Consider the following 46,417-nt stretch of genomic DNA (forward strand, 5'->3'; position numbering starts at 1 on the left):
GCGTTGTCCAAGCCGCCGGAGCTGAAAGCGATCGCGCCGATGGTCACGTGGTCCGATCCGGACGACGGGCTGTGGACGCGCGGCGGTGCGATCGAGCTCGGGATCACCGCGCCCTGGACTCTCATGATGGGTGCCGACGCGCTGATGCGCCGGCACAGCACCGACCCCGCGGCGCTCGTGGGCAGTCTCGGCGGGCTCGTGCAGGATCTCGACGGTCTGGCGGGCGGCGGTTACGGGGAGCTGCCCGCCGGGCGGTTTCCCGCGTTCGCCCGGTACGACCTTCCCGAGCTGGGCTACGAGCGGTCCCGGCGGCAGCCCGGCTGGGCGACGTCCTGCCGGGTCTCAGGCCGGCACGACGAGGTGGACCTGCCCACCTTCCAGGTCGGCGGCTGGTACGACATCTTCACCCAGGGCACGCTGGACAGCTTCACCGCCATGCGCAGCGCCGGCCGGCCCGCCACGCTGATCATGGGTCCGTGGAGTCACGCCAACCAGCAGCACGTCATCGGCGACGTCAACTTCGGGTTTCGGCGCGAACTCCGCCTTCATGGGCATGCGCGGACCCCTGCACGGCCTCCAGCTCGACTGGTTCCAGCGCACGATCGGCGGCGGTGAGGCGCTGGAGCCGGACATGGGCACGGTGCTGCTGTTCGTCATGGGCGTCAACCAGTGGCGCGAGGAGACGGAATGGCCCCTGTCGCGGGCCGTGGACACCCACTTCCACCTGCGCGCCAACGGTGGCCTGACCCTGGAGCCGCCGTCCACCGCCGAGCAGCCCGACGAGTTCACCTACGACCCCATGAACCCGGTGCCGACCACCGGCGGCGCGCTCCTGCTGTCCGACGAGTTCCGTCCCGGGCCGCTGGACCAGGCGGCCGTGGAGGGACGCGAGGACGTCCTGGTCTTCACCACCGAACCGCTCACCGAGGACCTGGAGGTGACCGGCCGGGTCCGGGCGGTGCTCTTCGCCGCCACGGACGGACCCTCGACCGACTGGGTGGCACGCCTGTGCGACGTCGACGAGAACGGTGTCTCCCGCAACGTGGCCGACGGCATCGTGCGGGTACGCGCGGCGACACCGGGCGAGGCGGCCGAGCACGTCGTGGACCTGTGGTCGACCAGCATCGTCTTCCGGACGGGGCACCGCATACGGCTCCAGGTCACCTCCAGCAACTTCCCCCGCTGGGACCGCAACCTCAACACAGGCGAACCCGAGGAGAACGCGACCACGGCCCGAGTGGCCCGCCAGCAGGTCTTCCACGACCCCGCACGCCCCTCCCGCATCGTCCTGCCCGTGGTGCCTCCAGCCTGACCGGGAGCGATGGGAGAGCCCGCCGATCCGTTGCTCCGGTGGGCAAGGGCGCCGAAGTAGCCATGTCGGCTCGGTCGAAGGGCGGCAGGCATCCTGCGGCGGAGGCGATGACCTCCCACGGGCGCCTCCAAGCTGCTGTGCTTCGCGCTGCCCTGGCATCCCCGCGAGGTCGTGGACACGCTGACGTACGCGAAGGAGGCCGGACTGACCGTCGTCAGGGTCGCCGACTCCGCGTTCGCGGCGGTCGCCAAGGTGTCCGACCTGCTGCTGCCGACCGCCGTCGGCACCGGGCTCGCCTTCGACACCGCCTGCGCGCCGATGCTGCTGGGCCGGGTGCTGCTGGAGGCGATCTGCGACGACCTGCCGGACGCGCAGGCCCGGCTGGAGCAGTTCGACGCGGCGCAGGCGGCGCGCGGGCTGTTCGTGGCGTGAGCGGCGGTGACCTCGGCGCGTTCTGGGAGAGCGATGCGCGTTCCGGGGATCAGACGCCTTCGCGCATAGGCACCCGGACGCCCCGCTCGTCGGCGACCGTCTCCGCGATGTCGTAGCCGGCGTCGACGTGGCGGATGACGCCCATGCCGGGGTCGTTGGTCAGCACGCGGCGCAGCTTCTCGCCGGCGAGTGCGGTGCCGTCGGCGACGGAGACCTGGCCGGCGTGGATGGAGCGCCCCATGCCGACGCCGCCGCCGTGGTGGATGGAGACCCAGGACGCGCCGGAGGCCACGTTGACCATGGCGTTGAGCAGCGGCCAGTCGGCGATCGCGTCGGAGCCGTCGAGCATGGCCTCGGTCTCGCGGTAGGGGGAGGCGACGGAGCCGCTGTCGAGGTGGTCGCGGCCGATGGCGAGCGGGGCGGCCAGTTCACCGGAGGCGACCATGTCGTTGAACCGCTCGCCGGCCTTGTCCCGCTCGCCGTAGCCGAGCCAGCAGATACGGGCGGGCAGGCCCTGGAAGTGGACGCGCTCGCCGGCCATCTTGATCCAGCGGTGCAGGGATTCGTTCTCCGGGAAGAGCTCCAGGATCGCCTTGTCGGTCTTGTGGATGTCGGAGGCCTCACCGGACAGGGCGGCCCAGCGGAAGGGCCCCTTGCCCTCGCTGAACAGCGGCCGGATGTAGGCGGGGACGAAGCCGGGGAAGGCGAACGCCCGCTCGTATCCGGCGAGTTGGGCCTCGCCGCGGATCGAGTTGCCGTAGTCGAAGACCTCGGCGCCGGCGTCCATGAAGCCGACCATCGCCTCGACGTGCTTGGCCATGGACTCACGGGCGCGGGTGGTGAAGCCCGCCGGGTCCTTGGCCGCGGCGTCGGCCATGTCGTCGAAGTCGACGCCGATGGGGAGGTAGGCGAGGGGGTCGTGGGCCGAGGTCTGGTCGGTCACGATGTCGATGGGGGCGCCCTCGGCGAGCATCTGCGGGAGCAGTTCGGCCGCGTTGCCGAGCAGGCCGATAGACAGAGGCCGGCGGGCGTCCCGGGCCTCCACCGCCAGTTGCAGGGCGTGCTGCAGCGAGTCCGCGCGCACGTCGAGGTAGCGGTGCTCGATACGGCGCTCGATGGCGCGCGGGTCGACGTCGATACAGATCGCGACGCCGTCGTTCATGGTCACGGCAAGGGGCTGCGCGCCGCCCATGCCGCCGAGGCCGGCCGTCAGCGTGATCGTGCCCGCGAGGGTGCCGCCGAACTTCTTCGCGGCGACGGCGGAGAAGGTCTCGTAGGTGCCCTGGAGGATGCCCTGGGTGCCGATGTAGATCCAGGAGCCGGCGGTCATCTGGCCGTACATGGTCAGGCCGAGGGCCTCCAGGCGGCGGAACTCCTCCCAGTTGGCCCAGTCGCCGACCAGGTTGGAGTTGGCGATCAGGACACGCGGGGCCCACTCGTGGGTCTGCATCACCCCCACCGGACGGCCGGACTGCACCAGCATCGTCTCGTCCTGCTTCAGGGTCCGCAGGGTGCGGACCATCGCGTCGAACGACCGCCAGTCCCGCGCCGCCTTTCCCGTGCCTCCGTAGACGACGAGCTTGTCGGGGTGCTCGGCGACTTCCGGATCCAGGTTGTTCTGCAGCATCCGCAGCGCCGCCTCCTGCTGCCAGCCCTGCGCGCTGAGCGAGCTCCCGCGGGGAGCGCGCACGGTCCTCGGTCCAGAAATTCCAGTCATCGTTCGTTGCTCCGGCGCTTGTCGAGGAAGGCCCGCAGGCCTTGGGTGTGGTCGTCGGTGGAGGAGTTGAGGGCGGCCAGGCGGCGTTCGGTGCGGATGCCGACAGAGAGGGGCGTCTCGAAGGCCGTCAGCACCGCCTCCTTCGCCAGCCGGACCGCGGTCGCGGGGTGGGCGGCGATGGTGCGGGCCGTGTCGTGGGCTGTGCGGTCGAGCTGGTCGGGGGGTACGACGCGGCTGACGAGGCCGGCGGCGAGGGCTTCGGGGGCGGTGATGGTGCGGCCGGTGAGGATCATGTCCATCGCGAGGGCCTTGCCGACCGCGCGGACGAGGCGTTGGGTGCCGCCCGCACCGGGGATCGCACCGAGACGCAGCTCGGGCTGGCCGAAGCGGGCGGTGTCCGAGGCGATGACGAGGTCGCAGATCATGGCGAGTTCGCAGCCGCCGCCCAGGACATGGCCGTTGACCGCCGCGACGAGAGGGATGCGGGTGGCGTACAGGGCCTCCCACAGGTCGCTGAAGTCATCGAGGTACGTGCCGACCGGGCCGGACTCCGAGAGTTCCGCCAGGTCGGCGATGTCGGCGCCGGCCGCGAACAGGCGTTCCGTGCCGCTGATGACGACGCAGCGGACGTCGGGGTCGGCGTCCCAGGCGCGTACGGCGTCCAGCAGAGCCGTCATCATGGCGCGGCTCAACGCGTTGGCCGCTTCGGGGCGGTGGAGGCGGACGTGGCCGACCGCGTCCTCAGTACGGGTCAGAATGGTGCCGGTGCCGTCAGCCATCGTGGGTCAACTGCCTGACGACGGCGTCCCGGTGGGCCTTGACCCGGTCGGCCCGTTCGCCGGGCCACTCGTAGAAGCCGTGTCCCGACTTGGCGCCCAGAGCGCCTTCGGCCACCAGTTTCCTCACGGACTCCGGCACTTCGGCCGAGCGGCTCAGCTCGGGCATCAGGATCGCCGACACCTGCTCGACCACGTCCAGCCCGGCCAGGTCCATCAGCTCCAGTGGGCCGCAGGCCGCCCAGCGTGGGGCGAGCGTCGTACGGACCGCCAGGTCGGCGTCCGCCACGGAGGTCACGCCCGACTCCACCAGGTGCAGCACCTCCCGCAGCACCGCGTACTGGATACGGTTGACGACGAAACCGGGGACATCCGCCCGTACGACGACGGGCAGCTTGCCGAGCCGCCGGGTCAGCGACTCGGCCCGCTCCATCGCCGTCGCGGTGGTGGCCTCGCCGGCGACGAGTTCGACGAGCGGCATGACCGGCGCGGGATTGAACCAGTGCATGCCGAGGAACCGGCCGGGATCGTCAAGTGCCGCGCCCAGCAGGGTGATCGGCACGCTGGAGGTGTTGGTGGTGAGCAGGCAGTCCGGTGTCACCGCGGCCTCGATCGAGGCGAGGACGTCCTGCTTGAGGGCGACCACTTCGGCGACGTTCTCGCTCACCACGTCCGCGCCGTCCAGCGCCTCCGCCAGCGAACGCGTGCGGAGGACCTCGTCCGGGACGAGAGCGCGCGCCGCCTCCAGGGTGGCTTCACTGCGGGACCACAGGGCGACCCGGCAGCCCGCTCGGGCGAAGACCTGGGCGATGCCCGCGCCCATGGTCCCGGCGCCGATCACCGCCACGGTGGGCAGTTTCTTCTCCGGCATCTCTTTCTCCATTCAGGGGCTCAGATCGCGCCACGGGCGCGCAGGCCCGCGATCTCGTCGGGGCTCAGCCCGAGCGCGGCGGCCAGCACCTCGTCCGTGTGCTGCCCGAGGACCGGCGCGGGTGCGGGGGCGGCGGGCTGCGCTCCGGAGAAGCGGACGGGCTGTCGCATCACGGCGACCTCGCCGGCCACCGGGTGCCGTGCGGTGCCCAGCAGCTGTCGCTGCCGCGCGTGGTCGCTGTCCAGGGCCTCCTTGAGGCTCCAGATGGGACCTGCCGGTACGCCCGCCGCCTCCAGCCGGTTCACGGCCTCGTCGACCGTCAGGCCACGCGTCCAGTTCTCGATCAGTACCCGGAGTTCGGCGTGGTGGCGGGCGCGCTGGGCGTCCGTGGCGAAGCGGGGGTCGTCGAGGAGTTCGGGCATGCCGGTCTCCTTGCACAGACGGGCGAAGAGGGCGTCGTTGGCGACCGCGAGGACGACCTGTCCGTCGCGGGCGGGGAAGCTGTCCATGGGGGCGGAGACCGGATGACGGTTGCCGATCCGCTCGGGTTCGGTGCCGTCGGCGGTGAACTGGGACAGCGACACGACCAGCAGGGACAGCACGGAGTCGAGCATGGCGACATCCACGTGCTGCCCGTGCCCGGTGACGTCGCGTTGCCGGAGCGCGGCCAGGGCACCGTACGAGCCGTACATCCCGGCGACGACGTCGCCGATGGACTCGCCGACGCGGGTCGGGCCGGTGCCGGGCCAGCCGGTGAGGCTCATGATGCCGCCCATGGCCTGGATGATGTGGTCGTAGGCGGGGCGGTGGGCGAGTGGTCCGGTCTGGCCGAAGCCGGAGATGCTGACGTACACCAGGCGCGGGTTGACGGCGGCCAGGGTGTCGTAGTCGATGCCGAGGCGGGCGGTGACGCCGGGCCGGTAGTTCTCGATCAGGATGTCCGTGTCGCGCACCAGGCGGTGCAACAGGTCGCGGCCCTCGTCGGACTTCAGGTTGAGGGTGATGCCGCGTTTGCCCCGGTTGAGCATCATGAAGTACGAGCTCTCGCCGTTGATGTGCGGGGCGAAGTGCCGGGAGTCGTCGCCGGCGCCGGGCATCTCGACCTTGGTGACCTCGGCTCCGAGGTCACCGAGCAGCGCCCCGCAGAGCGGACCGGCCAGGACCCGGGAGAGGTCGAGGACCTTGACGCCGGACAGCGGGCCTTTCTGATCTGCGTTGTTCTCGCTCGTCACCGTGCTCTTCATCGGGCCAGTCCTCCCACTACTGCTTCCACGGCCGCCACGAGGCTGCCGTCCGCGACCAGCTCCCGGGCCGCCGCGAGGTCGGGGTACATCTCGCGGTCCTCCTCCAGGGCGGCCACCCGCTCCCGGACCGCTCGGTACGCGGCCCCCGTCCCGGCTCCCGGGCGCAGGGTGCCGTGGTGCTCCAGCCCCTGCGCCGCCGCCAGGATCTCGATGCCGAGGCCCTGCTGTGCGTACTCGACCGCCTGCCGGGCCTGCCAGCCGGCGGGGACGCCCATGCTGACGTGGTCCTCCTGCATCGCCGAGGTCGGGATGTTGTGCACGGAGGCGGGCTGGGCGAGTGCGCGGGCCTCGGCGGCCAGCGAGGCGGCGACGTACTGCGGGATCATGAAGCCGGAGTCCTCGCCGCCGGGGGCCGCGAGGAAGGCCGGCAGTTCGCTGAAGTGGGCGTTGGTGAGGCGGTCGGTGCGGCGCTCGGAGATGTTGAGCAGGTGGGTGACGGCGATGGCGAGGACGTCCAGCGCCATGGCGACCGGGGCGCCGTGGCCGTTGCCGCCGGTGTGGGCGGTGAGCTCGTCGCCGGCGACGGAGAACAGCGGGTTGTCGGTGACCGAGTTGGCCTCGATGGTGACCGTGCGCTCGGCGTAGTCCAGCGCGTCGCGCACGCTGCCGTGGACCTGGGGCGCGCAGCGCAGGCTCAGCGGGTCCTGGAGGCGGTGGTGACGGTGCGCCGCCACGATCGCGCTGCCGTCGAGCAGGGCGCGCAGGTTCGCGGCGGTGGCCGCCTGGCCGGGGTGCGGGCGGGCCTGCTGGACGCGGGGGTCGAAGGCGCGGTCGTTGCCGCGCAGGGCCTCCAGGCTCATCGCCGCCGCTATGTCGGCGGCGGCGGTCAGCAGCCGGGCGTCGTGGACGGCGAGCGCCGCCATCGCGGTCACCTCGTACGTGCCGCTGACCAGGGCGTGACCCTCGCGGGGGCCCAGTTCGAGAACGGGCAGACCGGCGCGGCGCATCGCCTCGGCGCCGGGCAGCAGCTCGCCCTCGAAGTACGCCCGGCCGAGACCGGCCGTGACCAGGCCGATGTGTGCGGTGCCGATCAGATAGCCGACCGAGCCGCGGCCGGGGGACCAGGGGGTGACGCCTCGGTTGAGCATCGCGACGAGGGTCTCGACCAGACCGAGGCCCACTCCGCTGCGGCCCTGGGCCATCGCCCGCACGATCAGGAGGATCATGGCGCGCATGACTTCGGGCGGGTAGGGCTCGCCCACCCCGCAGGCATGGCTCTTGAGCATCTTCAGCTGGGCCGACGACACGTGCTCCGGGGCGACCGGCACGTCGTAGAGGTCGCCGACACCCGTGGTGAGCCCGTAGACGGGCGGTCCGTCCGCGTCGAGGCCAGCGAGCATCCGGACGCGCATGCCCTTGACCGCCAGGGCGGCTTCCTCGGTGAGCAGCACCGGGGCGCCGTGCCGCGCCACCGCCACGATGTCGTCAATGGACAGCGGCGTGGATCCGATGGCCACCGGCTCCCGAGAATCACTCACGGTATTCCTTCCCAGCGGTGCGTGTGTATGGAATCGGACGCTATGGACGCCCGGTTTCACGTCTCACTCGCCGAGGTTTCTGCCCGATGAAACCCGATTGCCACCAGGTGGCAGAGCGGCCTGCTCAGGATGTTCTTTCGGGCTCCGCGCATATCTGTGGCAGTGCAATCCTGCCCTTCGGGGAGCATTTCCCCTGCCGGGTAGTGACTCTTCGTGCGCAAATCGCCACCATGCGTTTCCCGTATTCCGTCTGGTGGCAATCGGGATTCACTCAACAGAAACCGTACTGAATACATCCGAAAAGAACCGTCCCTAGTGTTGCCACCTATTCAGGAGGTGGGGCATGGGCGAAACGTCGACACGGACTGCGGAGCGGGCGATGGCTCTGCTCGGCGTGGTCTGCGAGCACGGGGCCATCACCCTGGCGGAGAGCGCCCGGGAGACCGGGCTGGCGGCCAGCACCGCGCTGCGCCTCTTGCGCGCGCTGGAGAACGGCGGTTTCGTACGACGCGAGGCCGACGGATCGTTCCGCCCCGGCACCCGGATCGTGCAGTTCGGGGCACGGGCCCTGAGTCACGAGTCCCTGGTGCCGTACTGCCGCGAGGCGATGGAACGGATCGTCGCGGTGACCCGGGAGTCGGTGTACCTGAGCATCCCCTCGCACGAGGACACCGCCCTGTACATCGCGATCACCGAGGGCACTCACTCGGTCCGGCACACCAGTTGGGTGGGCCGGACGATCCCCCGGCGCGCCAGCGCGGTCGGGGCGGTGTTCGCGGGGGAGACGCCGGCCCGGGGTTACGTCGTCGTGGAGGACGGCGTCGAGAACGACGTCACCGCGATCGCGGCACCACTGCTCACCGGGTCCAGGGTGATCGCCGCCCTGAGCGTGGTGGTCCCCGACTACCGGCTGCGCGGCGACAAGGTCATACGGATCGGGGCCCGGCTCGCCGGTGAGGCCCACGACCTGTCGCGTTCGCTCGGCGGGCAGCTACCGCCGCCGGCACAGCTGGCACAGCCGACATACGGCACCGTAACGGAGAGAATGTCATGATCCGATTCGACAACGTCACCAAGGCATATCCGGACGGTACGGTCGCCGTCGACCGGCTCAGTCTGGAGGCACCGACCGGGAAGATCACCGTTCTGGTGGGGCCGTCCGGCTGCGGCAAGACCACCTCCATGCGCATGGTCAACCGCCTGATCGAGCCCACCTCCGGCACCATCACGCTGGGCGGACAGCCGGTCTCCGGGACCGACGCCACCGAGCTGCGACGGAAGATCGGTTACGTCATCCAGCACGCCGGCCTCTTCCCGCACAAGAACGTCGCCGACAACGTCATGGCGCTCCCCCGGCTCCTCGGGCTCGGCCGCCGCGAGGCCCGGACCCGGGCCCTGGAACTGCTGGAACGGGTCGGCCTCGGCCCGCAGTTCGCCGACCGCTACCCCTGGCAGTTGTCCGGCGGCCAGCAGCAGCGCGTCGGTGTCGCCCGCGCGCTGGCCGCCGACCCGCCCTACCTGCTGATGGACGAGCCGTTCAGCGCCGTCGACCCGGTCGTACGCGCCCAGTTGCAGGAGGAGTTCCTCCGCCTCCAGCGCGAGATCGGCAAGACGATCGTACTGGTCACCCATGACATCGACGAGGCGCTCAAGCTCGGCGACCAGGTCGCGGTGCTCCGCGAGGGCGGGCGGCTCGCACAGGCCGCGGCCCCGGCCGAGCTGCTGGCCCGGCCCGCCGACGCCTTCGTCGCGGGCTTCGTCGGCCGTGACCGGGGCTACCGGGCGCTGGGCTTCGCCGGTACGGGAGACGGCGTGATTCCCGCCGCCGAGCCTGCCGTCGTGCTCGGCGCGACGCGCGCCGAGGCCGAGGCGGCGGCGCTGGACGGCTGGATCCTGGTCACCGCCCCCGGCGGTGAGCCGGTCGGCTGGGCCGCGCTCGACCGGCTCGACGGCGACCGGGTCACCGAGCAGGACCTCAACCTCAGCGCCACCACGGCCCGTACGGACGGCACCCTCCGCGAACTGCTGGACGCGGCACTGTCCTCTCCCAGCGGTCGCGGTGTCCTGGTCGACGCCGAAGGACACCTGGCCGGGACCGTGTCGCCGACAGCCGTGGCCCGCGCGATCGAAGAGGCCGCGTCGGTGTCCGCCCCTGCGGGGGCCATCGCTGGGTCCGTCGAGCCTGCCGCCGGGTCCGCCGTCGAGGCCCCCGCCGGGAGCCACCTGTGACCGCCGCGGAATGGCTCCGCCACAACGCCGGAGAGATCGCCGACCTCACCGCATGGCACCTCTGGCTGTCCATACTGCCGCTGCTCATCGGCCTGCTGGTCGCGCTGCCGCTGGGCCGGCTGGCCCACCGCAGCCGCCGGCTCTACCCGATGCTGGTGGCGCTGGCCGGGCTGGTCTACACGGTGCCCTCCCTCGCTCTGTTCATCCTGCTGCCGAAGTTGCTCGGCACCCGGATCCTCGACCCGGTCAACGTGGTCATCGCGCTGAGCGTCTACACAACGGCGCTCCTGGTGCGGGTCGTGGCCGACGGGCTGGCGGCCGTACCCGCCGACGTCATCCAGTCCGCCCACGCCATGGGCTACCGGTCGCACCAGCGGCTGATACGGATCGAACTGCCCATCGCCGTACCGGTCATCGCCGCCGGGCTGCGGGTCGCGGCGGTCTCCAACGTCAGCATCGTGTCGATGGCCGCGCTGCTCGGTGTGCCGCAGCTCGGCTCGCTGTTCACGCAGGGCTTCCAGCTGCACTTCTTCGCCCCGATCGTCACCGGCGTCGTACTGAGCCTGGTCATCGCGCTGGTGCTGGACGGGCTGATCCTGCTCGCCGGCCACTCGCTCACCCCTTGGCAGCCCAGGAGGTCCGCCCGATGAGCACGAGCATCACCGGCTGGCTCACCAATCCCGTCAACTGGAGCGGTCCAGACGGCATCCCCGCCCAAACCCTGGTCCACCTCGAACTGTCCGGCATGGCGCTGGCCATCGCCCTCGTCATCGGCGTGCCCGTCGGCCTCCTGATCGGTCACACCGGGCGCGGCGCCTTCCTGATCGGCGGCCTCGCCAACGCGCTGCGTGCCCTGCCGACGCTGGGTGTGCTGATGATCGCGGTGCTGCTGATCACCCCGCACATCGCCTCCGACCTGGCGTTCACCATTCCGAGCCTGATCGTGCTCGTCCTGCTCGCGGTGCCGCCGATCCTGACCAACACCTACGCGGGTGTCTTCGCGGTGGACGCCGCCGCCGTCGACGCCGCGCGCGGCATGGGCTGGCGTAGCCGGGACATCCTGCTGCGCGTTCAACTGCCGTGCGCGCTGCCGCTGATCCTGTCCGGGATCCGGGCCGCGGCGCTGCAGATCATCGCGACCGCGACCGTGGCTGCTTACGTCTCGCTCGGCGGTCTCGGCCGGTTCCTCATCGACGGCCTCGCCCAGAGCGACTACGCGCAGATGGCGGGCGGAGCGATCCTCGTCGCCGCGCTCGCCCTGGCCGTCGAACTCCTCCTGCTCGGGCTGGCCAGACTCCTCGTCTCGCCCGGCCTCACCCGCGGGGTCTCCCGCCGCATTTCCCCTCCCGCAGTACCGGCATCCGCCACCGCCACCGCCACCGCACAGTGAAGAGAGTCCCATGAACAGCGCATCCACAAGAAGCAAGAAGCTCCTCGGCCTCGCGGCCCTGACCGCCACCGGCGCCCTCGTCCTCACCGCGTGCGGCAGCGGCGGTGACCCGATGAGCACCAGCGCCACGGCCGGCGCCTCGTCCGCCGCCGACACCATCACCGTCGGGTCGGCGAACTTCACGGAGAGCCAACTCCTCGCCACCATCTACGCGGAGGCGCTGAAGGCCAAGGGCGTCAAGGTCAAGACCCGGCTGAACATCGGCAGCCGGGAGACGTACATCCCCGCGCTCAAGGACGGCTCGATCGATCTCCTCCCGGAGTACACGGGCGCGCTGCTCCAGTACTTCGACCCGAAGACGAAGGCCAGCAGCCCGGCCGAGGTCTCCGCCGCGCTGACCAAGGCGCTGCCCTCTGGCATCTCCGCGCTCAAGCAGTCCACGGCGGAGGACAAGGACGTGCTGGCCGTCACCCAGAAGACGGCGACCGCCCACGACCTCACCACCATCTCCGACCTCGCCCCGGTGGCCGGCACGATGGCACTGGGCGCGCCGCCGGAGTGGAAGACCCGGGTCAACGGCGTGGTCGGGCTGAAGAACGTCTACGGGTTGTCCTTCAAGAAGTTCGTCTCGCTGGACGCCGGAGGCCCGCTGACCCTCGCCGCCATCACCAACAACCAGGTTCAGGTCGGTGACCTGACCAGCACGGACCCCGCCATCGCCAAGAACAAGCTCGTCACCCTCAAGGACGACAAGAACCTCTTCCTGGCCGAGAACATCCTGCCCGTCATCAACAAGGACAAGGTCACCCCCACCGTCACCAGCACCCTCAACGCCGTGTCCGCGGCGCTGACCACCGAGGGACTCATGGAGCTGAACGGCAAGGTCGCCAAGCTCGACGACATGAGCGACGTCGCCAAGGCCTGGCTCACGTCCGCCGGTCTGAGCTGATCTCCATCGCCTTCTCAGCCTCGTCTCACGTTCTCTCGCTGATCTGGGTCTTCGAACTTGAGCGGTGTGCCCTTCGTGTGCGCTGACTGACAGTCACTGCATGGTGGTGGGTGGGCTGTGGGACTGTAAGACGTTCGGTGTAACTCCCGATCATGGAAGATGCATCGATGACCAGTGAGAACTTGACCGATCCCAAGTCTGTCGAGTCGGCAGAGGCGGTGTCGGCGAAGGCCGTGGACGACCAGTTGATCGACGAGCTGGTGCACCGGGCCCAGGCCGAGGGCCTGCAGCTGACAGGCGAGGGCGGGCTGCTACAGCAACTGACCAAGCGGCTGTTGGAGTCCGCCCTGGAGGGCGAGATCACCGGCGAGGTTCAGGCCCACCTGGCCGAGGTCTATGGAGCCGAGGTCTCCCGCCAGACCATCTCCACCATCACCGACAAGGTGCTCGAGGGCATGGCCGAATGGCAGGGCCGCCCGCTCGACGCCGTCTATCCGGTCGTCTTCACCGACGCCATCCACGTCAAGATCCGCGACGGTGCGGTCGCCAACCGGCCCATCTATGTCGCCCTGGCCGTCACCGCCGAGGGCCGACGGGAGATCCTGGGGTTGTGGGCCGGCGACGGCGGCGAGGGCGCCAAGCACGGGCTGCACATCCTCACGGAGATCAAGAACCGCGGCGTCAGCGACGTGCTCATGCTGGTCTGCGACGGGCTCAAGGGCCTGCCCGAAGCGGTGGAGACCGTCTGGCCCCGGACGATCGTGCAGACCTGTGTCGTGCATCGAAGCCGTCAAGGAACAACCCGTTGCTTTCATAGGACAAGCCCGTTGCTCTGGTATGAGCTTCGCCGACGACGTTCTGGATCAGCTCGCGCTGCGGTTCCAGGTCGTGTTGCCGCACCTGAACGAGCGCCAGCGGCGTCTGATGCTGGGGCAGGAGGCGCGACTGCTCGGGCACGGTGGGGTACGGGCCGTGGCGCGGGTGGCCGGGGCGAGCGAGACCACGGTCCGCAACGGTGTGTTCGAGCTGGAGGCCGGTGCGGATCCTCTGCGGGACGGCTGCGTCCGGCGCCCCGGGGGTGGCCGCAAGCCATCTGAGGAACAGGATCCTTTACTGGTTCCGGCGTTGCTGAAGCTGGTGGAGCCGGATGAGCGGGGCGATCCGATGTCGCCGCTGCGCTGGACCACCAAGTCCTTGCGCAACCTCGCCGAGGAGCTGACCGGTCAAGGGCACCCGGTCTCCGCTCCGACCGTCGGCCGGCTGCTGAAGGAACAGGGTTTCAGTCTGCAGGCCAGCGCCAAGACGCTGGAGGGCAAGCAACACCCCGACCGGGACGCACAGTTCCGCTACATCAACGAACAGGTCAAGGAGCACCAGGCCGGGGGTCAGCCGGTGATCAGCATCGATGCCAAGAAGAAGGAGCAGATAGGACAGTTGCCGAACCCCGGGCGGCAATGGCGCCCCGCAGGTGATCCGGTGCAGGTGGAGGACCACAGCTTCTACTTCATCGGTCCCGACGTCGAGGTGGCGATACCGTTTGGCATCTACGATCTGGCCCACGACAGCGGCTGGGTGAACGTCGGCACCGATCACGACACCTCGGTGTTCGCCGTCGAGTCGATCCGCCGCTGGTGGCGGGCCCGTGGCCGGGTGGACCACCCGGATGCCGACCGGTTGCTGATCACCGCGGACTGCGGAGGTTCCAACAGCTACCGCTACCGGCTATGGAAGGCTGAACTCGCCGTGTTCGCCGCCGAGATGGGCCTCACGGTGAGCGTCTGTCACTTTCCGCCGGGCACTTCGAAATGGAACAAGATCGAGCACCGGCTGTTCTCCCACATCTCCCTGAACTGGCGCGGCAGGCCCCTGACCAGCCACGAAGTCGTGGTCAACAGCATCGCCGCGACCCGCACCCGCACCGGCCTGCGCGTTCACGCCGAGCTGGACACCGGGACCTACCCGGTGGGAATCTCCGTCAGCCGTGAGCACCTGCGCTCACTGCCGATCACACACCATGACCAGCACGGATCCTGGAACTACACGATCGCCCCAGCCGGCACCACCGGCGACTGCACGAACAACACCAGTGATCGCGACCACACCAGGTCACAGGTCCTGGCGATGCTCGCCGAACCGCGCCTGAGCGGCATGACCTCACCCGAACTGGACGCCCTGCGCGCCCAGTTGGCTCCCGCGCAGGCCGCCCGGGCCGAACAGCGCAAGTTCCAGCAGCGCGGCGGCCGACGCCTGCAAGCCCCCGGAGCACACGGCAAACCCCTGCTCTCGAACGCCGACCGCATCCTGATCACGGTGATCTACCTGCGCCGAGTCTGCTCCCAGAAGGTTCTGGTCGACCTGCTCGCCATCAACGCAGTCACGATCGGCCAGGTCATCGGCGAGACCCGCACCCTCATCGACGCGCAGAAAATCACCATCTCGCAGACCGCGCACTACTTTTCCTCCGCCCAGGAACTGCGCGACTGGGCGCAGGACGGCGCGACGACCAGCCGAATGGATCTCTCCCAGACCCTGTCCCACCCGGCCCTCACCGGTATGTCCCGTCCGGACTTCCAGGCGCTGATCGACCGGATCACCGTGCCCTACCAGGCCGCGCTCGAACAACGCCGGCATCACCAGCGCGGCGGTGATCGACGCCCAGGAACCCGTGGCGGCGTCTTCCGTCAAAAGATCACCGACGCGGACCGGATCCTGGCGACCGTCCTCGCGCAGCGAGATCTGTGCAACCAGCAGACCCTGGCCGACCTGTTCGGTGTCAGCCGCAGCACCATCCGCAACGCCATCGAAGACGTCCGTCCCCTCCTCGAACAGGACACACACGTCCCGATGCCTGCCGACCGACGTTACGCCACGGCCGCCGACGTCCTCGCATCCGTCACAGAACACAGCGCAACACCAGGTTGAATCCTTACAGCTTCATCTGCTGCGGAACCCCTTCCGCTATGCCGCCCGCCAGGACTGGGACAAGATCGCCAAGCTTCTCAAGCCCGTCTACACCGCTCCCACCGGAGAGGCCGCCCTGGACCGGTTCGCCGAGTTCGCCGACGCCTGGGGCCGAAAGTATCCGGCGATCGTGAAACTGTGGGAGAACGCCTGGGAGGAGTTCACCCCCTTCCTGCGGTTCGACACCAAGATCCGCCGCATCGTCTGCACGACGAACGCGATCGAGGCGGTGAACGCCCGTATCCGCCGGGCGGTCAAGGCCCGCGGATACTTCCCCAACGAGCAGGCCGCCCCGAAATGCGTCTACATGGCGATCATGTCCCTCGACCCCACCGGCAAGGGACAGGCCCGCTGGACCATGCGCTGGAAGACCGCACTGAACGCCTTCGACATCACCTTCGACGGCCGCCTCTCCGCAGCCCGTCAGTAACTGCAACAACCCCAGTTACACCGCTCGTTTGGCCCTGTCTCACATTCGGTGGTGACGGAGCGTGCCGTTATCCGAGGAGGATGCGGTGCCGAAGCAGGGTGAAGCCTGCTCGTCCGTGCATCTGGCGCGCGATCCGCTTGGTCTTGGTGTTGACGCCCTCGGTGGGGCCGTTGCTGTACGGAAGCGTGAACGCGGCGATCACTGCGCGGACCTGGAGTTCGGCGAAGTCCCCGACAACGGCGGCAAACTGGGTCATCTCGGGGCAGGCAGCAGTGAGCTTGGCCAGGAGCTCGTGATGCTCGGCCTTGAGGTTGTCGGGCCTGGTCAGCAGCAGCCGGGCGAGCCGACGCGGGGAGATGTGGCTGCGGTCGTGGTCCGCGCGGCCCTGGTTGATGTACTTGTGCAGGAGGTTCAGGCAGCCGGTGAAGCCGAGGGCTTTGATCTCTTCGAAGAGGTGGCTGATGGGGACAGCGGGGTCCTCGGTTCGGCGTTTGCGCAGATGCTCGCGGTAGGGGTCGACGAGGCTGGCACGGTACTTGGGGACGCGGAGCATCCGCTCCGGCCGGTCGGCTCGCGCGTAACGTTTGACGGTGTTCAGGGCCAGTTGCAGGCGGCGGGCGCACTCCAGCAGACCCACTCCCTTCTCGAGCGGGCCGTGGACCTGGTGCCAGCGTTCCAGGGTCGTCCGCGCGCGGGGCCCGTCGTACAGGGGCGCGTCCAGCACGGCGGCCCAGCAGGTGCTGTAGGCCTTCACCTCGCTCAGGGAGGCTTCGCACAGGTTGTGCCACAGGAGCCACCTGTCTGCGACCTGCACCGCGTCGGGCAGGGCGCGACGTATGGCCTCCGCATAGGTCGCGGAGCCGTCACGGCACACGACCTCGACGCCCGGATGCCCGCGCAGCCAGGCTTCCAGCGTGTCGGCGGTGCGGTCGGGCAGCACGTCGATGCGCTCATGGGTCTCGGCGTCGATGATCACGGTGGCGTAGCGGTGCCGTCGGCGCAGAGCGAAGTCGTCGACGCCGATCACGCGGGGCGTCCGCCCGGTGGGCAAAGGGATGCGCAGCAGGGCGCGCAGGGCTGTGTGGCGAGACAGGCCCGCCGCGAGTATCGCCGGCAAACGTGATCCCGCTCGGCCCGCTGACTCCTTGGCCACGGCCTTGACCTGCATGGTCAGGCGGGCCGTGCGTCGCTGGTAGCGATCCAGCACTCCGGGCATTTGCTCGCGGAAGGTCTGCCGGCAGCCGCGTGTGGGACACGCCAAGCGCCGCACCCGCACACGGACCACCACCCGCCGTCCGTCGACGGGCACGTCGGCCACCGTCCGCAGGTGATATCCGTGCACGCGCCCCGACGATGCCCCGCACACCGGACAGACCGCCGTGCCCTGGGGAGTCCGTGCCCGCACCATGATCCGCTCGCCCTCGTCGGCCACATCCTCTATGACCAGCGGTGAAAGACCCGAAGACACCATCCGCACAAGCTCGTTGACGTCCTGCACGCGAGTGCCAACGACCCTTGCGACTCTCCGTCACCACCGAATGTGAGACAGGGCCGCTCGTTTGACGGACCCGGTGTCGGAGCTCAACTTTGCCTGGACGGACTGAATCCGCTGCTCGTGGGTTTGGGCCAGGTTGGTCTGCGTCGGCTGACGTTCTTCTGACCTGCACGTATGCGCGCGGATGCGTGCCTGGTGAGAAGTGTTCTGGTCGGCACTGCTGCGACAGGGCAATGAATTGAGGCCACCCTGAGGCCGACGGTCCCGGGGAAGCGTGTCGATGGCGGCGGGACCAACCGTCGGGCGGCTCACTGCCGGCTGTCCGATCTCCGCCAGCCGTCGGTTCTCCGCGCGCCACGAACCAAGGGTTGTCTCACGCTCTGGATCCGGGGCGCGTTACCGCCTCAGCCACGCCCGTTCTGGGGTGCTCCCGTGGGTTCTGCCTGGTGGTCCGGGAGAGCCGGCGGCGATGTTCGCGTGATCTTCGCCCGCCACGGCTTCTGCCGTGGCGAAGCCGACCAGCTTCAGCACCGGACTCGCAACCGAGCAGATCGGCGCGCAGCGGGGCGCAGCGGGGTGCAGCGATCGAGTCTTGCTGCCCGACGAAGGCGACGAAGACGGTCTTGGCTTCGTGAGGCCAGTGACTGAACACCCTGGGAACCACGGCCCAGGCGTGGCGACGCTGCCCGCGGACGGACCGTCAGCGCACAGACGCGTGACCCGGGTCTGTCGCGCCTGGCCAAGAGCCTGTCGCCTGTTGCCTACCCGCCGGCTGCCGGAACTTCGACGATCGAGACAGACACGATCCGAGGGGAAGACAGATGAGCGCAACAGCGGCGACCGGTACTGTCGAGGTGCGGGGTGCGTGTCCGCACGACTGCCCCGACACCTGCGCGATGAGGATCACCGTCACGGACGGCAAGGCCGTGAGCGTGACCGGCGACCGGGAGCACCCGTACACGCGCGGTGGCCTGTGTGTGAAGGTCGACAACTACCTGGACCGGGTGTACAGCCCGGACCGTGTGCTGTACCCGATGCGGCGTACGGGGCCGAAGGGCAGCGGACAGTTCGAGCGGATCACCTGGGACCAGGCGCTTGACGAGATCGCGGACCGGTTCCGGGCGATCTCCGCGGAGTTCGGGCCCGAGGCCGTCATGCCGTGCAGCTACCTCGGCACGCAGGGGATCCTCAACGGCCTCAACGTGGGCGACCCCTTCTTCGCCAAGCTGGGCGCCACCATCGCCGAGCGCACCTACTGCGACTCCGGCTCGTGCACCGCGTACACGATGACCATCGGCGACTGTGCGGGAGTGGACCCCGAAAGCCTCGTCCACTCCAAGTTCATCCTCATCTGGGCCTGCAACGTGATGAGTACCAATCTCCACCTGTGGCCCTTCATCGCCGAAGCCCGCAAGCGGGGCGCCACCGTGGTCGTGGTGGACCCGGTGAAGACCCGTACCGCGAAGGCGGTCGACTGGCACATCCCGATCCGGCCGGGCACCGACGGCGCCCTCGCGCTGGCGATGATGAACGTGATCATCGAAGAGGGACTCACCGATGACGACTACATCGCCAACTACACCGTCGGATACGAGGAGTTGGCCGAGCGCGTACGGAAGTACTCACCGGAGTGGGCCGCCGAGGAGACCGGCGTTCCGGCCGAGGACATCCGTAAGCTGGCCCGCGCGTACGCCACCGCGCAGCCGTCCGTCATCCGGATCGGTGTGGCCGTCGAGCGGCACGCCGGCGGTGGCCAGACGGTACGGGCGCTCGCCTGTCTGCCCGGACTGGTCGGCGCGTGGCGCAAGCCCGGTGGCGGGATTCTGCAGTTGCCGCTGTGGGCGTTCCCGGTCAACTGGGGCGCGATGATGCATCCGGAGATGCTCGAACCCGGCAAGCGGGTCGTGAACCAGTATCTGCTGGGCCAGGCGCTGACCGGCGGTCTCGAACTGGACCCGCCGATCAAGGCGCTGGTGGTCTACAACTCCAACCCGGTGGTCGTGTGCCCGGACCAGGAGAGGTTGATCGAGGGGCTGCGGCGGGACGACCTGTTCACCGTGGTCAGTGAGCAGTTCATGACCGACACCGCCCTGTTCGCCGACATCGTGTTGCCCGCCACCACCCAGCTGGAGCAGGACGACATCATGTTCTCCTGGGGCCACCTCTACGTCACCTACAACCACCGCTCGATCGAGCCGCTCGGCGAAGCCGTGCCCAACACGGAGCTGTTCCGGCGGCTGGCGGCGCGCATGGACTTCACCGAGCCGGTGTTCCGGCGTACGGACGAGGAGATGATCGCCGAGGCGTTCGACTGGTCGGCGCCCGCCATGCAGGGCATCACCCTCGAGTCGCTGCGGGAGACGGGCTGGCAGCGGCTGACCGTGCCGCCCCCGGACCAGTACGCCCCGTACGCGGAGGGCAACTTCCCCACCCCGTCCGGCAAGGTGGAGCTCAAGTCCTCCATCGCGGAAACCGTAGGGAACTTCGTGGTCCCGCTGTTCCGGCAAGGCTCCAACGACCACCAGCCGGGCACGCCGGTCGATCCGCTGCCGCACTACATCCCGCCTCGCGAATCGGCGCGCGCGAACCCCGAACTGGCCGCGCGGCATCCGCTCAACCTGGTCACCCCGAAGCCGCACGCCTACCTGAACTCCAGCAGCGCCAACCTGCCGCTCCACCGGCGCGTGCAGGGCGAGCCCACCGTCCTCATCCACCCCGACGACGCCGCCGAGCGCGGTATCGCCACCGGCGACGACGTGCGGGTGTTCAACGACCGCGGCTCGTTCGTGGTGAAGGCGAAGGCGGACAGGTCCGTCCTGGCGGGCGTCGCCGTGTCGGCGTACGGCGGCTGGCGTATGCACACGAAGTCGCTGTCCACGATGGCGTCCCTGAACCCCACCGCCTTCGCCGACCTGGGCAACGCGCCCACGTTCTCCGACACCCTCGTCCAGATAGAGAAGGCCTGACCATGGCTTACGTCGTGACCGACGCCTGCGTGGACATCCTCGACCAGTCCTGCGTCGAGGAATGTCCGGTGGACTGCATCTACCAGGGGGACCGGATGATGTACATCCACCCCGACGAATGCGTCGACTGCGGGAAGTGCATGACCGTCTGCCCCAGCGACGCGATCCACTGGGAGCACAGGATTCCCGTGGAACTGGCCCCGTTCACCACGGCCGCCGTCGAGTTCTTCGAAGAGCACGAGGACGCGGCCGGCGGTGCGTCCTCGCGCGGACCCGTCGGTGTCGACCACCCCCTGCTGCGGGAAAGGCGTGCCACCGGTGAAGGCTGAGCACGAGACCGGCTGCGGCGCCGACGGGTACGCCGGCGATCTGCTGATCGTCGGCGCCGGGCCGGTCGGTCTCTACGCGGCCTACTACGCCGGGTTCCGGGGCATGTCGGTCACGGTGATCGACGCGCTCGACCAGCCCGGCGGCCAGATGGCGGCGCTGTATCCCGAGAAGAAGGTCTACGACGTCGCCGGATTCCCCGCCGTGAAGGCGCAGGACCTCGTCGACGCCCTGGTCCGGCAGGCGTCGCAGGCGAAGCCCCGGTACCTGCTGGGCCACACCGCGCAGGCCCTTGAGGACACGGCGGACGGCATCGCCGTCACCACCCACCGGGGCACCGTGGTGACGGCGAAGGCCGTACTGGTCACCGGCGGGATCGGCAGTTTCACGCCGCGCCCGCTGCCCGCGGGCTCCGAGTACGAGAACCGCGGCCTGCGCTACTTCGTGCCGAAGCCGGCCGAACTCACCGGCGCCGACGTGGTGGTTGTCGGCGGCGGGGACTCCGCGGTGGACTGGGCGCTGGCGCTCGAACCCCTCGCCCGCTCGGTCGCGCTGGTCCACCGCCGGCCGCGGTTCCGGGCACACGAGCACAGCGTCCGGCTGCTGCGCACGTCGTCGGTGCGGCTGTACACCCCGCACGAGGTACAGCGGATCAGCGGTGAGACGCGCGTGGAACAGGTGGAGTTGAGCAACCTCGAAACCGGCGCGACCGAGAGCCTGCGGGCGGACGCCGTGGTGGCGGCGCTCGGCTTCGTCGCGAACCTCGGCCCGCTCGCGACGTGGGGGCTTCAGATGCGGGGCCGGCACATCGCGGTCGACCGGACCATGCGCACCAGCCGGCCGCGCGTGTACGCCGCGGGTGACATCGCCGACTACGACGGCAAGGTCGCGCTGATCACCGTCGGTTTCGGCGAGGCCGCACTCGCGGTGAACCACCTGGCCCCCGTGGTCGATCCCACGCTGGGCACCGTGCCGGGACACTCCAGCGACGGCCTGTGAGCGGCCCTTACGCCCGGGCCCGAGCACGGTAGGCGGTCGGCGAGGTGCCGTACACCTCGCGGAACGCCCGGCTGAACACGGCGAGATCGGTGAACCCCCAGCGGACGCAGATCTCGGTGAGGGTGGCTTCGCCTCCCCGGTGGGTCAGCAGGTCGCGCCGGCACCGCTCCAGCCGCTGGCGCCGGATCACCTGGGACACCATCTGTCCCCGGCCGGCGAACATCCGCTGGAGCTGGCGTGTCGACACGAAGTGCGCCTGCGCGACGCGTTCCGGGGACAGGTCCGGATCACCGAGATGCTCCGCGATGTAGGTGTCGATCTGCCGCAGCAGACTCGCGTGGCGGTCGGTGTCGGCGCCGAAGCCGTGTGCCTCTGTCGCGATGGTCGCCACCAGGTCGCCGATCTCGTCGGCGATCCGGATGGCACCCCCTTCGCTGATGACCGGCTTCTCGACGAGCAGGTCGGTCAGCATCCTGCTCAGCACCCCGGTGATACCGCTGCCGCCGTCCAGCGTCCGGCAGGTCAGCCTGGCCGACTCGCTGTCGCTGAGCCGGATCGTGTCGCGGGGCCAGGTGAAGACGGCGATGTCCCAGCAGGGGGAGCCGGCACCCGAGCGAAGCGACCAGTGAAAGGGCCGCTCCGTCTCGTAGACGACGAAGTCGCCGGGGCGGAGCACCGCGTCGTGCCCGTCCTGCTCGGCACGCGCCGCACCGCGGCGGACCAGGCAGACCTGGAGGTAGCGGTCGCCGTCGCGCCGCAGCAGTTCCTTCGTACGAAGGACGTCCTGGTCCACCGAGCGGACTCCCGACACCCGGAGGTGGCCGAGGAAGTCGCTGCGCACAGCGCCGTCGAACGTGCCGCCGTCCCGCTCGACGTCCACGTCCAGGCTGACGAAATGGTCCCGGAGGAGCTCCCGCCAGACCTCTCGCCGGCGGGTGTTCGTCTCGTTCGAGCCCACCACCGTCATGGCCTACCTCGCTCGTATCCCGTGTCCACTCGGCTCGGCGTTGCGCGAGTACTCGTCCACCAGAGTGTCGGCCATGTCCAGAGGCGGATCGTTGTTGCCGTGTAAAGAACCGGAAAACCCTGATTCAGCGACACGTACCCGTCGTCGCCGGTCAAATGCCTGTCGCGCGGAGTCCGGTACGGCAAGCCCGGGCCGGTGAGGATGAACGCCAGTGCCGGTCCAGAACGCGAGGGAGCGCATCGTGACAGCCGTCGTGAATGATCACATCCGCAGTCCGGAAGAAACGGTCGAGGACGTCCGAGTGGCCCTGACCCCGGACCGCGTCCCGGTCGCCGAGGCGATCGAATGGGCGACCGTGCCGCACTGTGGCGCGGTCGTCACGTTCACCGGTACGGTGCGCGACCACAACGACGACCTGGAGGGCCACCGCACCGGGATCGTCGGGATCGACTACGAGGCGTTCGACCGGCATGTCGAGCCGCGGCTTCGGCAGATCGCCCTCGCCGCCCGGGACCGGTGGCCCGCCCTCGGGCGCGTGGCGTTGTTCCACCGCGTCGGGCCGGTGCCGATCACCGAGGCGAGCGTCCTGGTCGTGGTCTCCGCACCGCACCGCGGCGAGGCGTTCACCGCGGCCCGCTTCTGCATCGACGTCCTCAAGGAGTCCGTTCCGGTGTGGAAACGCGAATACGGCGGGGACGGTACGAGCGGCTGGGTGGCGACCGGGAACCGGATCGACGACGTCTCCGTCGCGGCGAGCCGCTGGTGCCTCGCCCGGAACCCGGAACCGGCGGCGTGATGAGCCGGCCTGTCACCGACCGCCGGTACCGTCACCTTCGCGACCTGCGGATCTCCATCACCGACCGGTGCAACCTCCGATGCCGGTACTGCATGCCGCGCGAGCATTTCGGCCCGGGGCACCGTTACCTGGAGCCGGTCGACCTGCTGACCTTCGACGAGATCGCGCGTCTGGCGCGGGTGTTCGCCTCCCTCGGCGTGCGCAAGATCCGGCTCACCGGGGGCGAGCCGCTGCTGCGTCGCGGCGTCGCGGACCTCGTGGCGCTGCTCGCCGCGGTACCCGGGCTCGATCTCGCGATGACGACCAACGGGCTGCTGTTGCCGGCCTTCGCGGAACGCCTCGCCCAGGCCGGGCTGCGCCGGGCGACGGTGAGCCTGGACGCGCTCGACGACGCCGTGTTCCGGGCAGTCGCCGACACCGCGGTGCCGGTGCGCCGGGTCCTCGACGGGATCGACGCGGCCGCACGCGCCGGCCTCAACCCCGTCAAGGTGAACATGGTGGTGAAGCGGGGAGTCAACGACGGGTGCGTGCTGCCGATGGTCGAGCGGTTCCGGGGCAGCGGCCACATCCTCCGCTTCATCGAGTACATGGACGTAGGGGCCACGAACGAGTGGCAGCTCGGTGAGGTGCTGCCCGCCGCCGAGATCGTGCGCCTGATCGACGGCCGTTACCCGCTCGAACCGCTCGGCGCGACCGGCGTCGGTGAGGTGGCCACCCGCTACCGTTTCCTGGATGGCGCCGGGGAGATCGGTGTCATCGGCTCGGTGACGCGGCCGTTCTGCGGGGACTGCACACGAGCCCGGCTGTCCGCCGAGGGGAAGGTGCACACGTGCCTGTTCTCCTCCGGCGGGACCGACCTGCGGGCGTTGCTGCGAGCCGGCGCCTCCGACGAGGAACTGTGCTCCGCCGTGCGCGCACTCTGGGGCGCCCGGGAGGACCGCTATTCGGAGTTGCGCGGACGCCGCGCACCCTCGCGCGGTGATCGGGTGGAGATGTCCTACATCGGTGGGTGACCTCGAACGACGCAACAAGAGAACGACCTGAACGAGAGGTGGATCGGCTCATGCCCACAATGCTGCTGTTCGCGGCCGCGCGTGAGGCGGCGGGCCGAGGGCGCGACGTGATTCCCGGCGGCACGCTCGACGAGGTGCTCGACGAGGCACGCCGGCGCTACGGCGGTGAGTTCGCCCACGTGCTGGCGAACTCACGGGTGTGGTTCAACGGAGAGATGCTGAACGACGAGATGCACGGCGCCCCGTGTGAGGCCGGCGACGAGATCGCCGTGCTGCCACCGATCAGCGGCGGATGATCACAGGTGGTCCTGCTCTGCGTCGACGGTTTACCGCGCCGCGCTGACGGCACTGCCCGGCCGGCGACCCCGAGTCGCCCGGCGCCGGAACCATGCGCCGGTACTGGGTCGCGAAACCGTCCTCGGATCCGCCGAGTTCGGGCACGCGCCCACACCGTTGCGGGTGTCGCGGAAGAAGGCATTTCAGTTTTGGAGCAATACCGTGAGACGAGGAATCGAAGATGAAGTGCAGGTACCTGTGATGAGCAGCGTCACGGGCAGATCCATGACCTATGAATCCGCTGTGCGGAGCCGCGTTGCAGATGTCATGGTCACCTGTCCCAAGACCCTGGGACCGCTCTCCAGGGTGGACGACCTCCGAGCTGTTTTCAGCGACAATCACGTCCACATGGCCCTGGTCGTCGACCCGGACGACGGACGGCTCATAACGACGATCGAGCGACCGGACATCCCCGAAGCCGCCCCCAATTCCGTGGCCGTCACGGAGCTCGGAACTCTCGTCGGCAGAACGGTACAGGCGTCATACCCACTTGATGCTGCTACAACAGCGATGAGATTCGAGGCGCGACGTCGGTTGGCGGTGGTCGACGATTTCGGTCGACTGCTGGGTCTGCTATGCCTGAAGCGATATGGAACCGGATACTGTTCGAATGAAGGGATCCGCGCCCGCGCTGACGAAAGGTAACGAGCGCACTTTTCGTCTCCAATGAGCTGTTCCCGGTAATCGTCGGCCACCGTCCGTGAGTGCGAGGTGCGTCGCGTGATCTGCGACATCCTCAAGTTCAGGCAGATGTAAGGCCCCTGGTAGGAACGATCTTGCGACAGAAGGATCCGACCGAAGGGCCTCACGTGCCGACCGGCACCGGAGCCCACTCCAGGGTTGAGGCCACGATGCGCAACACCCCGCCTTCTGGGCTCGCTTGCCGCACCCGCACCCGCACCCGCACTCCGCTCAGGTGCGGCAGCACCCCTCGGTGACGAGACCTATGTCCTCGGCTGACCCGATCCCCGGGCGCAGCCTCTACGCGGACAGGAACAGACCGACAAGGGTTGAGGAGCACCGACATACATCAACCCACCTGACCTGCAAGAACGGCGTGAATCGGCACTGATTGATAAGGACCGCCAAGATCCTCAGAGGACTCATAATCCGTCGGCCGTGGGTTCGAGTCCCACCCGCCCCACCTGCGCAGGGTTCTGACCTGCTGAAACGTTCGTTTTTGGGTGTCGGAGCGTCAACTCTGCCTGGACGGACTGGATCCGCTGCTCGTGAGTTTGGGGCTCGGCGGAGGTCGGGGGATTTCGATCCCCTCTGACCTGCGGCGGAGTAGGCGTTCGAGGTTGTCGAAGTGGAATCAGCATCGCCAGGGCCTGTGGGGGCGGCCGGGGGCCGTCTCGGACAGGCGCGCACCCGCGTACGCCGCCATGAGGACGCCGGTACAGGCGCCGCGTTCCCCGGCGGAAAGGCCGGGAGGGAAGCCGATGCCCCGGTCCTCGGTTCCGTCGGTGGCCAGCTGGTAGCGCAGCGCGGACGTCATGTCCGTCCCCGATGCAGTGGCGGTGAGCTCCCAGAACTCGACCTGCACGGTGACCGGTTCGCACAGCGGCCCGCCGTCGTCCGTGTCGCTCGGACGGATCACGACGGCCGCGGCCTCATCAGCCGCGCTCCTGTCGGCCGTGGCCGCAGAGAACGACACACTGGGGCGCAGCCACCACGCCTCGTCACTCGCCGACCAGCCGCCGTTCTCGCGGCAGCCACCGGCCTCCGCGCCGTCGGCCGTTCCCGAACAGCCGGCCGTCAGCAGGGCGAGCGACGCCGCCAACGAGATCAACGACCCGTGTGCGACGTGGGTTGTGGACATGGTCTCCCTCGATCGGAGCGGGCGAGGCGTGGGCACCTCGCGGATTGTGCGGGGAGCAGTCTTCGCGGACCGTGTCGGCAACCGGGGCCCGGGAACCTCATGTGTCCGACCTGTGACCAACGGAAGCCGCCGGTGTCCGGCGGCTTCCGAGCCGTCCGTCTCGTGGCAGGGACCTGGATGGGCTGGGCGAGAGACTGATTGCCGGGCATTCGACATGATTTCGGCGATTCGTCGCCGAATTCTCCAAAGCGTTGAGCATTTGTCGTTCGCTCTTCACGCTTTCCCTGTCAAGTGCCCCGAGGTACGGCCTCGGGACTTCACCGCTTCAGAAGCGAGTCGAGCATGGTGAGCGTCCGTTCGTCCTTGGCGCAGTTGCCCCCCTACGTCCCTGGCCGCAAGCTGCCCGGTGCGGTCGTGCTGGCCAGCAACGAATCCCCTTACGGGCTGTTGCCCGGGGTTGCCGGAACGCTCTCGGAGCTGGCCGCAGGCGTGTCGCGGTACCCCGACATGAGCGCCACCTCACTCGTCGAGGTCCTGGCCGCGCACCACGGTGTCGAGCCAGAGCGGATCGCGGTGGGCGCCGGCTCCTCCGAGGTCTGCGGACAGCTGCTGCACTCGGTCGTCGGCCCCGGCGACGAGGTCGTCTTCGGCTGGCGGTCCTTCGAGGCGTACCCCATCCTCACGGCGGTCGCCGGCGGTACGGCGGTGCGGGTTCCGTTGCGGGACAATGCGCTGGACCTCGACGCCATGGCCACGGCGATCACCGGCCGGACCCGGCTGGTCTTCGTCTGCAACCCCAACAACCCCACCTCCACCGCGGTCGGCGAGCGCGCGCTCAGTGATTTCGCGGACCGGGTTCCGGACGATGTGCTGATCGTCGTCGACGAGGCCTACCGGGAGTACGCCGATCCGGCCCTGGTCCCCGACGCCCTCGCCCTGCTCGGCGACCGGCCGAACGTGGCGGTGCTGCGGACCTTCTCCAAGGCGTACGGCCTGGCGGGACTGCGCGTCGGCTACTGCGTGGCGCCGCCGGAGTTCACCGCCCATGTACGCAAGACCCAAGTGCCGTTCAGCGTCAGCGCGCTTGCCCAGGAGGCCGCCGTCGTCGCCCTCGGGGAGCGCGCGGAGGCAGCCCGCCGTGCGGCACTCACAGTCGCCGAACGGGCGCGCGTCACACTGCGGTTGCGCGCGCTCGGCTTCGAAGTGCCGGACTCCCAGGCCAACTTCGTCTGGCTGCCGCTCGGAGACGACAGCGCGGACTTCGCCGTGCACTGCCTCGACGGGAAGGTCGTCGTCCGTCCGTTCCTCGGTGAAGGAGTCCGGGTGACCATCGGTCTGCCGGAGGAGAACGACGCCCTGCTCGCGCTGGCCGCTGCCTGGAGAGGCTGAAGGCCATGCGTCCCAGTCCCTATGAGCGGCATCGCGAGCTGCTGCAGGAGGCCGTACGGGCCCTCGCGGCCGGTGAATGCCGTCGGCCCTTCACGGAGGCGACCGGGCAGGATGCCGCCGACGCGGGCATGAGATCGACGCGAACGGCGGGGAAGGTCTTCGGCTCCCTGCTGGGACGCCCTTTCGACCTCGACCAGCCCGGAGAACTCGGCCAGGTGGCCACCGAGTCCTCCCCGTACGGCACAGGCACGTACGGCATGGGCATCGGCTACCCGCGCTGCGACCCCGCGGCGCTGGTGGCGGCGGCCGGGCGGGCGGCGGCCGGATGGCGTGCCGCCGGGCCGTACCAACGTGCCGGGCTGGCCGTGGAGATACTGCGCCGACTGAACACGCGCAGTCATGAGCTGGCCCTTGCGGTGCACCACACCACCGGCCAGCCGCCGGAGGCGGCGTTCCGGGCCGCCGGGCCGCGCGCCCAGGACCGGGCGCTGGAGGCTGTGGCCCATGCCTTCGCCGAGTCGGCGCGCGTCCCCGCGGACCTGAGTTGGGAGAGCCCCCGACGCAGTGGGCAACCGCCGGCGATGCGGGGCACCTGCACCCTGGTGCCCCGGGGAGTGTCGCTGCTCATCGGCTGCCCCGACTATCCGCTCTGGAACGGCTATCCGGGCCTGTTCGCCAGCCTGGTGACCGGAAATCCCGTGATCGTGGCCCCGCATCCGCGCTCCGTGCTGCCCCTGGCGATCACTGTTCGCGTCGCACGGCAGGTGCTGGCGGAGGCCGGGCACGCCCCGGACATCGTGACCCTGGCGGTGGCGGAACCGGAGGAACGGCTGCACCGGCGGCTGGCCACGGACCCGGCGGTGCGCATCGTCGACTTCACAGGCTCGGCGCGGTTCGCCGACTGGCTGGAACAACACGCCCGCCAGGCCACCGTGTTCGCCAACCGGACCGGCCTGAACACCGTGATCGTCGACTCCACCGAGAACTACCGGGGTCTGGTGCGAGGCTTCGCCCGTTCCCTGTGCCTGTGCAGCGGCACGTTCCGCACCACGCCGCAGAACGTCCTGGTGCCGACGACGGGCATCGTGACCGACGAGGGGCACAGGAGCCTCAGGGATCTCGGCGCCGACATCCGCGAGGCCGTGGACCGGCTGCTCGGGCATCCGGCACGTGTGACGAGGCTGCTGGGCGCGATCACCGGCGACGAGGTACGGGCCGCACTGGCGCAGGCCGCCCAGTACGGTGCGGTGCTGTCCGCGTCCCGGCCCCTGCACCATCCGGACCATCCCGGCGCCGATCTGCGCAGCCCACTGCTCGTCCGGCTGGGAGCGCGGGACGAGCGGATCTACGCCAGGGAGTGGCCGGGTCCGGTCTCGTTCCTGGTGGGCACCGACTCGACCTCGCACAGCCTGGCGCTGTTCCGCTCCACCGTGGGGCGCCACGGAGCACCGTACGCCGCGGTGCACTCGACCGACCCGCTGGTACTGGCGGTCGCCGAGTCGGCGGCGCTGGACGCCGGAGTGCATCTGGTGCAGAACCTCGCGGACGACTTTCCCGCCGATCCCTCCTCGGCCGGCGCGGACCTGCCCGCCGCGGGTGCCCACTTCGTCACGGGACGGTTCCGGGTGGTGCGGTCCCGGCGCCATGTGGAACCGGTGGCCCCGGCTGCGGTCCTGGCCCCCGTCCTGATGGCGAAGCCGGCTCGTGTCCCAGCGCCGGACGTCGGCTCCGCCACCGAACTGCTCGACGTCTGAGGGTCGTGTCCCGGGCTCCCGTCAGGCGGTCCAGTCGGCCCCGCGGCCCCGCACCTCGTCGAAGACCAGCCAGGTGCGGGTCGAGCGCACCCCCGGCACCGCCTGGATGCTCTCCAGCACTACCCGGCGCAGCGCCAGGTTGTCCGGTGCACGGACCAGCACCAGGACGTCGAAGTCGCCCGTGACGAGGGCGACATGCTCGACGTACGGCATGTCGCGCAGCTCGCGCGAGATGTCACGCCAGGCGTTCTGCTCGATGGTCAGCGTCACGTAGGCGCTCGTGCCGAGTCCCGCCCGCTGTGGATTGAGCTGCGCGGTGAAGCCGGTGATGACCTCCTCGGCCACCAGTCGGCCGATGCGTGTGTACGCGTTGGCGCGCGAGATGTGCACGTCCTCCGCGAGCGCCCGGACCGAGACCCGGCCGTCCCTGAGCAACCGGGCCAGGATCTGCCGGTCGATGTCGTCGAGCGGAACGGCAGTTCGTCCGGGCACCGACCCCGACGGTGAGGTTTCCTCGGACACATTGCCCTCCACGCGCACTCGATTCGGCAGTTCATCGCCACTTCGGCCGAAGTATTGAACACATATTCCGTTATGGCGACCATTCTCCTGTCAAGTGTCCAGAGAAAGCGAGTGCCCTCCATGTCCGTGAAGAGCCTCCGACAGACGGTCCAGGGCCTCCTGCCGTCCCTCACGCCGGTGCGGTTCGTGGCCGAGGACGGCACTCCGGTGGCCAAGGCGCCGGCCGGATACACCGAGCCCCCGGTCGAGACCCTCCGCGACGCCTACCGGCGGATGGTCCTGGGCCGCCGCTTCGACACCCAGGCGACCGCGCTCACCAAGCAGGGGCGGCTCGCGGTCTACCCGTCCAGCCGGGGCCAGGAGGCCTGTCAGGTCGGTGCCGTGCTCGCGCTGCGCCCCGACGACTGGCTCTTCCCGACCTACCGGGACTCCATGGCCCTGGTCACCCGTGGCATCGACCCCCTTGAGGTGCTGACGCTGCTGCGCGGCGACTGGCACTGCGGCTACGACCCGGCCGCCACCCGCGTCGCCCCCCAGTGCACCCCGCTGGCCACCCAGGTGCTGCACGCCACCGGCATGGCGGAGTCGTTGCGCCGGAAGGGCGGGGACGGCGTGGCGATGGCTCTCGTCGGGGACGGCGCCACCAGCGAGGGCGACTTCCACGAGGCGCTGAACTTCGCCGCCGTCTTCCGTGCGCCGGTCGTCTTCTTCGTCCAGAACAACAAGTACGCGATCTCCGTGCCGCTGGCCCGGCAGACCGCGGCGCCCGCCCTCGCGTACAAGGGAATCGGCCACGGTGTGCGCTGCGAGCAGGTCGACGGCAACGACCTGGTCGCCGTGCTGGCGGTGCTGACCGCGGCCGTCGAACACGCGCGCGCCGGGCACGGCCCCTTCCTGGTCGAGGCGCACACCTATCGCATGGACGCGCACACCAACGCCGACGACGCCACCCGCTACCGGGACGACGAGGAGGTCGAGCGGTGGAGCGCCGCCGACCCGCTCAGCCGGCTGGAGGCACTCCTGCGGGCCCGTGACGCGCTCACCGACGAGGACGTCGCGGCGGTGCGGGAGGAGGCGGAGGCACTGGCCGCCGCACTGCGCGCCGGCATGAACGCGGAAACCGTCCCCGACCCACTGGAGCTCTTCGACCACGTCTACGCCGAGCCGACGCCGCAACTGCGCGAACAGCGCGCCCTGTTGGTCGCCGAACTGGCCGAGCTCGCCGAAGCCGACGAACCCACCACGTCTCAGACTCAGGAGGACTGACGGCCATGGCCAAGGTCACGATGGCGCAGGCGCTGAACACCGCTCTTCGCGACGCACTGCGCGAGGACGAGCGCGTACTCGTCTTCGGCGAGGACGTCGGCCCCCTCGGCGGTGTCTTCCGGATCACCGACGGACTGACACGCGACTTCGGCGAGCAGCGGTGCTTCGACACCCCGCTGGCCGAGGCCGGCATCGTCGGACTGGCCGTCGGCATGGCGATGGGCGGCTTCCGGCCCGTGGTGGAGATGCAGTTCGACGCCTTCGCGTACCCCGCCTTCGAGCAGATCGCCTCGCACGTCGCCAAGCTGCGCAACCGCACTCGGGGACGCCTCACGCTGCCGATGGTGATCCGCATCCCGTACGCGGGTGGCATCGGCGGAGTCGAGCACCACTGCGACTCCAGTGAGGCGTACTACGCGCACACGCCGGGACTGAAGGTCGTCACCCCGGCGACGGCCGAGGACGCGTACTGGCTGCTGCGCGACGCCGTGGCCGACCCCGACCCGGTCGTCTTCCTGGAGCCGAAGAAGCTGTACTGGTCGAGGGAGGACACCGACCTGGAACGGCGCGCCGTGCTGCCGTTCGGGCGGGCGGCGATCCGGCGGGAGGGCCGTGACGCCACGGTCGTCGCGTACGGGCCGTCGGTTCCGGTGGCCCTGGCCGCCGCGGAAGCCGCAGCCGCCGAGGGCATCGAACTGGAGGTCGTGGACCTGCGGACCGTGGTGCCCTTCGACGACGAGACGGTCACGGCATCGGTACGCCGGACCGGGCGCTGCCTGGTCGTCCAGGAGGCCCAGGGCTTCGCCGGGGTCGGAGCGGAGATCGCCGCACGTGTGCAGGAACGCTGCTTCCATTCGCTGGCCGCACCCGTCCTGAGGGTTGCCGGCTTCGACATCCCTTATCCGCCGCCCAAGTTGGAGCACGCGCACCTGCCCGGCGTCGACCGGATCCTCGACGCCGTCGACCGCCTTCAGTTCGCCGACGAGCCGGACACCCGGCACCTGCTGAAGGGAGCGGTCGCATGACCACCGCAACGCTCCAGGAGCAGCTGTTCCGGCTGCCCGACCTCGGCGAAGGACTGGCCGAGGCGGAGATCACCGAGTGGAAGGTCGCGGTCGGCGACACGGTGACGATCGACCAGATCGTCGTCGAGGTCGAGACCGCCAAGGCCGCGGTCGAAGTACCGGTCCCGTACGCGGGCACGGTGCTGCGACTGCACGCGGAGGCGGGCACGGCGCTGGCGGTGGGGGAGCCGCTGATCACGGTGGGGGCGGACGCCTCCGGCGGTGTCGGCGCCTCCGAGGGGTCGGGTGGCGGCCCCCGTCCCGCAGCGCCGGGGGCCGATACGGCCGATGGCACCTCCGGTACGGCGCCGGGCGGGTCGGTTTCGGCCGAGGCGGCCGAGGAGCGTTACCGGGAGGAGGAACAGGCCGGTTCCGGCAACGTCCTGATCGGCTACGGCACCGGCCATGGCCCGGCGCTTTCGCGCCGCCGCCGTCGGCGCGCCGCCGTGGTGGTCCCGGGCGAGGCGTCCGGGGGCGCGAGCGCCCCGAGCGCCGGTGCCGCGGCTGCTGACGTCGAGGCCCCGATCGGCGTCGGAACACCGGCGCGCGACGGCCACCCCGCCCCGGCCACGGCAGGATCGCCGCACCCACCCCGGGTGATCTCCCCCCTGGTACGGAGGATGGCCCGGGACCACGGTGTCGACCTCGCCGGTCTGGCGCCGTCCGGTCCCGCCGGCGTCGTTCTGAGACGGGACGTGGAGCAGGCCATCCTCCGGGCCGCCACGCAGGCGCCGACGGAACCCGTCTCCGCACCGAACACCCCGGCACGGCAGGAATCGGTGCCCGCCCCGGAGGCACGAAGGGCCCCCGACGGTGCCGAGCGCATACCGCTACGCGGAGTACGGGGTGCCATCGCGAACAAACTCTCCCGCAGCCGCACCGAGATCCCCGACGCCACCACCTGGGTCGACGTGGACGCGACCGGGCTGCTCCAGGCCAAGAAGGCGCTGGAGGCCGCCGAACCAGGCCGCCGCATCGGGCTGTTGGCCCTGCTGGCCCGTATATGCGTCGCCGGCCTCTGTCGCTACCCGGAACTGAACTCCACGGTGGACACCGAGCGGCGGGAGATCGTCCGCGTCAGTGAGGTGCACCTGGGTTTCGCCGCCCAGACCGAACGCGGCCTGGTCGTCCCCGTCGTCCGTGACGCCCACCGCCTGACGACCGTACAACTGGCCGCCGAACTCGCCCGGTTGACCGAGCTCGCCCGCAACGGGAGTCTGCCTCCCGACCGTCTGACCGGCGGGACCTTCACCCTCAACAACTACGGCGTGTTCGGCGTGGACGGCTCCACGCCCATCATCAACCACCCGGAGGCCGCCCTGCTCGGCGCGGGCCGCATCGTCGACAAACCCTGGGTGGTGGACGGCACGCTGGCCGTCCGCAAGGTCATGCAGCTCTCCCTCAGCTTCGACCACCGGGTCTGCGACGGGGGAGTGGCCGGAGGCTTCCTTCGTTTCGTGGCCGACTGCGTGGAGCGTCCGGCGATCCTGCTCGCCGACGTCTGATCAGGCCCCCCATTTCCCTTGTCTCCGCCTGGGTGCCCCGCACCCATCGACCTACCGAACGTTCGGCCAGGAGCCCCTCGTGTCCACTGACCCACACCCCGACTTCTTCGCACGCCATACGGATCTGCTTCACCAGGCGGTGGAGCGTGCCGCCGCCCGCGACTACTGGTCGCCGTACCCGGAAACGCCCAGCACCTCCGCGTACGGAGCCGGGGCACCCGAGGTGGGCGAGGCGGCCTTCCGTGGCCTCCTCGGCCGGCCCTGCCCCCTCGAAGGGCACCCCACGACCGGCACCGTCCCCGCCGCCGAGATCTCCCCCTACGGCTTCCCCCTCGGCATCAGCTACCCCTGCCTGGCGCCCGAGGCCGCCGTCGCGACGGCCAGGTCCGCCGCCGTGGCGTGGCGCGCCGCGAGCCCGGACACCCGGGCCGGCGTCGCGGCGGAGATCCTGGTCCGGCTGAACGCGGCGAGCTTCGAGATCGCGCACGCCGTGCAGCACACCACCGGCCAGCCCTTCCTGATGGCGTTCCAGGCAGGCGGCCCGCACGCCCAGGACCGCGGCCTCGAAGCGGTCGCGTACGCCTGGCAGGAGCAGCGGCGCCATCCGGCCACCGCCCGCTGGAGCAAGCCGCAACGCAGAGGCGGCCCACTCGTCATGGACAAGACCTTCACCCCCGTCGGACGCGGGGTGGCGGTGCTGATCGCCTGCAACACCTTCCCCACCTGGAACGGCTATCCGGGGCTCTTCGCAAGCCTGGTCACCGGCAACCCCGTGATCGTCAAACCGCACCGGCGGGCCGTACTGCCGCTGGCGATCACCGTGCGCATCGCCCGCGAGGTCCTGGCGGAGGCAGGCTTCGACCCGGACCTGGTGCTGCTCGCCGCCGAGCGCGACGACGAGCGAACCGCGCCCGCACTCGCCACCCATCCCGACGTACGCATCGTCGACTTCACCGGCTCAACCGAGTTCGGCGACTGGCTGGAGGTCAACGCCCGCCAGGCCGTCGTACACACGGAGAAGTCCGGGCTCAACACCGTCGTCGTCGACTCCACGGACGACTACGCGGGACTCCTGCGCAACCTCGCCTTCTCGCTCTCCCTCTACAGCGGCCAGATGTGCACCACGCCGCAGAACATCCTCGTACCCCGCGACGGCATCCCCACCGACCAAGGGCCGCGCACTGCCGATGAGTTCGCCGCCGACCTGGGCGCCGCCCTGGACAAGCTGCTCGGCGATCCCGGCCGCGCCGCGGCCACCCTCGGCGCGATCGTGAACGCCGGGGTGCTGGGGCGTCTGGAGGAGGCGGCGGCTCTGGACCGTACGGCCCACCCCTCCCGCGAACTGGCCCACCCGGACCACCCGGACGCGGTCGTCCGCACCCCGCTGGTGGCCCGGCTCGACGCCGAGGCGGACGAGAAGACGTACACCAGTGAGTGGTTCGGGCCGGTCTCCTTCGTCATCGGCACCGACTCCACCGCGCACAGCCTGCGGCTGCTGCACGACACCGTGCGGCGGCACGGGGCCCTGACCGCCTCCGTGTACTCGACCGACGACACCGTGCTGGACGTGGCGCGGGCCACGGCCCTGGAGGCGGGTGTCCACCTGTCCGAGAACCTGACCGGCGGCGTCTTCGTCAACCAGTCCGCCGCCTTCAGTGACTTCCACGGCACCGCGGCCAACCCCGCCGCCAACGCCGCCCTCACCGACCCGGCCTTCGTCACCGGCCGCTTCTCGGTCGTCCAGTCCCGCCGCCACGCGCCCGCACTCGCACTCGCCGAGGAGGACACCGATGCCTGACGAGGTCTATCTGATAGACGGGGCCCGCACCCCGCAGGGCCGTTACGGCGGCGCCCTGGCGTCCGTGCGCCCCGACGACCTGGCCGCCCTCGTCGTCGGCGAGGCGGTACGGCGCTCCGGGGTCCCGGCCGAGGCCGTGGACGAGGTGATCCTCGGCGCCGCGAACCAGGCCGGTGAGGACAACCGGGACGTGGCCCGGATGGCCGTGCTGCTGGCCGGACTGCCGCACACCGTGCCCGGATACACCGTCAACCGGCTGTGCGCCTCCGGGCTGACGGCCGTCGCCTCGGCCGCCCAGGCGATACGGGCGGGGGAAGCCGACCTGGTCGTGGCGGGCGGAGTGGAGTCGATGACCCGCGCCCCCTGGGTGATGGCCAAACCCGGTACGCCCTGGGCCCGGCCCGGCGAGGCCCACGACACCTCCATCGGCTGGCGCTTCACCAACCCCCGCTTCCCCGCCACGACCACCCTGTCGATGGGCGAGACGGCGGAGGAGGTCGCCGCCCTGGACGGCATCACCCGCCTGGACGCGGACGCCTTCGCGCTGCGCAGCCACCGGCGGGCGATCGCCGCCCAGCAGGCGGGCCGCTTCGAGAAGGAGATCGTCCCGGTGCCGGTCAAGGACGGCGAGGTGACCCAGGACGAGGGGCCCCGGCCGTCCACCTCGCTGGAGAAGCTGGGCGGACTGCGCGCCGTCTTCCGCGCCGACGGAATCGTCACCGCGGGCAACTCCTCGCCACTGTCCGACGGGGCCGCGGCCCTGCTGGTGGCGAGCGGGGCGGCGGTCGAACGGTACGGGCTCACTCCCCGGGCCCGTGTCGTCACCGCCGCCTCGGCCGGGGTCGAACCCCACCTGATGGGGCTCGGGCCCGTGCCGGCCACCGCCAGGGCACTGGCCCGGGCCGGCTGGACGGCCGGCGACCTGGACGCGGTCGAGCTGAACGAGGCCTTCGCCGTCCAGGCGCTGGCGGTCGTCCGCCGGTTGAAACTCGACGAGGACCGCGTCAACGCCGACGGCGGCGCCATCGCCCTCGGCCACCCGCTGGGCTGCTCCGGCGCCCGCATCCTGCTCACCCTGCTCGGACGCATGGAACGCGAGGACGCCCGCCGGGGCCTGGCGACTCTCTGCGTCGGGGTCGGGCAGGGCGTGGCGATGCTCGTGGAGCGGCCATGAGCACGTCCACGAGTACGTCGTACAACACCTTGCTGGTCGAGGAGCGCGCGGACCGGGTCGTCGTCACCCTGCACCGCCCCGAGGCCCGCAACGCCATCAGCGGCCGCATGATCGCCGAACTGCACGGCGTGTGCGAGGACTTGGAGCGCGATCCCAAGCTGTTGCTGCTCACCGGGCACGGCGGCGTCTTCGCCGGCGGTGCCGACATCGCCGAACTTCTCGGGCGCGGTCGGGACGAGGCCCTCCAGGGCATCAACAGCCGCCTGTTCGATCGGGTGCGCAGGCTGCCCATGCCCACCGTGGCCGCCGTGGACGGCTGGGCGCTCGGCGGCGGCGCCGAACTGGCGTACGCCTGCGACATCCGGATCGCCGGACCGGACGCCGTCTTCGGCAACCCTGAACCGGGCCTGGGCATCCTTGCCGCCGCCGGGGCCTGCTGGCGGCTGGGGGAGCTGCTCGGCGAGTCGCTGGCCAAGCAGGTCCTGCTCGCCGGACGGAACCTCGACGCGACGGCCGCGCTCGCCTGCGGGCTGGTCATGGACGTCGTACCGGCCGACCGGCTGACAGCCCAAGCGCACGCCCTGCTGGACCGCATGGCCCGCTCCTCCGCACTCGCCCTGCGCCTGACCAAGCTCGTCACGAACGCTCCCGGTGCCCATCCGGTGGCCGACGACCTTGCCCAGGCCGTGCTGTTCGAGGGCCGCGACAAGGAGGAGCGCATGACGCGCTTCCTGGCGAAGAACGAGAAGCACGAGAAGAACGGAGCCCGGGCATGACCTCGGCATCAGCACCACCCGCCGTCGTGGGGGTGATCGGCGGCGGCCGGATGGGCGCCGGTATCGCCCAGTCCTTCGCGGCCGCCGGGTCGTCCGTGGTCGTCGTGGAGCACGACGGCGCGGCCGCGGCCGTCGCCCTGGACCGGATCACCGCCGGGCTGCGGCGGGCCGCCGAGCGCGGGGGGCTCGGCGGACCCGTGGCCAGTGATGTATCGGACCGGGTCACCGCCGTGACCTCGCTCGCCAGGCTGCCCCACGACGCCGATCTGGTCGTGGAGGCGGTACCGGAGGACGCCGCGCTCAAGGCCCGGCTGCTCGCCGCCGCCGAACAGGCCGTGGGGGAGCGGTGCGTGCTGGCCACCAACACCAGCTCCCTGCCGGTCACCGAACTCGCGGCGGCCCTGAAGCGGCCCGGACGCTTCCTGGGCATGCACTTCTTCAACCCCGTGCCCGTCTCCGCGCTGATCGAACTGGTCCTCGCGCCCGACACCACCGGGCAGACCCTCACAGCGGCGGTCGGCTGGACGCACGCCCTCGGCAAACAGGAGGTCGTGGTCCAGGACTCCCCGGGATTCGCCAGCAGCCGCCTCGGCCTCGCCCTCGGTCTGGAGGCGATCCGCATGGTCGAGGAGGGGGTCGCCGACCCGGAGGCCATCGACACGGCCATGCGCCTGGGCTACCGGCACCCGATGGGGCCGCTGCGCCTCACCGACGTCGTGGGTCTCGACGTACGGCTGGCCATCGCCGAACACCTGCACGCGACGCTCGGGGAGCGGTTCGCGCCGCCGGCGTTGTTGCGGGAGAAGGTCGCCCGCGGCGAGCTGGGCCGCAAGACCGGTCAGGGGTTCTTTCCATGGCAGTGACCGACGGGGTGACCACCGAGACCGAGGCGGGCGGGTACTCCGCCCCGTACGGGGTGGCGTACGACGTCACCGACGCCGTGGCCGTCATCGAACTGCGCGGACCCGCGAGCGGCAACACCCTCGACGCGCACATGCGCAGCGCACTCCTCATGGCGGCACGGCGCCTGACCACGGACACCGCACGCGGCGTGCGAGCGGCCCTGATCACCGCCCGCGGCAGGCACTTCTGCGTCGGCCAGGACCTCAGGGAACACGCCCGGCTGCTGCGGACCGAGCCCGCCGCGGCCTTTGCGAAGATTCCCAACGAGTACAACCCGCTGGTCAAGGAGTTGCACGCGCTGCCGGTCCCGCTCGTCGTGGCCGTCGAGGGAGCCTGCGTCGGGGCCGGACTCGGCATCGCCCTCTGTGCCGACGTGCGGGTTGCCGGTGAAGGTGCTCGCTTCGGGACCGCCTTCACCGGCATCGGGCTGGCCTCCGACTCCGGGGTCGCCCGCGCCCTCGCCCGCCAGCTGGGCCCCTCGCGGACCGCAGGGCTCATGCTGCTCAACGACCAGTTCTCCGCGCGGGACGCCTCGCACTGGGGCCTGGTCCACCGTGTCGTACCGGACGGCTCGGCCACGGCCCAGGGACTGGCCCTCGCCCGCTCCCTGGCCGACGGACCCACCGCCGCCCACCGGGAGACCAAGGCACTGCTGCGGTCCGCTGCCACCACGCCCCTGCCGGCGGCGCTGGAGCGCGAGGCCGTGATCCAGCGGCGGCTCGGCGCCACCGACGACCACCACGAGGCCGTCGCGGCCTTCCTCGAACGCCGCAGCCCCGCCTTCCGAGGCCACTGACCCACCCACACACCGCATACGAAGGGACACGGAACCATGAACACACCCGCCGCCACCGGCGCACCCCCGGATCCCCGGAGCCTCGAATCGGCCTTCGAGGACACCATCGCCCGCGACCAGCGGATCGAGCCGCGTGACTGGATGCCGGACGGCTACCGCAAGACGCTCATCCGGCAGATCGCCCAGCACGCGCACTCGGAGATCATCGGTATGCAGCCGGAGGGCGAGTGGATCACCCGTGCGCCGTCGCTGCGCCGCAAGGCGATCCTCTTCGCGAAGGTGCAGGACGAGGCCGGGCATGGCCTGTATCTGTACTCGGCCGCCGAGACGCTCGGCGCCGACCGCGCGGACCTGACCGAGTGGCTCATCGAGGGGCGCCAGAAGTACTCGTCGATCTTCAACTACCCGACCCGCACCTTCGCCGACGTCGGGGTGATCGGCTGGTTCGTCGACGGCGCCGCGATCTGCAACCAGGTGCCCCTGTGCCGGAGTTCGTACGGGCCGTACGGACGCGCCATGGTCCGCGTCTGCAAGGAGGAGTCCTTCCACCAGCGGCAGGGGTACGAGCTGCTGCTGACGATGACGCGCGGTACGGAGGAACAGCGAGCCATGGTCCAGGACGCCGTCGACCGCTGGTGGTGGCCATCGCTGATGATGTTCGGCCCGCCCGACGACAACTCGCCCAACTCGGCCCGGTCCATGGCCTGGAGGATCAAGCGGCACACCAACGACGAACTGCGGCAGCGGTTCGTCGACATGACCGTCCCGCAGGCCGAGAAGCTCGGCGTGACCCTGCCCGACCCCGAGCTGCGCTGGAACGAGGAGCGAGGGCACCACGACTTCGGCACCCCCGACTGGGACGAGTTGAAGCGGGTGATCTCCGGTGACGGACCGTGCAACGCCGAACGGATCGCGCGGCGACGGGCCGCGCACGAGGAGGGCGCCTGGGTGCGCGAGGCGGCCACCGCCCACGCGGCCAAGCAGGCAGCCAACGCGAGTGAAGGGGCGGCGGCATGAGCGGGACGACCAGGCGCGACTGGCCCCTGTACGAGGTGTTCGTCCGCGGCAAGCGCGGCCTCAACCACGTCCACGTGGGCTCGCTGCGCGCGGCCGACGACCGGATGGCCCTCACCCATGCCCGGGACCTGTACACCCGGCGCAACGAGGGCGTCAGTATCTGGGCCGTGCGCTCGGACACCATCGCCGCCTCCACCTCCAGCGAGAAGGACCCCTTCTTCGCGCCCAGCGCCGACAAGGTCTACCGCCACCCCACCTTCTACGACATCCCCGACGACGTCCCCCACATCTAGGACCCAGGAGCAGGCAATGAGCGAGGACGACCTGTTCGTCGACCACGACAACGCGCGGTGGGCGTTCGGCACCGGCTTCACCGACCCACTGCACGGCGTGGACCAGGCGGTACCGGACGGCGTCGACGCCGGGGACGTGGCGGCCTGCTGCCTGGCGCTGGGCGACGACGCCCTGGTGTCCGCCCAGCGGCTGGCCGAGTGGTGCACCCGCGCCCCGGAACTGGAGGAGGAACTGGCGCTCGCCAACATCGGCCTGGACCTGCTCGGCCAGGCCCGTCTGCTGTACGCCAGGACCGGCCGGGCCGACGGCACGGGCCGCGGCGAGGACGCGTACGCCTACTTCCGTGGCCCGGCCGACTTCCGGAACGTACGGCTCGCCGAACTGCCGGGCGGCGACTTCGCGTTCACCATCGCCCGGCTGCTGGTCACGTCCACCTGGCGACTCGCCCAGTTCGAGGCGCTGGCCGGGGCGCCGGACCCGGTGCTGGCCGCCATCGCCGCGAAGAGCGTGAAGGAACTGGCCTATCACCGCCACTACGCCGCCGAATGGACCGTACGGCTCGGTGACGGGACCGCCGAGTCCCGGTGCCGCATGGAAACGGCCCTGCACGGGATCGCACCCTGGCTGGGCGAACTGCTGGCCGACCGCACCGCGGTACACCTCGGCGCCGACCCCGCCACCGTCACCGACCGAACCCTGCTCCTGCTCGCCGATGTGCTCGTGAAGGCCGGGCTGAACCCGTCCGAGGCCCTGCCGCTCGGGCCCGTGTCCGTCTCCTCCGTCCCCGGCGCCGGACGGGGCGGGGACCACACGAGGCATCTGGCGCCGCTCCTCGCCGAACTGCAGAGCGTCGCCCGCGCACACCCGGAAGCGGCATGGTGACGGTTCCGGATCCCGTCGAGCGTCGCAGGGAAGCGGAGGAACAGGCCCGGCACATCGCCGGCCAGGTCCCCGACCCCGAACTGCCCATGCTGACCGTCGCGGATCTCGGCGTGCTCCGCGGCATCGAGGTGGAGCAGGACGGAACGGTCGTCGCGCGACTCACCCCCACCTACGCGGGCTGCCCCGCGATGGCGGAGATGCGCGCCGAGGTCGCCACCCGGCTGCGCGCGGCCGGCTTTCGCGCCGTCCGCGTGGTCACGGTGCTCGACCCGCCGTGGACCACCGAATGGATCACCGCCGAAGGCCGCCGCAAGCTGACGGAACACGGCGTCGCGCCACCCGGCGCACGCCGGCACCCGAACTCCGCGCCGGGGCCGACCTGGCTGACCCTGACCCCCGCCCCGGCCGTCGTGCCCTGTCCCCGCTGCGCCTCGAACGACACCGAGGAGATATCGCGATTCGCCGCCACCGCCTGCACGGCACTCAGACGCTGCCGCGCCTGCCTGGACCCCTTCCCACACGTCAAGGACATCTGATGCCCCATCCCCGTACGCCGGTCGCGGCACGAGCCCGCCGCCGTCCGGCCTTCCACGCCCTGCGCGTCGCCGCCGTCGAGCCGCTGTGCCCCGACGCCGCCGCCCTCACCTTCGACATCCCCAACCGTCTGGCCGAGGAGTTCGCCTTCCTCCCCGGCCAGTGCCTCACCCTGCGCCGCGAGATGGACGGGCGCGACGAGCGCCGCTCGTACTCCATCTGCGCACCGGCCGGGACACCGCCCCGCATCGGCGTTCGCGTCGTACCGGGCGGGCTGTTCTCTTCGTGGCTCGTCCATGGCGTACGCCCCGGAGACACCCTGGAAGTCATGGGCCCGGCCGGCGCCTTCACCCCTGACCTCACCGATGCCGGACACTCCGGTCGCCCCGGCCACCATGTGCTCGTCGCCGCCGGATCCGGCATCACGCCGATGCTGTCCATCGCCGCGTCGGTCCTCGCCGCGGACGGCGCCTCCCGCGTCACCCTCCTGTACGGCAACCGGCGCACCGGCACCGTGATGTTCGCGGACGAACTCGCCGACCTGAAGGACGAGTACCCGGCCCGCTTCCAGCTCGCCCACGTCCTGTCCCGCGAGCCGCGCGAAGCGGAACTGCTCTCCGGCCGCCTCGACTCCGGACGGCTCACCGCGCTGCTCGACGCCCTCGTCGACATCCAGGACGTCGGACACTGGTGGCTGTGCGGCCCGCACGGCATGGTCCGCGACGCCCGCGCGATCCTCTTCGGCCTCGGCGTCCCGGCCGACCGCGTCCACCAGGAACTGTTCCACGCAGACGATGAGCCACCCTCGCCGCCCCCCCGGACAACGACCGATCGGGACGACGCCCTGGCCGACGTCCCGGCGAGCGAGGTCACCGTGGTCCTCGACGGCCGGGCCACCACGTACTCCGCCCCGCATCACCGCAGTGTCCTCGACGGCGCCCAACAGGCCCGTCCCGACCTGCCGTTCGCATGCAAGGGCGGCGTCTGCGGCACCTGCCGTGCCCTCGTCACCCACGGCCGGGCCGACATGCGCCGCAACTACGCTTTGGAACCCGCCGAGGTCTCCGCAGGCTACGTCCTCACCTGCCAGACCTTCGCTGCCTCCGACACGCTCACCGTCGACTTCGACAGCTGAGGGACGACGCCGAACGGGCCGCTGACTGTGATCCCCCGTCATGGAGAGACAAAGCTGGGGGAAGTTGGTCGGCACGCTGGTCGCCGCCCCGGGACCGGGGGTGGAGCATCGTCGCGTTGGTAGGAGAATCCGCTGTGCGAAGGTTCCATGCCCTCGGCTGAACAGGGCGGACGCGGCACCTGCTGTGGCAAGCGTCCAACCCATCGGCTTCCAGGGGCCATTGAGGGCCACAAGGACAGGAACAGACCGACAAGCACTACACAGGGCTGACCCAGATCGGCACGTCTGACCTGCAAGAACGGCGTGAATCAAACCGAGCTGGGAACATCCCCGAGGGTGCGAGGGGCACAGTGCCTCCCGACCGTGCAAGAAGGGATGCTGGGGACCATCCTCGACGGCCCGGCAGGCCGACAGTCACCACCTGGTGCTGGCTGGACGATGGATTTGCGGGGCGTGCAGCGAACGCTGTGCGTGGTGCGGCGAATCCTGCTTCGGCCCTGAAGAGAGCAGCTCCCCCTCCACTGCCCTCCTCATCGGTCAGCGTCACGGTGAGCGGGGCGTCCGGGTAGGCGGTGAGGGGGCGTCCTCGGATGGGTCCGGTCGGGCTTCGGGTGCCGGCGATCACCGTAGGGGGGGGCACAGGCGATGGTTCTGGCCTCCCGTGTCCGCCGGGCTGGAACATGAACACCACGTCCCCGGCCAGCCGGTCGGCGTGTAAGGCCAGCAGCGGGGCGGCGCCGGTGAGCATCGTGGTGTGCAGGTCGTGCCCGCACGCGTGCAGCCGGTCGGCCGCTGCGGCGTACGCCAGTCCGGTGCGCTCGGTGACTGGCAACGCGTCCATGTCGCCCCGCAGCAGTACGGTCGGGCCGGGGCGGGATCCACACAGCACCGCGGTGACCGAGCGCGGGTTCTCGCCGAGCGTGATCTCCAGCGGCAGTCCGTCGATCGCCTGCAGGACCTTCTCCTCGGTGCGCGGCAGTTCGAGGCCCGGCTCGGGTTCGCGGTGCAGGCGGTGCCGCAGGTCGACGAGGTCGCCCTGGAGGGTGCGGGCATCCTCCAGCAGGGACATCGGCGGCCTCCTTTCCTGCGGTCGCGGTGCGGGTGCCGGCCGGTGTCAGGGCGAGGGTGAGTCCCGGGACGCGGGTCAGGGCGAGCGTGGCGACCAGCCCCGCCAGCAGGTACGCGGCGACGTAGTAGGGGATCGTCGTACCGAGCCCGCTGCCGCGCATCCACTCGCCAGCAGCGGGAACGTGCCGACGAAGACGGCGATCGCGACCGCACCGACGATCCCGGCACCCACCGCCCGCACAGACGTCGGATACAGCAGTCCGGAGAGAACGTTGATGAAGGCCAGTGACGGCCCGAGCAGGATGCCGAGCAGTACGGCGACTACCTGGAACGGCAGCAGGTCGTGCGTCATCGCGAACAGCAGCGGCAGCACGGACACCGTCTGCATGACCAGACCTACCCGCAGTGCGCCGAACCGGTCCGCCGCAGACCCGAGACCAGCATTCCGGCGATGACGAACACCATGACGAGGGTCATGAACGAGGAGGCGTACGCCTGCTCCAGCGCACCGACTCCGGCCGCGTAGGAGGGCAGGTAGACGAGGCTGAAGTAGGGCCTGTCTGAAGTCGTGATCAACGGTTGAGATGCCACCTGGCACGATGCGCTCATGAATGCCGATGAATCATGGGAATCCGTGCCAACTGTCAACGTGCGGCTGTGGCGCGCCGATGCCATCGTGCTGTTCGACTGGCTGATGAGCACCGACCTGAACGCCGTACCGATCACGCACCCGGCTCAGAAGCAGGCGCTCGCGGACCTGCTGTCGCGGTTCGAGTGGGCATGCGATGTAGACATCACGGATTCCACCGCGCCAGAGATCGCCGCAGCCCAGGAAGAGGTGGCCAAGGACATGGGCTGGTAGACGTCTGGGATGGCGCGTAGAGAACTCACGGACACTGAGTGGGAGTTGATCGGCCCGTTCCTGCCGATAGGCAGGTCCGGCCCGTATCCGCAGCATCTGCGGGAGCAGTTCGAGGGCGTGATCTGGAAGTTCCGCTCGGGTGCCCAGTGGCGTGAGATGCCGCCGGAGTTCGGGGTCTGGCAGACCGTTTACGACCGCTTCCTCCGATGGCGTGACGTGGATGTCTTCCAGGCGCTGATGGAAGGGATGATCGCCGAGGCGGCCAGGCGCGGGCAGACGGACTTGTCCTTGCTCAGCGTGGACTCCACGGTCGCCCGCGCCCATCACGACGCCGCGGGTATGCGGGTCGACGAGGAGGTCCTGTCGTCCCTGGAGAAGGCCGCCGAGGCGTCAAAGGGGGCCGCGGGAAGGAACGAAAGCCGCAGGCCGAAGGCGAACGGGGCACGTCCGACCCGGTTCGGGAGGAACGGAGGCGCATCCGGCGGCGACGCCGGGCCCGCCTGAAGGCGGCCCTGCTGGGCCGTTCGCGTGGTGGCTTGACCACCAAGGTCCATCTCGCTGCCGATCCGCGCTGCCGCCCGCTCTCCTTCCTCCTGACTGAGGGGCAGGCCGCCGACAGCCCCCGGTTCGTCCCGGTCCTGGACAAGATCAAGGTCCGGGGGCCGGTCGGCCGCCCGCGCACCCGATCCGACGCGGTCGCCGGCGACAAGGTGTACTCCTCCCGCGCCAATCGCGCCTATCTACGCAGACGGAACATCAAGGCTGTGATTCCGGAGAAGGCCGACCAGGCCGCGAACCGCAAGAAGAAGGGCCGCCTGGGCGGACGGCCCGCCTCTCACGACACCGAGCTCTACAAAGGCCGCAACACCGTCGAACGCCTGATCAACAAGCTGAAGGCATGGCGCGGAATCGCGACCCGCTACGACAAGACACCCCAGAGCTACCTCGCTGGCCTCCATGTGCGAGGAGCGGTGATCTGGATGCGCAGCCTCCAATGATCACAACTTCCGACGGGCCCTAGTAGTGCTTGGTCAGGTTCGTTCGTCGGTGGCGTGTCTGTTTGGTCGGGTGTGTCGTTGACCGGGTGTGCTGGGTGGGGAGTTGGCCG

The 46,417-nt window shown here is 70.3% G+C and carries 43 protein-coding genes and 4 pseudogenes; 35 read left to right on the forward strand and 12 right to left on the reverse strand.

The genetic code is table 11. From position 1 onward, the window contains the following. From ABT147_RS41485 to ABT147_RS41495, 3 genes and pseudogenes are all read left to right on the forward strand, one after another. Positions 1-615: CocE/NonD family hydrolase (locus tag ABT147_RS41485; protein WP_351416431.1), on the forward strand; the 615-nt coding region annotated here is incomplete at its 5' end. Continuing rightward, positions 554-1,312 carry a CocE/NonD family hydrolase gene (locus ABT147_RS41490; RefSeq protein ID WP_351416434.1) on the forward strand — a complete coding sequence of 253 codons (759 nt, stop codon included), beginning with the start codon at positions 554-556 and terminating at the stop codon, positions 1,310-1,312. The genes ABT147_RS41485 and ABT147_RS41490, both read left to right, overlap by 62 nt. 120 nt (positions 1,313-1,432) lie before the next feature. Continuing rightward, a pseudogene (locus ABT147_RS41495) lies at positions 1,433-1,744 on the forward strand (MurR/RpiR family transcriptional regulator); the annotation flags it as partial. Between the two features lie 49 nt (positions 1,745-1,793). Here the strand turns inward: ABT147_RS41495 and hutU are convergent. From hutU to ABT147_RS41520, 5 genes are read right to left on the reverse strand one after another with little or no spacing between them, the layout of a single operon-like run. Further along, positions 1,794-3,452 (reverse strand): urocanate hydratase, encoded by a 1,659-nt coding sequence (gene hutU, locus ABT147_RS41500; protein ID WP_351416521.1) that lies wholly within the window; start codon positions 3,450-3,452, stop codon positions 1,794-1,796. A 5-nt stretch (positions 3,453-3,457) separates the two neighbouring features. Continuing rightward, positions 3,458-4,240 carry an enoyl-CoA hydratase-related protein gene (locus tag ABT147_RS41505; protein WP_055634697.1) on the reverse strand — a complete coding sequence of 261 codons (783 nt, stop codon included), beginning with the start codon at positions 4,238-4,240 and terminating at the stop codon, positions 3,458-3,460. Further along, entirely contained in the window at positions 4,233-5,108 is an 876-nt protein-coding gene (locus ABT147_RS41510; RefSeq protein WP_351416437.1) for a 3-hydroxyacyl-CoA dehydrogenase family protein, read from the reverse strand. Before ABT147_RS41510 ends, ABT147_RS41505 begins: the two co-directional genes overlap by 8 nt. Before the next feature lie 20 nt (positions 5,109-5,128). After that, entirely contained in the window at positions 5,129-6,352 is a 1,224-nt protein-coding gene (locus ABT147_RS41515) for a CaiB/BaiF CoA transferase family protein (protein WP_055634695.1), read from the reverse strand. Beyond that, positions 6,349-7,890 (reverse strand): HAL/PAL/TAL family ammonia-lyase, encoded by a 1,542-nt coding sequence (locus tag ABT147_RS41520; RefSeq protein WP_351416439.1) that lies wholly within the window; start codon positions 7,888-7,890, stop codon positions 6,349-6,351. The genes ABT147_RS41515 and ABT147_RS41520 overlap by 4 nt, the downstream gene beginning before the upstream one ends. A gap of 343 nt (positions 7,891-8,233) precedes the next feature. Here ABT147_RS41520 and ABT147_RS41525 point away from each other — a divergent pair, with 343 nt between their 5' ends. From ABT147_RS41525 to ABT147_RS41560, 8 genes and pseudogenes are all read left to right on the forward strand, one after another. Further along, positions 8,234-8,944 (forward strand): IclR family transcriptional regulator, encoded by a 711-nt coding sequence (locus ABT147_RS41525; RefSeq protein WP_351416442.1) that lies wholly within the window; start codon positions 8,234-8,236, stop codon positions 8,942-8,944. After that, positions 8,941-10,119, forward strand: coding sequence for an ABC transporter ATP-binding protein (locus ABT147_RS41530; protein ID WP_351416444.1), 1,179 nt, complete (start codon positions 8,941-8,943; stop codon positions 10,117-10,119). The genes ABT147_RS41525 and ABT147_RS41530 overlap by 4 nt, the downstream gene beginning before the upstream one ends. Continuing rightward, positions 10,116-10,769, forward strand: a complete 654-nt coding sequence (locus tag ABT147_RS41535; RefSeq protein WP_351416446.1) for an ABC transporter permease — start codon at positions 10,116-10,118, stop codon at positions 10,767-10,769. Before ABT147_RS41530 ends, ABT147_RS41535 begins: the two co-directional genes overlap by 4 nt. Continuing rightward, on the forward strand, positions 10,766-11,509 hold the full coding sequence (locus ABT147_RS41540; protein WP_351416448.1) for an ABC transporter permease: 744 nt from the start codon (positions 10,766-10,768) through the stop codon (positions 11,507-11,509). The genes ABT147_RS41535 and ABT147_RS41540 overlap by 4 nt, the downstream gene beginning before the upstream one ends. A gap of 10 nt (positions 11,510-11,519) precedes the next feature. Next, positions 11,520-12,458, forward strand: a complete 939-nt coding sequence (locus tag ABT147_RS41545; RefSeq protein ID WP_351416451.1) for an ABC transporter substrate-binding protein — start codon at positions 11,520-11,522, stop codon at positions 12,456-12,458. A gap of 167 nt (positions 12,459-12,625) precedes the next feature. Continuing rightward, positions 12,626-13,249: pseudogene (locus ABT147_RS41550) on the forward strand (IS256 family transposase); the annotation flags it as partial. A gap of 46 nt (positions 13,250-13,295) precedes the next feature. Next, a complete protein-coding gene (locus tag ABT147_RS41555; protein ID WP_351416453.1) occupies positions 13,296-15,380 on the forward strand; it encodes an ISAzo13 family transposase in 2,085 nt (694 codons plus the stop codon). Positions 15,381-15,390: 10 nt separating this feature from the next. Beyond that, positions 15,391-15,849, forward strand: a pseudogene (locus ABT147_RS41560) (transposase); the annotation flags it as partial. A 67-nt stretch (positions 15,850-15,916) separates the two neighbouring features. Here ABT147_RS41560 and ABT147_RS41565 read toward each other — a convergent pair. Beyond that, a complete protein-coding gene (locus ABT147_RS41565; RefSeq protein ID WP_351416454.1) occupies positions 15,917-17,320 on the reverse strand; it encodes an ISL3 family transposase in 1,404 nt (467 codons plus the stop codon). An 845-nt stretch (positions 17,321-18,165) separates the two neighbouring features. Between ABT147_RS41565 and ABT147_RS41570 the strand changes: the two genes are divergently transcribed. From ABT147_RS41570 to ABT147_RS41580, 3 genes are read left to right on the forward strand one after another with little or no spacing between them, the layout of a single operon-like run. Beyond that, entirely contained in the window at positions 18,166-20,310 is a 2,145-nt protein-coding gene (locus tag ABT147_RS41570; RefSeq protein ID WP_351416456.1) for a molybdopterin-containing oxidoreductase family protein, read from the forward strand. A gap of 2 nt (positions 20,311-20,312) precedes the next feature. Then, positions 20,313-20,639: a ferredoxin gene (gene fdxA / locus ABT147_RS41575; RefSeq protein WP_257548836.1), complete on the forward strand. Its 327-nt coding sequence runs from the start codon at positions 20,313-20,315 to the stop codon at positions 20,637-20,639. Continuing rightward, positions 20,629-21,636 (forward strand): NAD(P)/FAD-dependent oxidoreductase, encoded by a 1,008-nt coding sequence (locus ABT147_RS41580; protein ID WP_351416459.1) that lies wholly within the window; start codon positions 20,629-20,631, stop codon positions 21,634-21,636. The genes fdxA and ABT147_RS41580 overlap by 11 nt, the downstream gene beginning before the upstream one ends. Before the next feature lie 7 nt (positions 21,637-21,643). Here ABT147_RS41580 and ABT147_RS41585 read toward each other — a convergent pair whose 3' ends face one another. Then, positions 21,644-22,603 (reverse strand): helix-turn-helix domain-containing protein, encoded by a 960-nt coding sequence (locus tag ABT147_RS41585; RefSeq protein WP_351416462.1) that lies wholly within the window; start codon positions 22,601-22,603, stop codon positions 21,644-21,646. Positions 22,604-22,844: 241 nt separating this feature from the next. Here ABT147_RS41585 and ABT147_RS41590 point away from each other — a divergent pair, with 241 nt between their 5' ends. From ABT147_RS41590 to ABT147_RS41605, 4 genes are all read left to right on the forward strand, one after another. Continuing rightward, entirely contained in the window at positions 22,845-23,399 is a 555-nt protein-coding gene (locus ABT147_RS41590) for a molybdenum cofactor biosynthesis protein MoaE (RefSeq protein WP_351416465.1), read from the forward strand. Continuing rightward, the gene (gene moaA / locus ABT147_RS41595) at positions 23,399-24,412 is read left to right on the forward strand and encodes a GTP 3',8-cyclase MoaA (protein ID WP_351416467.1); all 1,014 of its coding nucleotides are present in this window, start codon (positions 23,399-23,401) and stop codon (positions 24,410-24,412) included. The genes ABT147_RS41590 and moaA overlap by 1 nt, the downstream gene beginning before the upstream one ends. Before the next feature lie 50 nt (positions 24,413-24,462). After that, on the forward strand, positions 24,463-24,708 hold the full coding sequence (locus tag ABT147_RS41600; protein WP_351416470.1) for a MoaD/ThiS family protein: 246 nt from the start codon (positions 24,463-24,465) through the stop codon (positions 24,706-24,708). Positions 24,709-24,949: 241 nt separating this feature from the next. Continuing rightward, entirely contained in the window at positions 24,950-25,393 is a 444-nt protein-coding gene (locus ABT147_RS41605; RefSeq protein ID WP_351416473.1) for a CBS domain-containing protein, read from the forward strand. A 670-nt stretch (positions 25,394-26,063) separates the two neighbouring features. Here ABT147_RS41605 and ABT147_RS41610 read toward each other — a convergent pair. Next, positions 26,064-26,570 carry a hypothetical protein gene (locus ABT147_RS41610; RefSeq protein WP_351416475.1) on the reverse strand — a complete coding sequence of 169 codons (507 nt, stop codon included), beginning with the start codon at positions 26,568-26,570 and terminating at the stop codon, positions 26,064-26,066. Between the two features lie 342 nt (positions 26,571-26,912). Here ABT147_RS41610 and hisC point away from each other — a divergent pair, with 342 nt between their 5' ends. Continuing rightward, on the forward strand, positions 26,913-27,959 hold the full coding sequence (gene hisC, locus ABT147_RS41615; RefSeq protein WP_351416478.1) for a histidinol-phosphate transaminase: 1,047 nt from the start codon (positions 26,913-26,915) through the stop codon (positions 27,957-27,959). Between the two features lie 5 nt (positions 27,960-27,964). Further along, positions 27,965-29,713, forward strand: a complete 1,749-nt coding sequence (locus ABT147_RS41620; RefSeq protein WP_351416480.1) for an aldehyde dehydrogenase family protein — start codon at positions 27,965-27,967, stop codon at positions 29,711-29,713. Between the two features lie 21 nt (positions 29,714-29,734). Here the strand turns inward: ABT147_RS41620 and ABT147_RS41625 are convergent, their stop codons facing one another. Further along, entirely contained in the window at positions 29,735-30,205 is a 471-nt protein-coding gene (locus tag ABT147_RS41625; protein ID WP_351416483.1) for an Lrp/AsnC family transcriptional regulator, read from the reverse strand. A 150-nt stretch (positions 30,206-30,355) separates the two neighbouring features. Here ABT147_RS41625 and pdhA point away from each other — a divergent pair, with 150 nt between their 5' ends. From pdhA to paaE, 13 genes are all read left to right on the forward strand, one after another. Further along, positions 30,356-31,501, forward strand: a complete 1,146-nt coding sequence (gene pdhA / locus ABT147_RS41630; RefSeq protein ID WP_351416486.1) for a pyruvate dehydrogenase (acetyl-transferring) E1 component subunit alpha — start codon at positions 30,356-30,358, stop codon at positions 31,499-31,501. A 5-nt stretch (positions 31,502-31,506) separates the two neighbouring features. Next, complete coding sequence (locus ABT147_RS41635; RefSeq protein ID WP_351416488.1) at positions 31,507-32,526, forward strand: alpha-ketoacid dehydrogenase subunit beta; 1,020 nt, start codon at positions 31,507-31,509, stop codon at positions 32,524-32,526. After that, the gene (locus ABT147_RS41640; protein WP_351416491.1) at positions 32,523-34,070 is read left to right on the forward strand and encodes a dihydrolipoamide acetyltransferase family protein; all 1,548 of its coding nucleotides are present in this window, start codon (positions 32,523-32,525) and stop codon (positions 34,068-34,070) included. The genes ABT147_RS41635 and ABT147_RS41640 overlap by 4 nt, the downstream gene beginning before the upstream one ends. A gap of 79 nt (positions 34,071-34,149) precedes the next feature. Then, complete coding sequence (paaN, locus tag ABT147_RS41645) at positions 34,150-35,868, forward strand: phenylacetic acid degradation protein PaaN (protein WP_351416493.1); 1,719 nt, start codon at positions 34,150-34,152, stop codon at positions 35,866-35,868. Beyond that, positions 35,861-37,042: a thiolase family protein gene (locus ABT147_RS41650; RefSeq protein ID WP_351416495.1), complete on the forward strand. Its 1,182-nt coding sequence runs from the start codon at positions 35,861-35,863 to the stop codon at positions 37,040-37,042. Before paaN ends, ABT147_RS41650 begins: the two co-directional genes overlap by 8 nt. Then, entirely contained in the window at positions 37,039-37,818 is a 780-nt protein-coding gene (locus ABT147_RS41655) for an enoyl-CoA hydratase/isomerase family protein (RefSeq protein ID WP_351416497.1), read from the forward strand. Before ABT147_RS41650 ends, ABT147_RS41655 begins: the two co-directional genes overlap by 4 nt. After that, positions 37,815-38,681, forward strand: coding sequence for a 3-hydroxyacyl-CoA dehydrogenase family protein (locus ABT147_RS41660; RefSeq protein ID WP_351416499.1), 867 nt, complete (start codon positions 37,815-37,817; stop codon positions 38,679-38,681). Before ABT147_RS41655 ends, ABT147_RS41660 begins: the two co-directional genes overlap by 4 nt. Continuing rightward, entirely contained in the window at positions 38,672-39,517 is an 846-nt protein-coding gene (locus ABT147_RS41665) for an enoyl-CoA hydratase/isomerase family protein (RefSeq protein WP_351416501.1), read from the forward strand. The genes ABT147_RS41660 and ABT147_RS41665 overlap by 10 nt, the downstream gene beginning before the upstream one ends. 36 nt (positions 39,518-39,553) lie before the next feature. Then, the gene (gene paaA / locus ABT147_RS41670) at positions 39,554-40,534 is read left to right on the forward strand and encodes a 1,2-phenylacetyl-CoA epoxidase subunit PaaA (protein WP_351416503.1); all 981 of its coding nucleotides are present in this window, start codon (positions 39,554-39,556) and stop codon (positions 40,532-40,534) included. Continuing rightward, positions 40,531-40,827: a 1,2-phenylacetyl-CoA epoxidase subunit PaaB gene (paaB, locus tag ABT147_RS41675; RefSeq protein WP_351416505.1), complete on the forward strand. Its 297-nt coding sequence runs from the start codon at positions 40,531-40,533 to the stop codon at positions 40,825-40,827. The genes paaA and paaB overlap by 4 nt, the downstream gene beginning before the upstream one ends. 16 nt (positions 40,828-40,843) lie before the next feature. Then, a complete protein-coding gene (gene paaC / locus ABT147_RS41680; protein WP_351416508.1) occupies positions 40,844-41,710 on the forward strand; it encodes a 1,2-phenylacetyl-CoA epoxidase subunit PaaC in 867 nt (288 codons plus the stop codon). Further along, positions 41,704-42,246, forward strand: a complete 543-nt coding sequence (gene paaD, locus ABT147_RS41685) for a 1,2-phenylacetyl-CoA epoxidase subunit PaaD (protein ID WP_351416511.1) — start codon at positions 41,704-41,706, stop codon at positions 42,244-42,246. The genes paaC and paaD overlap by 7 nt, the downstream gene beginning before the upstream one ends. Next, positions 42,246-43,379 (forward strand): 1,2-phenylacetyl-CoA epoxidase subunit PaaE, encoded by a 1,134-nt coding sequence (paaE, locus tag ABT147_RS41690; protein WP_351416513.1) that lies wholly within the window; start codon positions 42,246-42,248, stop codon positions 43,377-43,379. Before paaD ends, paaE begins: the two co-directional genes overlap by 1 nt. Positions 43,380-43,635: 256 nt before the next feature. Here paaE and ABT147_RS47495 read toward each other — a convergent pair whose 3' ends face one another. The 3 genes from ABT147_RS47495 to ABT147_RS41705 all read right to left on the reverse strand — a co-directional run bounded on the left by ABT147_RS47495 (position 43,636) and on the right by ABT147_RS41705 (position 45,023). Then, the gene (locus tag ABT147_RS47495) at positions 43,636-44,448 is read right to left on the reverse strand and encodes a M20/M25/M40 family metallo-hydrolase (RefSeq protein ID WP_502983253.1); all 813 of its coding nucleotides are present in this window, start codon (positions 44,446-44,448) and stop codon (positions 43,636-43,638) included. A 75-nt stretch (positions 44,449-44,523) separates the two neighbouring features. Then, positions 44,524-44,835 (reverse strand): hypothetical protein, encoded by a 312-nt coding sequence (locus ABT147_RS41700; RefSeq protein WP_351416516.1) that lies wholly within the window; start codon positions 44,833-44,835, stop codon positions 44,524-44,526. A gap of 8 nt (positions 44,836-44,843) precedes the next feature. After that, positions 44,844-45,023, reverse strand: coding sequence for a hypothetical protein (locus ABT147_RS41705; RefSeq protein ID WP_351416518.1), 180 nt, complete (start codon positions 45,021-45,023; stop codon positions 44,844-44,846). A gap of 31 nt (positions 45,024-45,054) precedes the next feature. Here ABT147_RS41705 and ABT147_RS41710 point away from each other — a divergent pair, with 31 nt between their 5' ends. Both ABT147_RS41710 and ABT147_RS41715 read left to right on the forward strand, forming a co-directional pair. Next, the gene (locus ABT147_RS41710) at positions 45,055-45,309 is read left to right on the forward strand and encodes a hypothetical protein (protein WP_190904303.1); all 255 of its coding nucleotides are present in this window, start codon (positions 45,055-45,057) and stop codon (positions 45,307-45,309) included. Between the two features lie 9 nt (positions 45,310-45,318). Then, positions 45,319-46,307: pseudogene (locus ABT147_RS41715) on the forward strand (IS5 family transposase). Positions 46,308-46,417: the final 110 nt, after the last annotated feature.

Source organism: Streptomyces sp. NPDC001868 (assembly GCF_040297125.1).
Taxonomy (GTDB): Bacteria; Actinomycetota; Actinomycetes; order Streptomycetales; family Streptomycetaceae; genus Streptomyces.

What these genes read in the sequence shown, in the direction of transcription:
- fdxA (WP_257548836.1), top strand. Translation starts at nt 20,313, where the DNA reads ATGGCTTACGTCGTGACCGACGCCTGCGTGGACATCCTCGACCAGTCC.
- ABT147_RS41620 (WP_351416480.1), top strand. Translation starts at nt 27,965, where the DNA reads ATGCGTCCCAGTCCCTATGAGCGGCATCGCGAGCTGCTGCAGGAGGCC.
- ABT147_RS41585 (WP_351416462.1), bottom strand. Translation starts at nt 22,603, where the DNA reads ATGACGGTGGTGGGCTCGAACGAGACGAACACCCGCCGGCGAGAGGTC.
- ABT147_RS41710 (WP_190904303.1), top strand. Translation starts at nt 45,055, where the DNA reads ATGAATGCCGATGAATCATGGGAATCCGTGCCAACTGTCAACGTGCGG.
- ABT147_RS41525 (WP_351416442.1), top strand. Translation starts at nt 8,234, where the DNA reads ATGGGCGAAACGTCGACACGGACTGCGGAGCGGGCGATGGCTCTGCTC.
- paaE (WP_351416513.1), top strand. Translation starts at nt 42,246, where the DNA reads ATGCCCCATCCCCGTACGCCGGTCGCGGCACGAGCCCGCCGCCGTCCG.
- hisC (WP_351416478.1), top strand. Translation starts at nt 26,913, where the DNA reads ATGGTGAGCGTCCGTTCGTCCTTGGCGCAGTTGCCCCCCTACGTCCCT.
- ABT147_RS47495 (WP_502983253.1), bottom strand. Translation starts at nt 44,448, where the DNA reads ATGTCCCTGCTGGAGGATGCCCGCACCCTCCAGGGCGACCTCGTCGAC.
- ABT147_RS41660 (WP_351416499.1), top strand. Translation starts at nt 37,815, where the DNA reads ATGACCTCGGCATCAGCACCACCCGCCGTCGTGGGGGTGATCGGCGGC.
- ABT147_RS41565 (WP_351416454.1), bottom strand. Translation starts at nt 17,320, where the DNA reads ATGGTGTCTTCGGGTCTTTCACCGCTGGTCATAGAGGATGTGGCCGAC.
- paaD (WP_351416511.1), top strand. Translation starts at nt 41,704, where the DNA reads ATGGTGACGGTTCCGGATCCCGTCGAGCGTCGCAGGGAAGCGGAGGAA.
- ABT147_RS41570 (WP_351416456.1), top strand. Translation starts at nt 18,166, where the DNA reads ATGAGCGCAACAGCGGCGACCGGTACTGTCGAGGTGCGGGGTGCGTGT.
- ABT147_RS41650 (WP_351416495.1), top strand. Translation starts at nt 35,861, where the DNA reads ATGCCTGACGAGGTCTATCTGATAGACGGGGCCCGCACCCCGCAGGGC.
- ABT147_RS41515 (WP_055634695.1), bottom strand. Translation starts at nt 6,352, where the DNA reads ATGAAGAGCACGGTGACGAGCGAGAACAACGCAGATCAGAAAGGCCCG.
- ABT147_RS41655 (WP_351416497.1), top strand. Translation starts at nt 37,039, where the DNA reads ATGAGCACGTCCACGAGTACGTCGTACAACACCTTGCTGGTCGAGGAG.
- paaA (WP_351416503.1), top strand. Translation starts at nt 39,554, where the DNA reads ATGAACACACCCGCCGCCACCGGCGCACCCCCGGATCCCCGGAGCCTC.
- ABT147_RS41665 (WP_351416501.1), top strand. Translation starts at nt 38,672, where the DNA reads ATGGCAGTGACCGACGGGGTGACCACCGAGACCGAGGCGGGCGGGTAC.
- ABT147_RS41490 (WP_351416434.1), top strand. Translation starts at nt 554, where the DNA reads ATGCGCGGACCCCTGCACGGCCTCCAGCTCGACTGGTTCCAGCGCACG.
- ABT147_RS41545 (WP_351416451.1), top strand. Translation starts at nt 11,520, where the DNA reads ATGAACAGCGCATCCACAAGAAGCAAGAAGCTCCTCGGCCTCGCGGCC.
- paaB (WP_351416505.1), top strand. Translation starts at nt 40,531, where the DNA reads ATGAGCGGGACGACCAGGCGCGACTGGCCCCTGTACGAGGTGTTCGTC.
- ABT147_RS41700 (WP_351416516.1), bottom strand. Translation starts at nt 44,835, where the DNA reads ATGCAGACGGTGTCCGTGCTGCCGCTGCTGTTCGCGATGACGCACGAC.
- ABT147_RS41610 (WP_351416475.1), bottom strand. Translation starts at nt 26,570, where the DNA reads ATGTCCACAACCCACGTCGCACACGGGTCGTTGATCTCGTTGGCGGCG.
- ABT147_RS41640 (WP_351416491.1), top strand. Translation starts at nt 32,523, where the DNA reads ATGACCACCGCAACGCTCCAGGAGCAGCTGTTCCGGCTGCCCGACCTC.
- pdhA (WP_351416486.1), top strand. Translation starts at nt 30,356, where the DNA reads ATGTCCGTGAAGAGCCTCCGACAGACGGTCCAGGGCCTCCTGCCGTCC.
- ABT147_RS41635 (WP_351416488.1), top strand. Translation starts at nt 31,507, where the DNA reads ATGGCCAAGGTCACGATGGCGCAGGCGCTGAACACCGCTCTTCGCGAC.
- ABT147_RS41605 (WP_351416473.1), top strand. Translation starts at nt 24,950, where the DNA reads ATGAGCAGCGTCACGGGCAGATCCATGACCTATGAATCCGCTGTGCGG.
- moaA (WP_351416467.1), top strand. Translation starts at nt 23,399, where the DNA reads ATGAGCCGGCCTGTCACCGACCGCCGGTACCGTCACCTTCGCGACCTG.
- ABT147_RS41510 (WP_351416437.1), bottom strand. Translation starts at nt 5,108, where the DNA reads ATGCCGGAGAAGAAACTGCCCACCGTGGCGGTGATCGGCGCCGGGACC.
- paaC (WP_351416508.1), top strand. Translation starts at nt 40,844, where the DNA reads ATGAGCGAGGACGACCTGTTCGTCGACCACGACAACGCGCGGTGGGCG.
- ABT147_RS41555 (WP_351416453.1), top strand. Translation starts at nt 13,296, where the DNA reads ATGAGCTTCGCCGACGACGTTCTGGATCAGCTCGCGCTGCGGTTCCAG.
- ABT147_RS41540 (WP_351416448.1), top strand. Translation starts at nt 10,766, where the DNA reads ATGAGCACGAGCATCACCGGCTGGCTCACCAATCCCGTCAACTGGAGC.
- ABT147_RS41600 (WP_351416470.1), top strand. Translation starts at nt 24,463, where the DNA reads ATGCCCACAATGCTGCTGTTCGCGGCCGCGCGTGAGGCGGCGGGCCGA.
- ABT147_RS41530 (WP_351416444.1), top strand. Translation starts at nt 8,941, where the DNA reads ATGATCCGATTCGACAACGTCACCAAGGCATATCCGGACGGTACGGTC.
- ABT147_RS41505 (WP_055634697.1), bottom strand. Translation starts at nt 4,240, where the DNA reads ATGGCTGACGGCACCGGCACCATTCTGACCCGTACTGAGGACGCGGTC.